Raw genomic sequence first — 57,671 nt, 5'->3', positions numbered from 1 at the left:
TTGCAGATGAAGTTGAAACTCCTGTGAAAAGCTATGATGTGACCTTAGCTGACGGATTTAGAGGAGCTCTGGAATCGAATGCTGAAGATATGCAAAGTCAGATTTATAGTGAAACGCGTCGTGCTCAGGACCATACATCAGAGTTTTTATCCGAGATGGCAAGAGCCAGAGAACGAATCCGTGAACATATAGAAAAATGTCAGAGAAGGATCGATTATCTTTGGGCTGAGATTGAGGCTGAATCGCGAAATAACGCTATGTAAAGGGAAAAAATTATATGTTATGGTATTACGAAGATGAAGGGATAATCGGAAGTGATTCCGATATAAAATATGACGCTGAAGTTATGGATAGTTTTACAGATGCTCTCTGTAGAGATATTGACAGCTACAGGGAACGTACAAGAGATCTTGAAAGAGGATATGTAAAATATCATAACAATGAGACTTTTGTTGGAGAGATGGCTGACAGGTCAAAGGAATTTACATATGATGTGCAGGGTGATATACATGAAAAGAACCTTGAGCTTAAAAAAGAGTTCCTGAATATGTGCCTTAGCATAGAAAACAAGTTTAAAGAAGAAGTTGATCCCTCCCCCAAAGCAAGGGTAAGCGTGGAAGGCCTGACAAAGATAAAGAAAGATTTTAATGTATACCTTAACGCTCTTGATGCTAAGGGGTATGAGCTTGAATGTCATGCAAAGGAAGCCGCCGATATATTGGGAAGATGGGGAGTATCTTCAGTGCCTACTTATCGTAGAGCAATGGAGGTGTGCGATGAATTTTGCGGACATGGGAAATCTTTGGATAAGGACATAAAAAAGCTCGAAAGTTTCGATCAGGGACAATGTAAAATAAAGTGTGTAAGTTAAGCAACCACTAACTTACGCACTTTATTTATGTTATAGGGTGCGGTACATTAGAAGAAAGGACTGAAAGGAATGAACACAGAAATCATGGCACCCAGAAAGAACAAGCGGAACGAGGTAGGCAGAGCTATTGCACAATCCATCATCGAACAGTATCAGCCTCAGAATGCACAGGACATGCAGAATGCTATAAAAGATATATTTGGTCCTATGTTTGAGGCAATGCTTCAAGGAGAGATGGATGACCATCTTGGTTATGAATCCAATGATCATGGCTATAAAGCTACTTCAAACAGACGCAACGGCTACACTAATAAAACACTCAAGACAACCATGGGAGACATTGATATACAGTCTCCAAGAGACAGAGATGGCTCCTTTGAGCCGCAGATAGTTCCTAAACGTTCAAGGGATGTCAGCGGTATTGAAGACAAGGTGCTTGCTATGTACGCTAAAGGCATGAGCCAGCGCGATATAGCTGACACTATAGAGCAGATATACGGCTTTGAGATATCTGCTGAAATGATATCAAATATCACTGATAAGGTAATTGATACAGCTCATGAGTGGCAAAACAGACCACTTAAAAAGTTCTATCCATTTCTTTTTGTTGACTGCTTATATGTAAATATACGCCGTGAAATGGAGACAAAAAGCTGTGCTGTGTATGTCATCCTTGGATATGATATAAATGGCATTAAAGATATCTTAGGCATTTGGATTGGTGAAGCTGAAGGCAAGCATTACTGGATGCAGATATTTGATGAAATCAAGTCAAGAGGTGTTGAAGATGTACTATTCATCAGCATGGATGGTGTATCAGGCCTTGAAGAAGGTGCAAGATCCATTTTCAAGGATGTAGTTGTTCAACGCTGCATTGTTCATCTCATCCGCAACTCTATCAAATATATTCCTTCAAAGGATTATAAGGCTTATACCTCACAGCTTAAGAAAGTTTATGGTGCAGTCAGCCTAAAAGCTGCGATGGCTGAGTTTGACCGCTTTAAACAGAACTGGAGCAAGTATCCAGGTGCTGTAGATGTATGGGTTAGAAACTGGAATCATGTAGAACAGCTCTTCAATTATGGCAGTGCTGTACGTAAGGTTATGTACACGACAAATGCTATTGAATCCGTTAATTCCAGCTTCAGAAAAGTCACAAAGAAAGGATCCTTCCCTAGCGAAGATTCTGTTTTAAAGGCTCTTTATCTTCGTATAACCGAACTTTACAAGAAATGGAATAACCGTCCGGTCTCCAACTGGGCTCTTGTAAGAAACCAGCTTGCAATGGACGAAAACATGCAAAAACGTATTATGCGGTATGAAAAATATTGATTAGAGAAGGAGCGCCACTGTATGCGATTTAACAGATATCTTCCAGAAGAAACCAGAACACTGCTTGAAGAACAGTATAAAGATTATATCAAAAACACCCCTATGACCAAGAAGGAGCAGCGTGCTGTCCGAGAATGGGTAAAAGATGGCCATAGTGTTTATGAGAACAGTTCCGGTGGATGGTATGACGGAGGTGTTCCTATCCCATTTCTTGAAGTTTACCGAGATGAAGAATACATCCGTATTCACACTAAGAACATGTCACCTGATGAAGCTCGTAAATTTGCCCTTAGTTATTATGGCTGGGATGACGATCCTGCTCAGGACTCAGAGCCTATTCCCAATGAATCGGGCTATATACTTGATAAACAGTTCATCAGTGAAATTGAAGCGGAACTACCTTTTAGATAAGATTACAGACACCATTACTACCGCAAAAATCGGTGGTCATTGCGACCACCGATTTTAATAAAAGTAAAAAACTTACACACTTAACTTGACACTCTCCGATCAGGAAGCTTGTGCTCTTATAGACAGCAAGGATCTTACAGGATATGCCAATGACCTTCAGAAAAAAATAAAATATACTGCCAGTGTTCTTGATGGCATGACTGTTTATCAGCCAAGTGTTGCTAAGAACTCTGTTGGGGTTGTAGCACTTAATGCAAAATCAGCCTTATCAATGTGGAGTAATCCATTTGCTTATCCCTTTTTTCCGATGATTTCTGATGATGAAATCATGAGACTAGCAAAGATGACAGGAGCAACGGTGGAAGAGATAAAGCAAATTGTTGTAGGGTATATTCCGCAAAACGTTTCAAATGAAACTGTTATATGTGTTATGAGTTATCTTGCAGAAAAAAATACAATTTCAAATAAAACAATAAAAAAACATTCAAAAGAGAATCTGAATCAGATTGCTAAAGTTTATAGTTGCGGGAATTACATTGAAAATCAGATGTTTTGGGAGGATGTTAAGTATGGCAATAAGGATATGGCATATTCTGGCTGTGAAATAATAGCTGTTGTTAATGCGCTCCATTCGATGGGAAAAGATTTAAATAATGAAGAGGTTGCAGCACTTATTTCAAAATTTGAAGCTGATGGAGCAATGTTAAATGGGACATGGGGAACTTGTCCGAATAAACTAGCAGATTATTTAGTAGAAGATGCTGGTTATAATGTGAAGTGTACATCATCTACTGATTATAATGAAATTGAAGAAGTAGGAAAAAATAGTGATACTATAATAGTTACTCTTTATAATGATGATAATGACATTTTGGCTCAGATACATACCATAAATATTGAAAAACAAACTGATGCAAATGGGAATGTGGTATACATTGGGCATAATACAGCATATTATGATGATATTAATGGCGATAATGATGGGGTGCCGGATAATAATGAGATGATTCCATCAAAAAAGTATTCTTCTCTTGAAGATGCTATAAAAGACGCAAGTCACGGCAATAATTCTGCCCCCATTATGGTAATGGGAATTAGTGCCCCTTGTCAGGGTGATTTTCCTGAAAGCGAGACTAAAGCATGTTAAGAAAAACAAAGTTTTTAATGCAATTAAAAAGAAGAACGATTAAATCAAGCTTGTATATTATTCTTATAGTAATTTTTTTGAGTGCTCTTTCAGGTTGTGGCTTTTTTTCTAAAGATGAAGACAAACGTTTTAAGGAAGAGTATTCGGCGGCTCAAGAAAAATATGCAAAATATCTTAATGAACCGGTAACTGGTCAAGATGTGCTTGATTTGATCAATGACTGGGATGAATCTGAATTTGATATGACCGTTGAAGATTCGGAAGGATGTAGGTTTAGTGTAAATGATGTAGATAAAGATGATACTATATTTAATTATTGTGATAAAGAATCAACATATTATATAAATCCGGATGCATTTTATAAAGCCTCCTTTATTCTTTATCAATCTCCAAAAAATGGGCATAGAAAAATTGTAGAATTGTATTTTGCCAGGGTTGAAAACCATTGAAAATGTATGTATCACAAAGGAGATGGCTAATTATTTCCGTATGATTTCTAAAGGTTTATGAGTATTTAGGTCAATATGAAGAAGAATGTAGTGTTGACGATAATGAGTATCATTCGCACAAAATACAGTAATTATTAAATGAGAATAAGAAAAAATAAATATCGGCACCAGAACGGCTTCGTGGAGAAATCAGCGAAGCCGTTTTTTCGCTTTTAACACGCAAAAATAAGCAAAATGCGTTTCTAATTGCTATAATATACTCATATGTAAATTTTTCGATTTGAGAGGGGTTGTAAAATGGCAGAAAGCAAAGACTTATTAGCCGTTCTTTGGAGCGGAGCAGATGTACTTAGAGGCAAAATGGATGCAAACGAGTACAAAACATACTTATTGGGACTTGTGTTCTTCAAGTACCTATCTGATTCCTATCTTGTAAAAGTCTATGACCTTTTAAACGATGAGCAGCCTAAGAGCCTTTTTGATGCGCAGGATGCGTATGAAGATGCGATGAACAGCTCAGATAAAGAAGATCTCTTAAGTGAGCTTAAAAACTCACTTCACTATACACTTGATCCTGATATGACATATATAAGTATCCTGAAGCAGGCTAAGGATAACAGATTTAATAGAGAAAAGCTTCAGGCGGCGTTTAATCGTATCCAGGAATCTGATGAACTGTTTAATAGCCTGTTCGCTGATGTTGACCTTTATTCAAACAGGCTTGGAGCAGGAGACCAGAAACAGAGTTCTACTATAGCAGACCTTATAAAAGTTCTTGAGGGCGCAGATCTTGTTAATACCAAGGGTGATGTTCTTGGAAATGCATACGAATACCTTATCGGTCAGTTTGCATCTGAAACAGGAAAAAAAGCTGGAGAGTTCTATACACCTCACGGACCTGCACAGATTCTTTGTAGGATTGCGATGACAGGGCAGGAAGATAAGAAGGGCTTACAGGTATACGATCCATGCATGGGTTCAGGTTCACTCATGCTTAGCTGCATGCACTACTCAAAAGAGCCTGACTATATAAAATATTATGGACAGGAGCTTATGCCCTCAACATATAACCTTGCAAGAATGAATATGTTCCTTCACGGTGTAATGCCGGAAAATCAGCATTTAAGAAATGCAGATACTCTTGATGCCGACTGGCCTACAGATGAAGAGACCGAATTTGACGTAGTTACAATGAATCCGCCTTACTCGGCAAAGTGGTCTGCGGCAGATGGCTTTAAGCAGGATGAGAGATTTATGGACTACGGCGGAGCTCTTGCACCTAAATCCAAGGCAGATTATGCCTTTCTTTTGCATGGCTTTTACCATTTAAAGCCTAACGGCACTATGGCTATCGTACTTCCTCACGGTGTCCTATTTAGGGGAGCATCGGAAGGAACTATAAGAAAGATACTTCTTGAGAACGGTTCTATCTATGCAGTTATAGGGCTTCCTTCAAACATGTTCTACAATACTTCAATTCCTACATGTATCATTGTCCTTAAAAAACACAGGGAAGGAAGAGATGTTCTCTTTATTGATGCTTCTAATCAGTTTGAGAAAGAAAAGAAGCAGAATGTGATGAATGAGGAGCACATAAATCATGTTCTTGAGCTTTACAAAAACAGGCAGAGTGTAGAAAAAGAAGCATATCTCGCATCTTATGATGATATAAAGAATAATGACTTCAATCTTAATATCCCAAGATATGTTGATACCAGCGAAGAGGAAGAAGTGATTGATATAAAGCAGCTTTCAAAAGAAATGAACGATACAAATGATGCTATAAAGAGTTCTACAGATGAGCTTTTAAAGATGTTTGAAGAGCTTACATTTAGCGATAACGAAACAAAAGAAGCTTTTGAAGGGCTTAAGAAAGCTCTTGAGGAATAAATATGGGATATAAGCCAAAAGTTCGATTTAATGGTTTTACCAATGATTGGGAACAAAGAAAATGCAAAGATATTTTTGATAAAGTCGGAAATCCAGTTGAAACAAAAGAAGATGAAACCTATCGTGAAATAGGTATTCGTTCTCATGGAAAAGGTATCTTTTATAAAGATGAAGTTACTAGCAAAGATCTTGGAAACAAAAGAGTTTTTTGGATTGAACCTGATTGCTTTATTTTAAATATCGTATTTGCATGGGAGCGAGCTGTAGCGAGAACAACTGAAAAAGAGCTCGGTATGATTGCTTCGCATCGTTTTCCCATGTATAAACCTAAAGCAGGTGTTGTAGACTTAGATTATATAACTAAATTTTTCACCACAGATAAAGGAAAAGATATATTAGAAATGGCATCTCCCGGAGGCGCTGGACGAAACAAAACGCTTGGACAAAAGGAGTTTGCCGATAGCAAGCTATGGCTTTCTTCGTATGATGAGCAAAAAAAAATCGGAAAGCTAATCGATGAACTTGATAAAGCGATTGATCTACAACAACGTAAATGTGATGAAACAAAAGAACTGAAAAAATATATGCTTCAAAAGTTGTTCCCGAAAAATGGAGCGAGGAAACCAGAAATAAGATTTAACGGATTCACTGACGATTGGGAACAGCGTAAGTTAGGAGATGTTGCCACCTTAACATCAAGTAAGAGAGTTCACGCAAGTGATTATGTTGATAATGGAATCCCTTTTTTTAGAGGCTCAGAGATTTCAAAATTAGGTGAAAACACGAAATTAGAAGATGTTTTATATATTTCTGAAGAACTATATGAGCAGTTAAAGAGAAACTATGGTGTTCCTCAAGAAAATGACATCTTGATAACAGCTGTGGGTACTCTTGGTAATACCTTTGTAATAAAGGAAAATACGCCGTTTTATTTCAAGGATGGTAACTTGATTTGGCTGAAAGAGATTCGGATAAACTCAGATTATTTGGGAGTATATATTGGTGATGGAGTTGGAAAACAAAGAGTGTTGAATAGTGCTGCGGGTTCAAACCAAAAAGCTTTGACGATGGTTAAGTTGAATGATGTAGTAATTGATTGCCCTTCAGAAGCAGAACAAAAGAAGATTGCAGTATTTTTTGTGAATCTTGACAACCTTATCACCCTTCATCAGCGTAAGTATGAGGAGCTTATTACTTTAAAACAATTCTTTCTACGGAATATGTTTTAATCTTTTTGGAGCATACAATATGAAAAACTATGACATGATTCATCTGATTCAAAAAGCAGGATTGGATAAAGATGCTGAGAGCGTAGTTGTACGGGCATTTAATAAAATGAATGACTGCCAAGATCATTGTGGTTGCCTTACAATAAGTGTATCTATCTGTCTTGCATTAGAACATTTGAAGTTTTCTCCAAAACTATGCATAGGTAAGTTTTGGGTAAATGGCCATGACTTTTATCATGCATGGGTTGAATTAGATAATAAAATAATAGATGTTGCAATATATGGAAATACTGCATTTTCACCTTTTTGGCAGGACGGTATTATAAAACCGCAAATAAATGTAAGCTATGATGATGCAGACGTAACATATGAACCGTTTACTTTTGATGATAATTTTAAAGATGCAGATATATCGAAAATGGTAGGAAAGTCATTTTTTTACTATTGCGATCATGCTCCAAATCATAATGCTATCTGGAATTTAATTCTATACTTTTTGGATACATCATCAACAACAACATTATCATCTATAAAGGAACTGTCACGTAATCATATTATTGGGGAAGGTGGTGATGATAATGTCTAATCCCAAAATAAGATTTTCTGCTTTTACTGATGATTGGGAACAGCGTAAGTTATCAGAAATTTCAGATGTAAGAGATGGAACACATGATTCCCCATCTTACCAGAGTGAAGGGCATCCATTTGTAACTTCTAAAAATGTCAAAGATGGATATATCAATTATGATGATATTCAGTATATATCTGATGAAGATTTTGAGGCTATTAATAAGCGTTCAAAAGTGGATGTGAATGACATTCTTATGGGAATGATTGGCACAATAGGAAATCTTGCATTAATCCGCACAGAACCTGACTTTGCAATAAAAAATGTAGCTCTTATAAAAGACACAAAGCAGGTTTCATATTTATATCTATACCATTATCTTCAGTCGCCAAGTGCAGAGAAGCAACTTCAAAATGGACTGGATGGTGGAACACAGAAATTTGTTTCGTTAAAGAATATTCGAGAATTGAATATTATGGTACCTTCTGAAGAAGAACAGGAAAAGATAGGTACGTTTGTTGAGTATCTTGATAACCTTATCACCCTTCATCAACGTAAGTGTGATGAAACAAAAGAACTTAAAAAATACATGCTTCAAAAAATGTTTCCGAAAAATGGTGAGAAAGTTCCGGAGATTAGATTTGCGGGATTTACTGACGATTGGGAACAGCATAAATTGGGAGAGCTCGCAAAAATCGGGGATATAGATCATAGGATGCCACTTACAGTAGATGATGGGGTTCCATATCTAATGACAGGGGATTTCTGCGGCATAAATGAACTGAACTTTGAGGGAGTTAAGCATGTATCACAAGAGGATTATGAACAGTTATCACGAAAGATAAAACCAGAAAAGGGGGATATTATATTCGCCCGATATGCTTCTGTTGGTGCAGTCAGATATGTTGATTTTACTAGAGATTTTTTGATTTCATACTCTTGTGCAATTATTAAGCAAAGTAAAAAAATAAACTCAAAATACTTATACCATTATCTTACAGGAGATACTGCGCAAAAACAGATTAAACTTGAGATAAACTCAAGCTCACAGGCCAATATTGGCATTGATTCTATGAAAACTTCTATCACAGTGTTATTACCATCAGCTGATGAGCAAACAAAAATATCAGAGTTTTTGAGCAGCCTCGACAACCTTATCACCCTTCATCAGCGGAAGGCTGACAATCTTAAAGAATTAAAAAGATATATGCTTCAAAATATGTTTCCTAAGAAAGGATAATTATGGCTGAATTAGAATCTGCATTAGAAAAAAGGCTTATAGAGCAGCTTTGCTGTGATGAGTCACAGTGGACATACAGACCTGACCTTAACACGGAAGAAAAGCTCTGGGCAAATTTTAAGAAGATCTTGGAGCAGAATAATAAGGCAAAACTAAACGACACTCCTTTATCGGAGTCTGAGTTTGCCAAAGTAAAGAACGACATTTCCCATGCTTCATTTTACGATGCAGGGAAATGGCTCGTTGGCGAAAACGGAAAAGTCTATGTCCATGTCCAGAGAGGAAATGAGACTCTTCATCTTGTTGTAATGAACAATGAACATATCGCCGGTGGATCCAGCGTATATGAAGTAATAAATCAGTACATTGCGTTTAAAGATGAATCAGAAGAAGGAGACAGAGATAGAAGATTTGATGTCTCTCTTCTCATAAATGGTATCCCACTTATCCATATAGAACTTAAGAATAAAGAGCATCCATATATGGATGGCTACAGACAGATAAAAAAATATATCCGGGAAGGAAAGTTCCATGGACTTTTTTCTAATGTCCAGATGTTTGTTGTAAGTAATGCCGTAGATACAAAGTATTTTGCGGCCGCAAGAGATTCCGAACTTAATTCAAAATTCTTATCGGGATGGCTTGATCACAGTAATCACCCTGTAAGTGACTATATCGAATTTACTAAGCAAGTCCTGCGTATTCCGCAGGCGCATGAGATGGTATCAAAGTATGTTGTCCTTGATAATGATAAGAAAAAACTCCTTATATTAAGGCCATATCAGATACATGCGATAGAATCCATGAGAGAAGCTTCTAAACACGGTGAATCAGGCTTTATCTGGCATACAACAGGCTCAGGTAAGACAATGACATCTTATAAGGCTACAAGGAATCTTCTTATGGATATCCCTTCCATAGAAAAAACGATATTCCTTATTGATAGAAAAGACCTTGACCTTCAGACAAAGCTTGCTTTCCAGTCCTATGCAGAAAATGACACGATAGACGTTGATGATACTGAAAACGTATCCATGCTCATAAAAAGACTTACAGACGGGCAGAGGCAGATGATAGTAACAACACGTCAGAAGCTTCAGATCGTGATAAATAAGCGCCTTGAAGAAGGAACGCCTAAGTATAACAAGATAAGAGCCCTTAAAGTGGCATTTGTAGTTGATGAGTGCCATAGAGCTGTTACTCCTTCTACAAAAAGAGAACTTGAGAAGTTCTTTAATAATTCTTTATGGTATGGATTTACCGGAACACCTATTTTTGAAGAGAATAAATACGAGCTAAAAGGCGATCTTCCGCAGACTACAGAGCAGCTCTATGGAAAGTGCCTTCACAGCTATACGATAAAAGAAGCCATACATGATGAAGCAGTACTTGGATTCATGACAGAGCATTTCGGAGCAAAGGGACTGTCTGAAGAAGACGCTGCAAAGTATTATTCATCTGAAAAGCATATGAGGAATGTCCTTGATATTATCATTAATCAGTCATATACAAAACTCGGAATGGAAAAAGGAAAAGGGCAGACTTATGAAGCCATGCTCACAGTTGATTCTATTGCTATGGCTCAGAAATATTATGACCTTCTTCGCAATGTAAAAGATGGAAAGGACGAGCTTACGATCAGTGAGGATGTAAGAAAAGCTCTTCCTGATTTCCCCAAATTTGCAATAACATATTCTGTCACTGAAAATGACGAAAGCTCTACCGTCAATCAGGACAAGATGAAAGCTTCTTTAAAAGATTATAATGAAATGTTTGGCACAAAATATGATATTGAGAACATCGGTGCCTATAACAGTAACTTAAATGACCGTCTTGCAAGGAAAGAAAAGAAATACCTTAACAGGGATCAGCAGCTTGACCTTATCATCGTTGTAGACAGGCTCCTTACAGGTTTTGATGCTCCCTGCCTTTCAACTTTGTTTATGGATCGCCCACCTATGAGCCCGCAGGGAATTATACAGGCTTTTTCAAGGACGAACAGAATATTTGATAAAAAGAAAAAGTTCGGTCAGATCGTTACCATGCAAAGACCTGAAGAATATAAGAAAGCCATAAACGATGCCCTTGTCCTTTACTCAAGAGGCGGAGAGGGAGTTCCGATATCTGAAGACTATGACACTGTTAGGGAATTATTTGTCTTATCAGTTAAGACTCTCCGTGTCCTGGCACCTTTGCCTGATGACGTTACAGGTCTTTCAAAGAAAGAGAAAAAACGCTTTATCTATGCATTTAGGGATGTAGACAGAAGTCTTTCTCATCTAAGAGCCTTTTCTACATATGATCCGGAGATTCTTTCCGTAGTTGGTTTTTCAGAATCAGACTATGAGGATTATTACGGACATTATAAGAATGTATTAGAAGAGCTTAAAAAAGATAAACCGGATGATGATACTGACAGTTCTTCTGTAAACGATGATTATGATTTCGTTGCATTTTCAAAGCTCCGTATCGACTTTGAGTATATCGTGGAGCTTTTGCAGGGATTTGTAGATTCACTTGATCAGTCGGAAAATGACTTTGACGAAGTTGATTTTGAAAGAAAACTTGCATTTATCAGGGAAATGGTAAAAGACTATGCGCAGACCAATCCAAGGCTGGGCAATATCATAGTACAGGTTCTTGATGAGATTGAAAATGAAAAGGACATATATGTCGGAAAAGATATCTCCGTGATAATAAATGAGATGCGCTATTCAGCTGTTGATAAGGAGATAAAGGAGTTCTCTGACAAATGGTTCATACCTTTTGAAGACGTGAAATATGAAGCATACAACTTTAAGAACGGTGAACTTACAAACGAAAACAATTTTAAAGAAAAAGCTGACTACGCAGCCTATAAAGAAGCAACTAAAGGAGCTTTGCCAAAGTTTAAGTTTAGAACGGCACTGATCGATGATTTTAAGAATAATCTGATGCCGGAGATAGGGCAGCTACTATAAACAAGGACATTTGCAAATTACAAATAATACGAGGAGTTGATACGTTTTACATGAAGCAACCTTAAATACAAAAGTTCTAGAATTATTATTGAAATGGTTATAGTGTTTACTAAAATTGGAAGGATAGGTGGCAATAAATGGTACAGATAAAAAAGATAAAAGTTGTAAATTTATTTGATTATTATTGTTATGAAATTAAAATGAATTCACATAGTAATATATCAATTATTCATGCTCCGAATGGATACGGAAAAACGACCGTATTTAATTTGGTGAAGCATTATCTTGATTTTGATGTATACAAAATACATTTGATTCCCTTTGAAAAATTTACTATTGAACTGACAAATAAAATGAGTTTAGTCGTAGAAAAAAATGATAATGGAGAAATGCACTTTGTAATTTCTGAAAGTGAAAAAAAAGTCGATTGCAATATTGATTATCGTTTTTTTTGTCAAGTGTATTCAAGGAGCAAAAATGTGAAAGAGTATACTCAAAGAATACATAATCTGCTTCGCCGTCCTCATCCTGAAATTGTGGATTTCGAAAAAATACATAATCAATGCCAAGAAAATCTTGCGGTAATTGATAAGCTAAAGGAGTTATACAAGAATTTAAGCTTAAACATAATAAATTCAAATAGACTCTTCATAAACGAACCCTCACACGATCCTTATGGTAATAAATATGTTAATAATAAAATGTATTTCTTACCTGACGAATATATAGAAGAGGACTTGTCTGGAAATAATAGGAAAGAAGTAATAATAAGCGATGCGGATAATATTTTAACAAAAATGCAGAATGCAAGGCAGAAATACAGCATAATTTCAGAGAGTATTGATAGAAATTTTCCTAATAGACTTGTTGAATGCGTAGAGGATAAGAATTATTTACCATATAATGATTCTGAAATAAAGGATAAATTGAAGTCACTTGAGGAGAAAAGATTAGAATTACAAAATGCAGGTCTTCTTCAACCCGGAAAGAATACATTGACGCCTGCAGGCGATATTGATGATACAATGCGAAAATTCTATACGTTGTATATAAATGATTCATTTAGAAAATTAAAACTATATGATGATATAAAATCAAAATTAGAGTTATTTATAGATATTATCAATACCAAAACTGCATTTAGTAATAAAAAAATGGTTATTGATACTCAAAAAGGTGTCTTTTTTGAACCCATACAATCAAAAACCGGTAAAAAACATGATATTCCGCTAGAGAAATTATCTTCTGGTGAAAAGCATGATTTTATCATGTTTTATGAGCTGATTTTTAACTCTAAAAAAAATAGTATTGTACTAATTGATGAACCAGAAATTTCATTGCATGTTGCTTGGCAGATGCAATTTATCAATATTCTCGAAAGAATATGCGTACTAAATAATATTCAAGTAATTGTAGCAACACATTCTCCAGATATTGCCACCGGACATGAAGATTTACTTATTAGTTTAGGTTTGGAGGAAGACTTAAATGACTAGTAATGAGTATATGCATCGAACTGGAAATAGAGCGAAAAGTGAAATGACTTTCCGAAATGCTTACACGAAAGAATATGGCATACAGCACTATCTACTTGTTGAAGGTGAAAGTGATGAAAAATTTTTTGAGAATATATTGGATTGTGAAAAATGCATAGTAAAAAATTTGAAAGGAAAAGAAAAAGTTATCGAATATATAAAAGAAAAGAATAAATATAATCAGAAAGGATATTTAGGTATAGTTGATGCAGATTTTGATCACATTACTGGTAAAATAAAGAGTATTGATAACCTTATTTTTACAGATTTTCATGATATCGAAATGTTGATTTTAAGTAGTAAGCCCAATATGAGGCGTATCTATTCTGAAATGACAAATAATATAAAAATAAAACATTTTGAAGATACTCATAAAATGCAGTTTATTCAAGCTATAATGGAAGCTGCATATAAAATAGGCATATTGAGATTGGTTTTATGTAATCCATACTATTCTGCTATCGATATGGATGATCTTCCGTATATAGATATAACTGATGATGACTTTAATGTAAATACTGATGAGTTGATAAAGAGGGTTATCAGAAAACAATATTCTTTCTATGATATACAACAAAAATATGATGATGAAAAAGAGAAAAAACACGATACTTATCAGTTATGTTGTGGGCATGATGTTACCAATATTTTGGCTTTATGCTTTATTGCAAAAAAGCGTGGTGGACTGGGATACGGCGAGCAAGATCATTTGAGCAAAAAGCTTATAGAAGAATTTTTAAGAGTCATATATAACTTGAAACATTTTAAATCGACAAAAATGTACAAAGCTATATTGGATTGGGAGGAAAAAAATAGTGTAGAAATATTGGATAAAAAAGTGTTTTCTTAAGCACACTATATTTAAGACGCTTTTTGAGCCATTTGATAATGATTCTGCAAAAAACTTAGATTCGGCAAAGCAAGTTGATTAATCAACTCATTCAAGACCTTAGAACAATATGCAACAACTAATAGCTGATCTGCATTATGGAGATAAATAGATGAATAAAATAGTTAACTTACAGGAGTTTAAGAGTTTTAAGAAGCGAAATATAAAAGAAGTGATGCATTCTAAGTTTCTTCCGTATGATTCCACAGATAGGCTTAGGAACAGATTTGAACTTTGTTCATACATAATTTCTGAGCTTCATATAATCATTGAAAACGCGATATCCAAGACCAAAATAAGTCCAAGCGAATTTCGCATGTCACAGAAAGCTGAAAACGAAATACTCTCTCTGAACATCTCCGAGTTGTTTGCGGGGGAAGAAACTTTGCAAATGACCTTTGAGGCTATGATAGATGGAATAAGGTACGCAGCTGTAGGGGATGCTAACATAATCGGCGAGAATGTTTCATTCGATTGCACTGTTGTTAAGTGGAATGGTGTTGAATGGCTCGCTTATGAAACAGGAGAGTGGATTCAAGGTCCAGGGAATGACTTTATTTAATTTCAGCCAGAGTGATGATTGCAGAGATAGATTCTTTTATGCGTGAAAATGAGGTAGAAGATGATTGGATAAGCTAATCCTTGCCAAGCTGCCATATATCATGGGCTTTTATCATATCCTGTGCTTCCTGTATAGAGCGCGGATGAACCCTTGGCTGGATATGGAAAGGATCCATATCATTGTGTTTGTGGCTTATCACAATACTCTTACCGTAAGGATTTTCCGTGGATGTGATATCCCAAGTATGCCCGGTATTTTTGCTTTTTAATGTAATGTGATAGCAGGTTTCATTAATAACCTGAAAATATTCCCGATCTATGCAATTGAGATCTTTTCTATCAAACATTTTTCTTCCTTACACTTGTTGATGGCGACTTTAGATTGCTATTCGCCACTTGCAGTTACGTGTTTCGAAATACAAGCGAACCCTCTTCTTAGAGTTCAAGACTACTACTATGCATTCAAATATATACGTACTGCTGGACACATAGAGATTGTCCGGAGTAGTATATGGCCCGGGATGTGAGAGATTCCGATAGCCTTTTATCGTATAATTTTCATATTCTCCATCTTCGTTCATAAGCCGGAACCGTATAGGAATGATTTCTCCATTATACTTGTGCTGGCAAATGACGTCTACAGCATCAATTACTTTACTCATATAGAACCTCACCAAAAGAACTAATGTTCGACAATTAGATAATACACCTTGAGAACAAATGTTTCAAATTAAAAAAATGTAAAGACAACACTGTTATTGCAACTCCCAAACATTTATGGTAGTGTATACGTAGTTAGTTCTTATTACATCTAATTATTTCAATAACAGAATTTCGACATAAAAAGTGCAGCCAATTCGGTCTGTGCTATTTTTATGTCTTCATATATATAAATCCATTAAAAAATGAAAAAGGAGGCTGTTAATGTATTCAATTATTACATTTCCAGTAGTGAAGATTGTAGAACACAAAAATACCTTCATGGAAGAAACAGAAGCGTGTTTAAAGTTTTACGGAAAGCTAGGTGGAGTAACACTTGCCTTTAATGTCTTTGGCAGTCTACGAGGACATATAAAGGAATACGGTATACGCCCCGGAAATTATCTATGTATTACAGCAGAAATAAGGTCATATATAAATAAAAATGGAGTGCAGGATGAAAGCTATAAAGTATTGTCAGCTGTTCCGGTTCTGGGAAGTGAAAAAGCTATCTACCCAACAGTATATTTTCCTGAGCTGAAAGTTACATCTCTTAAACAAGGAGACGCTACGACAGGAAAATATTACTTAATCAGCTCCGAAGAACCTATTACTATAGGTGGAATTCATCCCAAGCGAGAAATGCGAGCCTGGTCTGATGGCATGGCAGAAGTGATCGAGAAAATGAAAGTACATTCGGGATCACGGATAACAGCCGCCGCTCAAGTAAGATATTCGTTAGTCCCTGGCGGCGGTAAGAAGATGGATTATACACTTCTTTCATTTACCTATCTTCCAAAGACAAATAATAACATAAATGATAAAAGAAACACCGCTTCTACCAAAACAGAAGTAATCGAAACCATCAATGAACCGGCGTATAAAGAAAAAATCATAGATATGCCAGTAAAAAACAAAGCTGAAAGGAAACCTATAAAAATCGAATTTAGCATAGAAGACTTTGATCAGATGTTCTGCTAATACCAACTGAATAGTAATTAACCAATGCGGCGAAACAGAAAAAGTATCTCTCCGCATTTGGAGAGATACTAGGAGGAAAAAATGTCGAAAAACACAACAGAACTAAACCTGATACTTGATACAATCAACCACACAAAGCTAACAGCAAGCGAATGCTCTGATATATTTAATGCTTTGATATCTCAAAATGAAGTTATTTGTTGTAAATTCTGGACAACCAACGATATCAAACAAAGACTTTGTGAGAATTATAACGTAAAAGTATCAGATAACGACATAGAAGTAGTAGCAAAGGATATTAATTACTATACAAACCTTGACGAGCCTACTTTTTCTGAATTGCATGCTATAGATTCCGCAATCAGAGATGCAGCTATCAAGATTCATGTTACAGATATTATCTGGGATGTTGATAAGGCGGAATTCGATAATATTACTGAATATCAAACTGTTGTTGAGAATCTTCCAACCAGTATAGATATTCCTCTTTCTGCCTTAGATTATAATGTAGATATTATAGACTACCTGCATAATGAATATGGCTATTTCGTTGAAGCATACTGTACGGAAGAATATTCAAATTTTTAGAGAAATTTCATTCCTTACAACAGTGAAATTTCTCTAAATATCCTTGAACAGAAAATCCGGCAAGTGATATTATAATATTGAGGTAGTATCAAAATAGCTACAAAAATAAAGTAAATAGTCCCTGAAGGGCTGACTGATTACCGTTTGATCAGAAGATGCCCTAGGTGGGTTGTCTTCTGTTTTACATAATACAAAAACACATAATATTGAAGGGAGATAATCCAAATGGACAATAGTTTTACGCCATATGATGATGCTTTCCGAACAATGATAACAGATGCACCGATCACACTCATACCTTTGATAAATGAGATGTTTAAGGAAAGCGGTATTCATTTGTTGGGAAAAGAAAAGCTGAATTTATCAGCAAATGAGATTTTTCTAAATCAGCAGAACGGAGAACAAGCAAAACGGATAACAGATTCTTCATTTACAATAAGTGATGGAGAACATGTTCGGAGATTCCATATCGAATGCCAGAGCACTACTGATGGAACAATGGTTATCAGAATGTTTGAGTACGATGCGCAGATTGCACTTAATGATACACGAAACACATCTGATACAGAGCATTTAGTAGTAAATTTTCCGGAATCAGGGATTCTGTATCTTAGATCTAATGAAGATACACCTAAATATGTCACCACGACGATTAAGGTTCCGGGCGGACAACAGGTAACGTATAAGATTCCGACGCTTAGTATATCCAGTTATTCTGCTGAGGATATAATCGAGAAGAAATTATACTTTTTGATACCTTTTTATATCTTCAATTATGAGAAGACATTTGATGATATTATTAAAGGCAATGAAGCTATCTCTGCAAAGATGATCTCAGACTATAAACTTATAGCTGGTTCTTTGCAGAAAGCATTAAAAGATGAAGAACTTAAGGAACTCGATATAATAGCAATTTCGGGTATGTTTAAAAAGGTCATGGAGCACTTGACTGTGGGCTGTGAGACAGTAAGGAAGGAGGTCTTAGACAATATGGGTGGAACGGTATTAGATTATCCGGCTAAGACTGCATATAATGAAGGATTGACTGAAGGAACTAGAAATGGAAACGCGCAGCGACTTGTACGTGCAGTTCAAAAAAATATGGAAAAATATAATGTTTCTCTTGAAGAAGCATGTGATGCTTGTGATTCAACCGTGGAAGAATATTACGAAGCAGTTGAATTGTTGAAAAATGAAGATGAAGCTGAATTTATGTAAAACAGTTATGGATTTCTTCTTGTGATAAGAGGAAATCCATCTTCTTTAACGGAGCTTCAGGATACAGAACTTGGTAACTTTCTTAGGTTTGTCCATACTGGTGAGCCGACAGATAAATTTACAGATGCGTTGCTAAATGAAGTAAATGTAGTTAAAAGAAATGAGAAGTGGGAGGTAGAATATATGACACTTCTGATGAGAGATCGAGAAAACATAAAGTACGGAGATTCTCAGCGACTTGTACGTGCAGTTCAAAAAAATATGGAAAAATATAATGTTTCTCTTGAAGAAGCATGTGATGCTTGTGATTCAACCGTGGAAGAATATTACGAAGCGGTTGAATTATTAAAAAATGAAGATGAATTTATGTAGAACGTTAAGGCTTTCTTCTTGTAAAAGGAGAAAGCCTTTTTAGTCAGCTTAGATTTTATTAGTTGCAAATAAAAATACGCTTTTAGCAGAATATAAGTAACGTCAAACAAAATTATAGTTAAACCCATTAAGCCATTTACATTCATGTAAGCGGATTTTTTGACGTTTTCAGATAGATTTACCTAATTCCTCCATCCAATGGGCAATTAAATAACAATTAAAGAATTTTTCTGCTTGCTGCGGAGACTGAAGTAGAAGATTTATACAAGCTGGAAAAACAGAAGCGCCAAATGAAGTATAACTTACAACATTTGAGAATGAAAATGGAGAGCCAAATGCTTTTTATGCACTTAGTGAAGTGAATGGGATCCCGGAACAGTCCCTTGCAGAGATTGATCTTAAGAAGGAATCGCCACTTTGCAGACAGATGGCAAAAGGTCAGAAGAGATGATGAAAGTATTTGGTATACTTATTGAGGACGCTCCGAGAGCTGCCGAGATGCTTTATATGGCAACAATGGTCACTGCTCTTAAGGTAAACAAAGGAGATGCAGAAGAAATTGCTGATAAGCTTGGAATTGATGAAAAAGCCCTATTTATGGCTAATTATGAATATGAGTTAACGGTAAACGGTCATTTACTTTCAGAACCATAGATGATGCAAAGATTAAGACATATGAAGCTGAAAGGGACATTAAATTAAAAGAGTTGGAATATCAGGAGCAAAATCACAGCAAAAGGAACAGGACCTTATTGAACAAGGGATGATCAGTGCAGGATATTGCAAGGACTATATTGGAAAAAGCTATAAATATGCTGTTTCAATATTAGAGTCAAAAGGATTTACGAATATTGAAACCATATGCTTAGATGATTCATCTGAAGAAAAAAAAGCAGATACAGTTGATTCTGTTGCCATTGCAGGAAGAGTATTTTGATTCAAAGGATTACTTTACACCTGATATCAAAATAGTTATTTATTATCATTAGTAAAAAAGTCCTCCCCGTGAGGACTTTTAGAAACAATACAATAATTATTTTGAATAAATAGCGGATTCAACTGAACTTATTCGGCTTTCAATGTCTCGTAGCTCATATAGGATCTCAACCATTAATTCTTTTTCAGACATAGAGAGTAAACGTTGCTTCTCTAAAAGTACGCGTTGCTTTTCTGCTTCAATTTCTTTCTCTCTCTTTTCTTGAACTTCTCTTATTTTATTTTTCATTCCTTCAAACATATTTACAGCCCTCAATAAAAGTATTTACATGTGTCTCAAAAATGTAATCTAAAAACATTGTTGGCAGGAAGATAAAAACGGAAGCAAAAAAAATATGCCATTTTGTTTATGAATAACGTTTTATCGTGTATAATTATACTATTACAGAAAAACAATCTGCATTAGTTTCTTTAATGTGTACTAATTTAGCACCATCTTATTAAGGGCAAGGACTGGCTTTATAATAAACAATCTCTGTTACTAATAGTTGGATATCAAAGTAAATAGTTTTCGCTATTATTTTTTCAAAAATCGTACATCAAATGGTAATCAAATTTAAATATATTCCTCTTGAATATAATTCTGAAGCATATATGAATATTCCGATGAAAATATATGGGTAAAAGAACGTTGTTGTGAAACAAATAATAGTTTATGTGTGAAAGGAGGAAACACATGGCAGAAAAAAAATTGATGAAAGCTGAGGAAGTAGCGGAGATTCTACGTAATGACAGTAATGAAGCAGTAAAGATGAATGCACTACTTGGTGCTACATTAACTATTCTAAAAACGGAGCTTAAAGTTGAATTTGTGAAAAAGTCAGATGGTGGCTATACTGTATTGCTCATTCCTACTAAAGTGGGAGATGCTCCCCAAACGACAATACAAGAGCTTATAGATGATGTAAAAGGGTTATCGCAGAATGAAAACGTAGATGTTTCAGAATTAGAAGAAATATGCGGGGAGAAGAATAATGATGGGTTAGGTGATATAGGGATAAGCCTTTCTATGGCATTTTTATATGTAGATGCAAACATGGATGCTACTTCAAAACAGACCAAAGTAAGTAGTATGGAATATGCATTTCAAATCAAAGCCGATTTACATAATGTAATACCTAAAGAAATCAGCAAGTTTGTTTCAATAAAAAACGCAGAAGTAGCGGTTTGGAATACGGAGAGGCCTAAAATAATTGAAGCAATGCAACTTATTAAACCAGAAGATTATTTGAAGGAATTTGATTGATCTTAGGAGCACGCGGTATGTCTAATAAGAACAAGATGCAGGCAGGAGTTGGCTTAAAGGGAACTTTTCTTGGAATAGATACTGACTTTTATATGGATTCTAATAGAGATGCTGCGTGCTTGATAAAATTAAATAATGAAAGTTTGGAAAAATTTCTCAATTTATTTGATGAGAATACAAAGAATTTTCTTGAGCCGTATGTAGGCAAGCTAGGGGAATTTAATAGTTCTGTATTGGTATGGTATGAAGCGGCTGGCGGATTAGAGGTATTACTTAAAGACAATAATTTATTATTTTTATTATATATTGGCAAACAAGGCCGGCTTCTAATGTTTGACTATAGTATTAACCCTGTACAAGAGCTGAATGGTACAGATAATGATTTATTTAAGAGTGTTATGAAGTTCTTTAGGGTGGATAAGCTGTTTTTTTGTTACTTACAGGGATCACCCAAAAGTGAAAGACTGAAAAAATTCCTTGAAGCAAAAAGCTTGACTATACCAAATTATAGGTCATCAAATGCACATGATAAGTTTATATTATATGCATGTATTCCTATAGGCGATGGAATAGCTGAAGAAGAAAATGCGGTTAATAAAGCGTTAAAGGGTATATTCCATGTAAATAAATTGGATTTATTTGTTGAATTATCTCAAACAGGAGCTAGATTTTTCCTAATGCTTCCCGAGATAACGACAGGTTCATTTAGAAGTAAGAATTTGTCTATAGAGATCTCATTAGATAGATCAATTGGTCTGATGTTTACTATGTCTGGTGAGTTTTCGTTTCCAGATCTGAATAATGCAGGATTTATAATGAGTGCTTCATTTGGCGTGGCAAATATAAATTTTTCAGCGAGTTCGTTGCTTGGACAGGTATATCAGATTCCGGGAACACCTGTCATACTTAGCGATATGGCTATTTCGTTTGGCTTGTCAGGACCTGCTATAGCGGTTGGAATAGCAGCCGGAGTCACAATAAGACAGTTGACTTTGTTTGGGGCAGTGCATATGACAATAGTTACAGAAGCTCCAGTTGTTGATCTGTTAGCAGTTGCAATGACAGAATTATCACTTCCTAGTATATGTAAAAATATCCTAGGGATAGATAATGATGCAGTAAATATGTTAGATGACATTTCCATAATGCCATTTAAACTTAACTATGAAAAAAAACTAATCCCTAGTAAAGATACGACACCAGAGCAAGTCGCGGGTTTTATTAATGATGCTATTAGAGGAGTATTTCCTTTCGAAGTTGATGCGAATGGAATTGGTTTATATGGAGAACAGGACGATTGGAAATCTCTAAGAGTTTTGGATAAAAACAGAATGCTACACTATAGGATATCCGAAACAGGAGAACTGGCTTTTTTGCCCCAATTTTATTATTCGACTAGGAAAATAGAAATGGGCGCATATAAGTTCCCACAAGGAATATTCTTTTGTGGGGAAATTAATTTTTTGGAAGCATCCTTTAAGGTAATGTTCTGTGCATTGGATGGTGAGGGTATAATTGGCTTTGCACAGATTAAAGAGATAGATTGTGGCATTATAAAACTGACAGGTTCAGATCGAAGCACTAATTTTCAAAATCCAGTAACTACAGATACGGATACGATGTTATCTGCACTGGTGAACAATGATTCCAGTTTCCCAGATTCTTTCAAAAAAAAGGCAATAGCTTATCTTAGCATGTGCAAGGATAAATATAGTTTTTATTTAGACGGACATCTAGAATTGTTTGGTATATTCGGAGTAGATGCCCAGATTTTGTATATGGATAAGCAAATAGCTGTTCATACTAAGCTATTAATAGAGAAAGTATTTTCTACAACGTTAGATTTGGCGGTTGATTATTCTTCCTTTAAGAGTATGCGGTTTGGATTTAAGATTATTTTTGATGCGGAGCCGTTATATGAACAGCTTAAAGATGTACAAGACTGTGTAAAAGCTCTTGTTAAGGAACTTAAACAAAGTTTTTCTCGTTTTGATGAGCAGCTTAAAATGGCAGAAGCAAATGTCAGGTCTTTGCAGAATAAAATAAATGATCTGAAGCGCTCAATACAAGAGAGTAAAGATAGAATTCATAGGGCTAAATGGTATCAATTTTGGATATGCGTCGAAGAAGGTGCAAAGATTATTGTGTATGAGGGTGAAATAGTGGCTTTGAATGTAAGCATGAATATTGCCCTCGGAGCATTAGAGTTGGTAAGAGTAGCAGCGAAGGGAGTTGAATGGATGGGGGAAGAAGTCCTTAATGCTGTTAATGCTGTTATAACCGGGGTAATGCAAGCATTTTTTGTTAGGTATTTGGAATTTGGTATTGAGGTTAAACCAGGTCAAGCTGAACAAAAATACGAGTTAGAAATAAAAGGAGAAGCAAAGCTTACAGTTATAGGAAAAGATATATCAGGTAGCTTTAAGGTTGAGGTGAAAGATATTACAAGTTCTGTAAAAGAATTGCTGCAAAAAGCATTAGTAGCGCTGATAAAGAGTGCTTTCCCCAAAATGGATACTTTAACAGATATAGTAAATGAGTCATCATTAATAGAAGACCGTAAGAATTCTTACGAAGAAGACATAGAAGATGCCCCATATAAAAACCTGATACTGCAATATGATGGACCTGAGAGCCTGCCTGAAATGGCAGAACTTGCGCAGGAGGGAACAGGGCGGCTTGAAGATGGTATGAACATGACAAATGAACTTATAAAAAAATATATAAGGGAAATGAAAGAAGATCGACCGGAGTTTGAAAATCTTCTTGTATCATATAAAGACACTGTTGCTTTTGGAGCATCACTTTTAGGGAAGACAATAGATAATATATATGAACCAGTGCAGAATCTTGCGTCATGTTTGACAGATTTAGTCACAGATTTAAAGAGTGATAGGCCAAAAAAGAGAATAGCAGCAAATGCATTGGAACTTGATGATATTGTAGCTGCACTCGAAAATTATCGGAAATATACAGAACCTGCAATGGCAGAGACAATGCAGGTTAGGAATAGAATAGAGACTTTGGCAGAAGCTATCGAGCCTGATATAAGAAAAAATATGCAACATGATCTAAATGTGGAGAATAATGCAACGAATGTTAAAACAGATGGTATTAGTACTTTGAATAATAGAAACTATGATCGGCTTTATAACAATATGGAAGAGACTGTACAAAGATACTTTCCACCCAAAAAACATTGTAAATTTTTCCAATTTGGAAATGAGCTTGGATTTTATAAGGCGTTGAATGAATCAAGAAAAGAAAGTGGATGTGCTTATATGGATAGTGAAATATTAAAGGAAAAGATGATGAAAATGAAAAATGAAAATGGTTTTGCAGAAGGATATATACAACGATTATACACGGATTGACGAATGAATGTAGAGTGTAAGAAAAATAAGCTTAAAGCAGATGTTTTTTAGGATATATATATTAAAAACGAAAAACAAAGCTTGAAAAGCTCGGACTATTATAGTAAAGTATACTCATACAGTTGTGAATCCACATAATTATTTTAATAACAGTTTTTAACAAAGCTTGTTTAGTTTGAGCCTTCTCACAGGAAAAGGCTCTTTTTTATTTGATATTTACAAAAACGTTTTTAAAGTATACTATACAATTATTGGAGGTGCGCAATGAAATTTTCACACGTTATAGGTATATTCCTTTCTTTATTTTTACTCCTTACGCTTCCTGTGTTCTTTTTTACAGATATGAATGCTAAAGCACAAACAACTACTACAGAATATTCCCAATATCTACAATCTGCAGCAAATGCTGCTGTATCTGCTGCGACAGAACATATGAATAATGGCAACCTTTTTAATACAGAAGATGCAAGGAAAGCGGCCGTTGATGCATATTACAATATCTTAATCAAATGTTTTAACTATGATTACTCAACCAACATGGATCTCGTAAAATATTATACCCCTTGTATATTTCTTATTGATAACGACGGATATTACATAGAATATACAGAAACTTATTCATCCGGAGGATATGATACCTATACGGATGTAATTACTCCAATAAACAAATGGAGCGCTGTATATGGTGACTATTACGTAGAATTCCACTTAGATAATTCAGTAAAAATCATATACAATGGCGAAAGCTATGAAGGATTCTATAAAGATGTTTACAACAAACTCAAAAAACCATCTGCACTTTTATCTGGTACCGCTCCTGAATTGCCCAGTTTTTCTGCACCTGAAAAAGAGTTCGCACAAACTAAATATGAATACATATTAAATATCATCCAAGATCGGTTGGAATACTACGTCAATACTCATCAAGAATTCTTTAATCAGAAAGGTAATGTGCAATACGCATTTACACTTCCTAGAATAACCGGAGATGATTGGGGAAGATTACTTGATTCCCCTACAGCAATGGGACTATTGCAAGGTATTCAAGTACCTTATAGTGATGAATTTATAAATATATATGCGTTCTCGGGAAACGAACTAACTGAAACACAAAAATACTATATTCTATATGACGAAACATATGGTCAATATTATTACCACACAGGAAAGCATCTACATGACATGGGTATAAATACAGATCACTTAACCGGATATTCGATGGAAGGTGCAGCAAAGCAAGGAGCACACCCTTGTCCTGAATGCATATTGAAAAGATATTAGAATTGATAACAACAGCCCAATTTGGACTATATTCCATCCTGCATATGTCCTAAAAAACTCAGCAGAAAGACCAGAGAAAAAGCTCTGGTCTTTTTTTACAAAAAATAAATGAAAACCTACAAGAATTCCACACTTATTCATAAATTAATAAATGTAATTGAGTGCAAGCGATTGAGTGTGTTACAATGATTTCCGTTGAATTTATCTTACATAGGCTGTACAGAACTCTATATAACCTTTTGAAGCATAGAATTATATATAAATGCTGGCTAAATATTGCAAGATATCTCGCAACCAACAAGACGATAATTGCAAACACAGGTAATAATAGCGAATTTCTCTAACGTCTTTATGAAAGTCAAAAGATAATTCTTCTTTTTAATTAAAAATAACACATATTTTTTGATAAATGGTAGGCATAAATAATGATAACAAAAGAACATGCACAGATGATAGTACAAGAAAAAATGTCAGATAACCTTGTGATAGTTGATAGTTTCGAAAATTCCACCGAATGGTGCTTTGGATTAGCGCTGATAACTGATTATGGCGAGATAATCCCCCTTGTCGGGAATAGTACCATAAGAATAGACAAAAAAACAGGAGAAATAGTAAAAAACAGCTATGCTCAATAATATTGAAGTTTTCACACAAAGCAGTATAAGGATAACGAACAGCTCATCAACAATATACTTAGATCCATTTCGTATAAAGAATAATCCGCATGATGCTGATTATGTACTTATAACTCACGCCCATTATGACCATTTTTCTATTGAAGATATACGTAAAGTAATAAAAGAATCCTCTATTTTAGTGGTCCCTACAAAACTGGAAGACGATGCTAGGGAACTAGAGCGAGAAGTTGCCGGAATAATTACTGTTAATCCAGGCATATATAAAGAAATAAACGGACTTGAGCTCGAAACTATTCCTGCATATAACACGATAAAGCCTTTTCATCCCAAACGTGCTGAATGGGTCGGTTATATACTACGCATAGATGGAAAAAGAATATATATTTCAGGTGATACCGGCGCTACAAAAGAAGCAAAACAGGTAAAATGTGATATTGCTCTTATTCCTATTGGCGGAACATATACAATGGATTCAAAAAAGGCCGCAGACCTTATCAATGTGATAAGACCAGAATACGCTATTCCTACACATTATGGTTGCGGTGTTGGCAAAAAGAGTGATGGACTTACATTTTCGTCTCTTGTAAAGCCTCCAATAAAAGTTGTCGAGAAAATCCAATACTTTGATGCCTAACATATAGTAAACATATGTTCGTAGTCTTTTTCGAAAAACAGAAATTTTGCGAAAAACACGAATATATGTTCGCACCAACCTCCCGCCACGTAAAGGTCTTATTTATAAGCTTCAGCTTCTTTTTCTGATATCGATCGTGGCTCATTATTTCTGATACAGCCGGTGAAACACCATGTCCTTCAAAGCAAAAATGCACATGATACCTTTCACGATCATGACTATGGTAAAGGACAAGCCCCGGATAACCCTCTTTATCAAATTTCTTTATTATCCAATAATGGCCTGTCTCTTTGCTCATAACCTCTACGCTATCATCTTCCCAATTTAAAACATCAAAATAACCGCAAGTAACTAAAAATACATCAAACTCATCAAAAATCTTTCTTCTCCATGCATATAACAACCATAAAAGTGGAATTTTATTATTGCGAACGCAATAATTGCAATAATTGCAGCTTTGAATTGCTGAGATGGATAATATACCAAAAACATTTTTATTTGTAAATAGGATAAGTATAAAACAAAATTTCACCAATTAAACAATCTTCCCTAAACCATGTTTCAAGCATATAAAGGGGATTGCTCAGGATTCTATACAAGTCCCTATATATATTTAAACTTCATAACATATATCAATATCAATATTGACATTTCAAATTAGCATAGTATACTTTACTTAGAATTCTACAAAAAGTATAGTTGATCGACATCAAACAGGAGGTAAAAAACCATATGAAGGTAAATGCTAATCAGGCTTTTATTATTGCAAGAGCCTTATATAAAGGAATTAACACAGGAGAAAATGATGTACAGTTTTCAGTATGGGGCGACGGCGCTGCAACTGTCGGACTAAAAAGAAAAAGAGGAAAATTCCTACTGTATATCGCATTAAACGATAAACACGAAAAAGGAATACGCTTTCCTTTATTCGATAAAAATACCGATATACAAGACCTTGCAGACAACATACAGCTAGCAATCGAAGAAAGCGTTTTCTTAGAAGATAAAGATCTTGATACTTCAAGAAAGATCTTTCAGGATGCTGAACATAATTATTCTGAAGAATATGAAGATCAGTACGAAAATGGCTCTCCTGAATCCAATGTAAATATATCAGAAATGCATGCTAGAAGCTTGCAGCATGCACCCGGAAACCTTGAATTATCAAAGGCCGATCCCTCAAGATATCACCTTACCAACGATGCCCCCGCCTTTGACGATGTAGACATAGATTTTGATAAAGAAACTGATTTTGAAGCCGTCAACACCAGCTCCTCTGAAGAGCCCTTTACTTATGCTACTCATGTAGCTGATGCAGCCGGACTCGCTTCATCAACTCCTTCTGATAACATTAACTCTCAGCATATTGCATCGTTTCAGGAAGCAGCTTCCAGTAATGAAACTGATCCCGGCTTTGACATAGCTGAATACGTAACCGATTCAACTTTAGAGGGAAACGTACTTCAAAAAAGCCATAAAGTCGCTGAACTTATAAGTTCTTGGGAACCTGATTCAAAATACTCTTTGCAGGGAATGGAAAAGGAGTTACTTGTTAACTTCCTTGATGCTTTGATCCAGTCACTACTCTTCTCAGAGATGACGTATGAAGAAGCCATCATTCAACGCGATTATTTATTTATAAAGGATTTATATGACTTCGTAACACAAAATGATCTGGCCGCAATAGAAAATCACTTTAGCGCATTGCCTACATCACACCTTGCACTTGCTCCTTACAGATTATTTGCATACGCAAGTATAGAGTCTAAATCGGCTATAATGCAGAATGTTATCCTTAGATTATCAAATTATGCCGATAGCGGCTTTGATATAATCTTTGATGAAATCTACGAAGAAATGGACGAAGCAAACGGACCAGAAGAAGAAGCCATGAAAGATAATGAAGAAATTAATGAAGAAATGAAAGATAATGAAGAAATTAATGAAGAAATGAAGGATAACGAAGAAATGAAGGATAACGAAGAAATGGAGGATAACGAAGAAATGCTCAATGTAAAAGATGATATTTTTGACCATAATCTTGAAACTAACGGGGAAGCAAATGCTTATTACGCACTCGAAAAAGATTCCTCTAAGACATCCATTGATGAAAATGAGACTATTTCGCAGCTTCAGAAGCAGATCACTGCAAGAGCTTCCGACTTTGCCAAGGTAATGAATGACGCTTTTATTACTATTGTAGATAGCGAACCGGAACAAGCTGAAAAGTTGTATCTTGTAGCAATCGCTATTGCTCTAAAGACAATGAATGGTGATGCTGTAGCACTTGCAGAAAAGATGAACTCAGATGTAAGAGATGTCATCATGGCTGACTATGAATATCAGCTCAGAAAGAAAAAGCTTCAAGCCGCACTTTGATACAAAACTCCTCCCTACAAAAAAGAAGCAACCGTAAGCATTGATTTAGTACTAGGCTTGGCAGTTGCTTCTTTTATTATAAATTTTTGAGTACCTGTTCTCGTATTTCCGACGGACAGATTATTATATCCGTATAACAATCATCAATATCAATACATTTTTCATCTATGACTATATCAACCATATAATTACAGCACAAAAAATTATCATCCGGCAAAAGAAACGTTGTAATAATATCAGTCATGACCTTAGTATCATAATTATCTGTATCTGCCACTCCTCTCTTTTTGGATGGCGATATATGCATGATATAGCAAATAGAAACTTTTTCTGAGAAGATCCTATATTTCCCGTTTTCAAATTCTTTTAAAAACTGATTGTAATATGTAGCTTTCCACGAATCTATATCATAGTAATACCTTATCTTATTTGAGCTTGAATCAAACTGCTGCTTATGTGGAAGAATCTCTGGAAGGGTTATTTTCAAATATCCTTCCTCTCTAGAAAAAATAAGCTTCTTTCGTTCATCCGTAAGTTTATCCAATCTAATCTGCTTATTACTACGCTTCTCTCCTATTTCAAAAGGAAACGTTTTTATTCTGGTTGATAATCTATCAATCGAAGCTGCCAGATCATAACACTTATCATAAACATCATCTAATGCTTTTTTCTTTAATAGAGCCTCTATTTTCGAAAACATGCTCCTCTGCTTTTGATACATAGACTCTATATATTCAAACTTTTCTATCGCATCATTGAGAGCATAACCTTCTTCCGCTTCCTGCGACTGAGAAGAGGCATATTCTCTTAATTGCTGTTCATCTAATTCGTATATATCAACCATGATTACAACCTTTCTTTGTATACTATACCATCGTTGCTAAAATTTGTCTTGCATATTACATTCTTTAGTAGTAAAGTATAGCTAGATAGTTATCAATTCATAATTATTTTAATAACAGAAAAAACAAGAACAGGCATACCGCATTTGCGGAATGGCTGTATTTTTTTGTTATTATAGATAAATTGCAGACAAGCAAGAAAGGAGACTGATGATTACAAGCGCTTATCATTATAAGCAAAAAACGTTATATAACCGCAGGAAACAGCGACAAGATAACGAACAGATGAACAGATACAACAAGTTTTTCGTTGTAAATCTTGGGACAGGAAGGCAAACAACTGCTATAACTTTATCAAGAGGGCGAATCGCGATTGGAGACGACGTTTGGAGAATGTCAAACAAGTTTGATACATGCGAGTATCCTTATAAGATAGTTAACCGTTCTGAGCTCGACATGTTTTATAAAAAAATATCTCCCGCAAATTATCCGCTTCCTTATTATGAAGAAGTAATCTAAATATAAGCGCAAAAAACAATAATACTCCTCTGCTCTCCTAGGGCTGAGGAGTTTTTTATAAACTTAATTTCAAATCTAGGAGGGTATTAAATGGAAAAGAATGAGAAACACATTTCTTTATCGAAAAATGAGCTTATCCTCATTATGGCAAATGGGGATTCAAGCGACAAATCAACTCAAGCAGCAAGAAGGATATGTATTCAGAAAGGTCTAGACTGGACTGAATATTTAAATCCAAACGTTGCTTGATATTGCAATGGATCCGCATCAAAAAGCTGATTGCTCTTTCGGCAACACAAAAAAATGAATAACAACTTCTCCCCCGCTGCACTGGGAATAAACATCTGAAACTCCCGTGCAGGGGAGTTTCTATTCACGAAAGGGAAATTATATGAGTATTACATACGAAATCGGGATTATGGCAAACAAAAACGTAGCAGATGCACTTGATGAATTCTTTGAAAACGCAGATGCAAAAAGAAACTGGAGCAAATATGAAAAGAAGCAACTTGCTGATGGAAGCACTATGTTTAGAACGTGGACCAATAACCACCCTTCATGGTATGAGATTGGCAAAAAGTTTCTCGCTACTATGCATGAATTTAGCAGTTCAAAAATCGACGACGATGCCTATAGATGCATCATGATCTCAGATGAAGGTTCTTCAAATGAATACAGTAACGATATCGGTCGGATGATCTTTGAAGATTTTAATTCTTCTAAGATCATCAACTACCCGGAATCATTTGAAGCCGCGGACGATATATCAGAAATTGAAACGGCTTTAAAAGCAAGTACTTATGATAAATCATCCGAAGTTATGGCAGTGCTCCTTACGGATTCCAATGTTTCTACCTATAAGACTTTCGAAAATCTTGCAGGAAGATATATATGTGGTAATTCAGACTTTAGGAAGGGAATCGATGTGGCGCTTACTATCCTTTTAGACTATAACCTGAAAGAAGTTGCCAATAAGATCACAACCTAACTGAAAGTCCTATAAAACAGAATTGTTGGATTTCTAAAGCCTACCGCGTAACTGGGAGGCTTAAGATAACGGACGCATCATGTTGTTTTTTGAATGTAAAATAATGTAATAAAAAACTAAAATTATGTTGGAGTCTGTATCTATCGATCATGATACAGGCTCCTTTTTGCGTGCAAGTTCGTAAAAACATTGCTTTTTTCCCTTGCTATCTCACTATCTGTTCGGTAAATAATAACTTGCAATCACTATACTTGTGTAGTATTGTATACTCGTAAAGTCATTAATTATTCTAATTCATTCAATAACAGATAATTCTCATAATATATCACAGACCAACTTGGGCTGTGCTTTTTTATGTTCATTTTTATAAATCCCAAACAAAAAAATATTTTACTTACCGCAAATATGCGGAGAAAGAGGTGTATCTATGTTTTCACTGCTTAATTTTGACAACGTGGAGTTTGCTGGAAAGCTCTCTGCAATGCAAACCATCTTTAATTCTTCTACTCTTTCAGGAAACTATAAGCCCTCAAAGTATGCAGAAAAACGTTTTTTAAGAAATGTCCCGATGAGAACCATGGATGTAATCTATGAAGTTTTAAAAACTTACAAGGGCACTTCTACCTTAGATCGTTATGTCGCTACAACATCACAGAGTGCAATCTCTGAGATGCCACTTGAGGATAAGACACTTATCACTATCCTGAACAAAAAGAAAGATGGCAGTTACTATATAAAACTTGCCACCATAGATGAAAACGACATCCTTATGAAAGCCGACCTCAACGCTAAGACTAAGCAAGGTGTAATGCTTGCACTTATGCCTATTATTCTTTCTGACGAAGAGGCAAAAGACATCTATGACAAAATGTCTACATTTCTTGAATGGGATGTTGACGCTGACGATTGGCTCTTTAACGACCACATTACAGATTTTGGAATTCTCCTTAACCAATTTTCAACGAACATTGAGTCAAGGATTACTTACGGATATGAATGTGGTAATAACGCTATCTCTGTTGATACCACAAAGGTATCAATGGTAAAGCAAGCTGATCTTAAAGTACAAATCTCGCAAGAATATGCCGGAACTGCTAAAAAGTTTTCAAAGAAAGAATCAAAAAGAAAGGCAAAGCAGACTGAAGAAGAGGTCATCGCCAATCTCGAAGGGAAATATACATACAATCCTAACCGCGTTTATACAGACGAAGAAAAGAATCTTATCGCAAAGATCCCCGCTAGCTATGTAATGCCAAAATTTGTGACAGAAATTGCTGAACTATTCAAGGAATCCTCTGCATTTCCTTCTCCTATGCGAGTTGCCTATCTTCTAGGCGCTGCCGGAACAGGAAAAACAGAAGGTGCTAATGCAATCTTTGCATTACTTGGACTCCCCGGAGGTCATTACACCTGCAACCCTAACACAGAGATATTTGACTTTATAGGTCAGGTATTTCCCAATACTGATTCAGATGTAGTCTCATTCTCAGAGATCAGGGAACAGCTCAAGCTTCCAAATACAGATGATATCGTATATGATCCGGAAGGCGCATACGAAACCCTCTATGGAAAGCGGCCAGAGACAATTCCTGAACCTGGAGATCTCATCCTTGAAATGGTTGACAGAGTCATGAAACATATGGCTTCACAAGGCGCAGTGAAAAACTTCACCTACGTAGAAAGCGGTCTTATCAGAGCAGCACGACTTGGTTACGGTTTTGAAATCCAAGAAATCGGTACTGTTTTAAGGCCGGGTGTTGCAGTAGGATTAAATGCTCTTCTTGAGACAGGAGGAAATGCATATATTACTCTTCCAACCGGAGAAGTAATAAAAAAGCATCCAGAAGCAACCTTCATCTTCACATCAAATGATGAATACGAAGGTACATGCAACCTTAACCAATCGGTCCTTGATCGAATGGCAATGGTTTATAGGATTGATAACCCGCCCAAAAAGGCAATGAAAGAAAGAATCATGGCAAGATTATCTTTCCCGGACGAAGCTATCCTCGACAGAATGATAGATGTTATCTACGCAGTGTCAGAAGCTGCAAAGGAAAGAGGTATAAATGACGGTGTGTGCGGATATCGTTCACTTGAAAATTGGTGCATGGCTACCATGATCAAATCGAAACCACTAGGCTATATTTCAGAAAAGCTTGTATATCAAACAGCTATCCAATGCGTTATGAACAAAGCCTCGCAAAAACAAGAGTATGTTGATGAGCTGATGAGTTCTCTCACCGTTCAATTCTCTGCTCCCAATAATATCTAAGCTCTTTAGGAGGGGCTTTAAATGGTAAATCATCTAAATGTATCAATCGGGAATTTTAGAAAAAAGGTTCTTGATAAGAAAAACACTATAGCTGACAAGGTTTTCCTTATCAGCGAAGCTGCAAGGCATTATATAGAAAACATGGTCGAAGCAGTAACAAAAAGATATAACTCTTCTATCCATGTCAAATTAAATTGGGGCTCTCAAGACGATGTTATAGCATATGCAACTGATAGAGATGTTCTATATATGAACGTAAATAATACGTTTGTAACAAGTAGAAACGACAGGGCAATGAAGCTTGTCATAATGAAAGCAATTGCTCTTCACGAATGTGGACATCTTCTATTTACAGACTTTCACATCCTGATCAGCTCAAAAAAAGTCTTTATTGACCAGCGAAAGTTGTTTCCTGCTCCCAAATGCCCAGAGTATAACGAGTGGCAAACAGACGCAGTTCTTATGAATGATATGCAGATTCAGAAATGGTTTAAGATCTGGCATACAGTTCAAAACTCTGTAGAAGACGGATTTATCGAATGGATGATACTTAATATCATCCCCGGAGACGGCAAATGTCTCTTATCTCTTCGTGAGATGCAAAAAGAGAAAGATACTTCCGTTAAACAACAGAGACTGAACGGTCTGAAAACTCCACAAATACTCTTTAACCTCATTCTTATGCTTTCTAAGTACGGAACGGTTAAGATGGATGTTGATGATAAGCAGGATCCTGCCATCGAAGAACTCCTTAAAGATTACGACCTTATTGCTAAGGCAACAAAGGAACAGCGCTCTTATGAGCGGACAAAGCTCATAAACGAACTATTCTGTAAGCTTTATAAGTTCTTTAAAGAAGAAAAGCAGAAAGAAAAACAGTCATATCAAGAAGGATCCGATGAACAAAATGATGATTCGGAAAACAATTCTGACCATGACACACAAAAGAATAACAAATCCAATCGTGATGATAGCGAAACTGGTCCTGATGAACAGGACTCGATTCCTGATCCGTCAAATATCGATATCCCTGATGATTATATCAAAGATAACATCAATACCGGTAAAGGAAGTGTTCTTAACGACAACAATATCGATAAGAGCCTTGAGAGTACTTCAGATGGAGCCAAAAATAATCAGCAAAGGCTTGCTGACATGATGAAGGACGACGCTCCACAAGACGCAAAGATTCCTACACCTGAAGATAAGCGTATGGCTGATTCAATCGCTGAGCATATCGCTCAAGATGAAGTAAAAAAGGAAGCTGAAAAAGCTCTTGCCAAGAACCTCCAAGATGAGGCAAAAAAGATTGATTATTCGAAGTACAATCAAAACGTAGCAACTACTATTGTAAGGAAAGAGCCTTCAGAGGCAGCTTACAAACAGTATGCTATGGATGAAAACGCTATCAAATATGAAGTGAAAAAACTTGTACACGAAATCAAAAATAAAATCAAAGACAGGCAAAATGGCGGAAAGATAAATGGTCTATATCAAGGCAGATATCTTGATAGTCATTCACTTTATCGTTTCGACCAACGCGTTCTTTGTAAAAACGACCTACCTGAAGACATCCCAAACATGGCATTTTCTTTGATGCTAGATGCTTCGGGATCCATGTTAGGTCACAAGGAAACATACGCAAGAAGAACTGCTCTATTACTCTATGAATTCGGCCTTGAACTGAATGTACCTGTAATGGTATATTCACATAATTGCTCAAGCCCTTCAGGGGTAACGATGCAGGCTCTTGCAGACTATGGCTCGGTAGATGGAAAAGACAAATACCGTATCTGTGACTATTCACCCAATGGATGTAACAGAGACGGAGTCGCTCTCCGCTTCTGCTCTAAGAAGCTTTCAGAACGACAAGAAGAAACAAAGATATGCTTTATCATATCTGATGGCCTACCATCTGCTTACAATTCAATGACTGAAGCTTATGCAGATATAAAAGACTGTCTTATTGAGTATTCAAAAAAAGGAGTTAAATATATAACGTGTGGGCTTGGAGGAGATGCTGCAAGGATAAAGGAAATATATCAGCAGAATTTATCTCCCAAGGTGAAGGCTGAATTCCTGGATTGCAGTGATTCTTCAAAACTTCCTATTGAAGTTGTAAGAGCAATAAAGGAGCTAATTAAGTAAAATTATGAGAGAGGTTCGCGCCTCTCTCTTTTTTTGTGCTCACTCCCCTATTTATCATATACAGTGCCACGAGTTCAATATTCTTACTTGCGCTTGGAAAAACAGCATGCTATACTAATCCTGTAGAGTTTTTAATTTATCTATTTATTTTAATAACAGAAATCACATTGAAAGCAGGCATCTTTTATGATGGTTGCTATTTTTGTGCATTAATTTAACGGGCAGCGCCCAGAAAGGAAAAAAATGAATAAAGTTTCATTACTTGGAAGGCTTACAAAGGATCCGGAAATACGTTATAAGCAAGGTGAAAATCAAAAGCATGTTGCACGATTTACACTTGCTGTAGACAGGGGACTTGGCAAAAATGCTAAGGAAGGACAACAAACAACAGATTTCATCCCATGTGAAGCGTGGGCAAATCATTGTATTTTTGCTGAAAAATATCTAAAAAAAGGCTCTCTTATCATCGTCCATGGTCGCATCCAAACCGGAAGTTATACCAATAAAGACGGTAATAAAGTTTTCACAACATCTGTAAATGTGTTGGGATATGATTTTGTCCCAGGTCAAAAAAAAGAGCCGGGAAATACAAACGATATTCCCTCTCCTGCTGGCCTTACATGCGAACCAGACTTTATGTCCGTGCCGGATGATGAAGAGCTGCCCTTCAACTAAATAGTTACCTATAACAAAATTTATCAAGACTATCTTTTATGAAGATAGTCTTTTTTGAACCCTTTTTGGGTACGGCAGAAATGAAAGGCTGCCTTTTCCCCGAAAGGGGAATAAATAGGTGAAAAACATGGATTTTTATCAGAAATTTTTATTAAAGACATTAGGCAATAAGATCAATAAAAAGCTTCAGCCTAATGAGCAAATTGATATAACCAGTGAAGATGAAGTTATGGCAAATATCAATGTTCTTTTAGAAAAGGTAGATAAGATTGAGTTTGGTTCTCCTACTGGAGAATCTTTTTCTTACCTTCCAAAAGAAGATAAGATTGCTATCATGCGGCTCATCTCCGCTACCGCAGCTCTAACATCTAATGTCGAGTGGCTTTTTGCAACAAAGGATGGCTATGTCCCGCGTTCGGACGATCCTTCGGCACGTAGAGTGCTCAGAGCTACTGCTACTCTCTACTATGACAGAAACGACACAAGACCAATCGCAACATATCAGAAGATATATGAATTTGATCGTCTACTCGATGAAGAAGTTGATTACAATGCTGCAACCATTGAACAGCGCTCAAATGCAGAAGGTCTTGTAAGAGGTATCGTTGAAACAAGATGCCTTTCAAAGTTCGGAATCGGAGAATGGTATGACAATTTAGATGATCCTGAAAAGGTGCTTTCCGATATAGATCAGGGAAACGAGCCTATTGCTCAAATTGCTCTGCCCGAGAACATTGTAAACACTGTAACTGAATCACCTCAAGAAGAAATTCCATTTGAGAATGTGCTGACGGATCCTTTATCAATTAGTTTTTCTGTTCCGGCTGATAGCATTACTCCTACTACGTTGAAAAATAATGAAGATGCCTCTAAAAAAACCAACAAAAAAGCAAAAGAAGAAACAAATGTATCTTCCGATAAAGAAGCCTCAGGCTCATCAGAGCCTACATCAACGATGACTTTTTCACTCTCCTTGGAGGAAGCAAAACAGGTAAAGGCAACCATCGGTCTTGCTAAGACCATGGGCCATACACTGGGCAAAATCGCTGCCGATGAGAAAATGAAAGTCACAACTCTTAGATATATTTATGCACATTCACATAATGCAAAGGAAAAAGAAGCAATCAAATTGCTTGCATATTCTGATGCGGAAATAATGAAGTCATTTGAAGGAGCTGGAATTTCTCTTTCATAAATGACAATCTCCTGCCCTTTTGGGCGGGAGAACATTTTTAGAAGGAGAAAAAACCATATGACTAACTGGATTTATTCAATGAAAGATGTCCTTTCCTTACTACAACACGACGGATATATAAGAGAAAATATACCAAACAGCGGAGAATTTCGCTGTTCCTGCCCGTCATGTGGAGGAGGCAAAAAAATAGATAGAAGCTTTTGTGTAGATCTTGATACTGAAACATATCATTGTTTCAAATGCGAATTAAAAGGCAGATTCTCACAAAATCTCTATGCTGAACTTCATAACATGGACAAAATAAGTGCCAAAAAAGAGATCATGTCAAGACTTGGTATTGATACACTGACATCTTTTCCAAAAAACAAGAGATATATCTCTGAACCCGCTACATCTATAATAGATGCCAATGCTGATATCGCTTCCGTTGAAACAAGGGATAAAGTATATAAGACAGTTCTAACACAGCTTTCTCTTTCTGACGAACATAAAAAAGACCTTTTAAAAAGAGGTCTTACAGAAAAAGAAATCTCTGAGCTTGGATATAAGACCTTTCCAGGCAATGATATTTCATCTGCCAGCAATATTATCAATGCTCTATCCACGCAAAAGCTCAGTCCTGAAGGCTGTGCCGGCTTTTATAAAGTCAATGACCTTTGGGCTTGCAAAATTCCAAAAAGAGATATGATAATGGTCAAGTATATGTCTTTTGACAATAAACTGACAGGCTTTCAGATGCGCTGTAACGACGATGACTTAAAAAGATATGACAAAGAGAATCACGTCTTTAAAGGTTTTTATGATGATAAATATCTGTGGTGGTCAACAAAGAAAAAAAAATATGGTTCTAAATCCGCAGGAATGATTCATTATGCATGTGACTTCGAAATAAATACTAACGGAGCGTGGCAGCCAAAAGTATTTGAAGGTAAGTCAGGCGAAAAATATATGTGCATAACAGAGGGCGCAATGAAAGGTGACATAGCACATATAATTTCAGGTAAACCCTTTATATGCATTCCAGGGGTTTCTATCCATAAAGACCTTGAAAAAGACTTACCCAAACTAAAAAAGATCGATGTAACAACATTTATTATATGTTTTGACGCAGATCAGCTCATGAACATCAATGTCTTAAAACAGAATAAAAAACTTTCAGAAATGCTCATGGCTCACGGCTTTAAAGTGAAAAATGGAACTTTATGGAATCTGACATACAAAACTATATTAAATAACTATAAGAAATTCGACCTTTTTTACGACTTTATTTTTACAAGCAAAACGTTAAAGAAGGCAATCGAAGAAAAAAAGCTTAATGATATCTTAGACGAACTTATTTCACTTGGTAGATTAAACATATTTTTCGTCCATTCTGACCGTTTTACAAAAGAAGACAAAGAAAGATACTCTGAGCTCCTAAAACTCGCTAAATCGAAGAATATGAAGTCATGCAAATATGTTCAATATTCAATAAAGTATAAAGGAGTTGACGACTTCTTCGCTGGAACACAAAGAAACGTAAAATATGTCTAAAATGTATAGGGCTTTCTCATCAACTTGAGAAAGTCCTTTTTATTTGCTAACTAAAGGCCTTTATGCTATACTACACATAAATAGTTCTTAATAAATTCTATTTTTTCAATAACTGAAATCTCTGGCATAAAAAGTACAGCCCAAATTGGTCTGTGCTATTTTTATGCTTTCATTTATAAATTTCCCCATTTTATGTGCACGTACAAGGCATCTACCATGGCTTGTTATTTTTAATGCGCATAAAACAAAAAAACAAGTCACTTCAAAAAAGAAAGGAGGCTTATATGCCCTATATTTTCACAATCGGTAAATTACAACCACTTAAAGAAAGATACTCTCCTATCGCAATTGGAGATATCTCGAAGGTATCAAAAAAAGAATGGGAAGAACATTGGCGCCAACACGGCAGTGGATGGAGAAATCCAAGCAAAGATAACATCCAATACCTTGAAAGAGCTTATGGCGGAAGCGATATGTCTATCATAGCTGACATAAGTAACTTCACTCCCAAAATCGAGCTCTGGGCTGCAAAAACCGGCGTTAAAATGGCAATCCAAAAAAAAGAAAAATCAGCCGCATGTAGACGAGGCGATCTATATGAAACTCCAACAGCAAAGAAATACATGCAGATAAGGGGTATGGAAGGCAACAAAGACATAAAGGCTTTCGTCGAGGGTAAAATAATTGACACCGATGGAAACTTTATCAAAGATAAAAACTTCAAAGAAGTCATAAATCCATACTCAATGTATATGTTCCGCGATGGCAGAAGAAACCCTGATGGTTCACTCAAATATCCCTGGGCTCTTGCAAACTGTGATGGTTTTGTTTTCGATCATGGGATAAGCGGCGGTCTTGAGATAAAAACCACTACATTTCTTAATCGAGATGTAATAGAAAATGAGTGGAAACAGGGAATTATCCCTAAATATTATCTCTATCAGATCGTCTACTACATGGGAATACTCAATCTGCAGTTCTGGGATATCATATGCTCTTGGGGACAGGACTATAACGAATGTTCCATAATCAGATTTTACAGAGATTACGAGCTTGAAGATAAGATTTTTAGTATGGTTGAAGAATTTGATGAATACGTTGAACAGGGGATTCAGCCTGATACATCTACATCAAAAGGAGATCAGCTTCTTAAATACTATCTAAAGCTCTTTGGGCCAATACCTGAAGGCTCAAATCCTGTAGAACTCCCCGAAAAGATGCGCGGAACTGTTAATAAGTGCATGGATATCGACGATGAAATATCAAATCTGGAAAAGAAATTAAAAGAAAAGAAACAGGAAAAAGCAAAACTCTGCTCAGAAATATATCCTGTTCTCAAAAACGCTAAGTATGGTCAGTTTAAGCTTGATGACTGCACTACTGTTAATATCAAGATAAAAGTGCCTATGCACCGTCCTGTTCTTGATCTCGAGAGGTTAAAGGCAGAACATCCGGATATTATCATCAAATACCAGACATTTGATTCTACAGCATTTAGAAAGGCAGAAAGCATACTCAATAAAGAATATACTCTACCTGCTGAGGTCAACACTGATAAGCTTCCTGAGTTTACACTTAGCAAATCAATCAAAACAGCGTAAAGGAGGATCCATGGAACAAGAAAGAGTCCATCCTCTTGTTCGCTTCATTGGGGCTGTCCTTCAAAAAGAAGGCAGCCTTTGGCTTGAAGAGGATAATTTAAATAGATGGGCTGAGAAATCAAAAGCAGACATTTCTATGCTGGAAAAACTCTGTAGCATTGGAAAGATAAAAAAGCTCGGGTTTGATGGGCATTTCTATTACACACTCCCAGCAATCCATATTCTTGAAACAGAAGCAGCATATAACGCAATAAGAATTCTTTATTCTGATAGGTTAGGTGAGATTCCTGCTGCAACAATCGATAAAAGGATTGATCGCATAGAAAAAGAAATAGGAATAACTCTCCACCCTGAGCAACGTAAAGCGGTTCATACTATGGTCAATAACGGCTTCTGCGTTATTACTGGTGGCCCCGGCACAGGAAAAACCTGTACTTTAAATGTTGCAATACAAGTTATAGAAGATTTATATCCCGGAATCTGCATCAGATTTACAGCACCCACCGGAAAAGCCGCTGGGCGAATTACTGAAGCTACAAAAAGATATGCAAAAACCATCCAAAGAGAGCTTAAAATCACGTATACAAAGAAAACACCTGACATATTTGAAGGTGATGTTCTTATCATTGATGAAGTCTCAATGCTCGATATGGAAACTGCCGACAATGTTTTTAAAGCTATTCGTGATGGACAGCGTGTAATCCTAATAGGAGATACCGACCAGCTCCCCTCTGTTGGTGCTGGCGCTGTACTAAGGGATCTGCTAGATTCAAATGTTATTCCAAACACAAGGCTAACAAAAACTTTTAGACAAGCTGAAGACTCTGCTCTTTTCGCCAATATCCTGCGCACAAAGAGTGGCAAATATCCTCTTGTTTATGATGAATCAGAATTTGTCATAGAACAAGCTCAAAAAGGTACAAAAGCATTAGAACAGATTGCCGATACCTTTTTCAAAGAAGTTCAAAAAGTCGGCTTAGATAACTGTGTTTGCTTAATTCCATTTCGTAGAAAAGGCATTGTCTGTAGCAATAATCTCAACAATATTCTTCAAAAAAAGATCAATCCATTATCTATTGGAAAAAAATATCTGGTGTCGCAGTTAGACGACAAATCCCGTGTAATGTATATAATTGGTGATCCGGTTATGCAGTTAGTAAACAGAACAGAATGTGCTAACGGAGACGTAGGTAAGATTATCGATATTGAAGGCGATAGGCTGTTTGTCAAATTTAAGGATCCTTCAGGAAAAGATGTGATAATCAAATACTGGAAGTCAGAATTACCTTCACAGCTATCCCTTGCTTACGCAATGAGCATAAACAAATCTCAAGGATCAGAATACAAGACCGTTGTTATGTGCATGACTCTTGAACATAGCATTATGCTTTCAAGAAACATGCTGTACACAGGGATTACCAGAGCAAAAGAAAAAGTTGTATATATACACGAGCCTGAAGCCACAAAAATCGCCATGAAAAACATTGCAATGTACGTTAATGAAAAGACCAACGGGCGTACTACCCTATTTGGCGAAAAGCTTCGCTTCTACTACAAACAATTTGAAAAAGCTCTTATGAGCGCTTAAAAGGAGAAATAATATATGTCACAAAACTCAAGAGAACTATCACTCATTGAAGAACATATGTCGCAAAATGTTATCTTTGAAACTTGGACACAAACATGGGGATTAAGAGTTTATCCCGCTTATGGAATAGACAAGATTAAGTTTGGCTTCATAAAAAAGAATACCAAAGGCAAAGGCTTTGATATATTTATGGATTGTCTTCGAGATGATACTCAGTGCTTTGATAACTGGGCGTACGACATTCTTCATGGACGATTTGAAAGAAATCTTGCAAATGAAAAGCAAGCAGGAGAACAATATCCTAAAACTTACAAATATATCACTGGCAAAAATGGTCAAAAAACTTTAGGTATAATGAACTCAAAAAACGGAGGATATTGCATAAACGTCCCCTTATTAGGAAAAGATGGTAACCCAGTTAAAGAAATTAAAGACAATAAAGAAAAAATAATATATATCAACATTCCCGTTTCATTCCATGGTCTTAGACACCTAGCTGAAAGATATCTTTTAAGCTATAGGGACAGAAAAAATGAATTAGAACAGCTCAGAAAAGAAGCCTCAAAAGCTCGGCATAACTCTGAAGGAACAGATTCTTCTGATTCAGCTCAAGAACCTTCTGCATCAGGCACTACTTCCGTTAATTCATCTGAAAAAGATACTAAAAATAAGAAAGTAAAAAAGCTGCCTACACCGGACACAACTCCAAAACATGTATTAACAAGAAGTATCCTCTCAAAAGACAGCAAAGGCAATTATTCGCTTAAAGCCATCGACAAAGCGAATAACATCCTTGAATTTGTATTCCCTAGAGAGTATTGGGAAAGCAACAAATACGGCAACACAGGTGAAATATTTAAAGAAAAGGCCTCTATTGAGGAAAACATATGGCTCACACTTCACTTTTATGTTTTCAACCAAAAGAAGTATGTAGCTGAAATTGAATTATGTAGTTAAAATTTGTAATTAAAAATTTTAGGCTCCCTCACAGGAAACTGTGTAGGGAGCCTTCGTTATGCTCTTCTAACTTTATTTATCTTTTGTCTTTGTCAAAATGAAGAAGTGTCGTCATCCATTTTCCTTTAATAGCGCTTTTCTTAACGTATGGATCATCCCAGAATCTTGAGTCATATGAGTTTTCTCTATTATCTCCCAAAACAAAATAGCATCCTTTGGGAACAACAAAATCACTTATAGCCGAGTTAGTTTCTACATCCTCTCCAATATATTCTTCATATACAAGTCCGTCATTGATATAAACATACCCATCATAGAATGATACCGTGTCACCGGGAAGCCCTATAACTCTCTTGCAAAGTAATTTATCAAGCTCTTTTGAATAAAAAGAGATTATGTCTCCCCTTTTAGGCGATTTAAAAGCATACGCGATTCCATTAAAGAATCCCCAACTACCAGCTTCAATAGTCGGTTGCATTGATTCAGACGGGCATGTAAAAGGAATAAGAACAAATTTAAAAATCGATACCGCGGCAACAACCACAATGATTAATTCAATACCAAACCTCTGAATATCATTTAACTTCTTGTCAGTTCCATTTTTTTTATTCTTAGCTGGAACAACGGTATTTTTTTCTGTAGGCTTTTCCCTAATACTATCAATCATATTATTGTATGGTCTGTTGCCTGGATTCTTTCTCTTCCAAATAATAAAAACAACACCAACAATAAGTATTACTCCAATAATAATTGGTATAAAAGGAACATCTTTCTTTACTTTGATTAGTCTGATTACCGTCGCAGGATAGACCGTCTCATTACCAGCAAGATCAGTTGCTTTAAATACTACTGAATTATCGCCATCATGAAGCTCATATTCATATTTCCAAACTCCATCACCTGAGACCTTTACTTCCGAATCGTTAATAGTAAATAAATCCTGTCCGGTTACCGTACCTTCAAAAGTAACCTTCTCATTATATGTCTTAGCCCCATCATACTCTCTTTCAAGCTTAAGAACAGGACTCTCACTATCTTTTACTACCTGATATGCTGTCGATCGCATATTTCCTTTTTCATCAATTATATATGTCCGTATCCTGTTCTCGCCCTCATTTACTGGAATCTCATACTCATAAGTTCCAGCATCTTTCATCGGGACATCTTCCACTACCTTGTCATTTACTACAAATTCCAACGCATATTTATCTCTAAGCTCTACTGAGACAGGAATCGTAGTTGTATTAACAAACTCTTTATTCTCATATACTACGCTAGCATTGGGCACACCCATTACATCCAATGTGAACTGAGAAGCTGCATTTTCTATATTTGAACTTGTTGCTGGAACTACTGCTATGGTAATCTGCTTTGTCTGCTTAGGAATCTCACATTCAAAACTATTACCCTTTACGGACTCTTTACTGATTTCAACATTAGTCTGTGTATCTGTAACAGTAACTACAACATTTCCAACGCTCTGATCAGACCACTCGATCTCAATATTGTCATCCTTGAAATACATTTTTAGTCCATTTATATCTTTTGCGACCTTGATATCTTTATCAATAGTATAGCTTGATACATCAATTCCTCTTACTGATACCTTCACTTTTCCAATATCTGTATCATTCTGAGATTCAATATCTTTTGAACTGCCTTCACTTGCCATAGAAGATTCATTATGACTCTCTTCTACCCTGACCTTCCAACTTCCTGCGGTCACATCCTTTACCAACACTTCGGTTGAATCACTACCATCTATGGTCCCTTTATATTCATCCTTTTTCGGAGAAATAACAGTAACATCATAATAGCCATATTTTTCTGTTGTTACCGTAAAAGCACAAGCATCATACGCTTTATCAAGTTCTAATGGTATTTCCTTTGCAAAAACCGTCAGGTATGATGGCATCATAAAAAAAAGAATTAGAATAAATGCACAAGTATTTATTATCTTCTTTATCATATCGATATCCTCTCTTATACAGGTCAGACTATTCCCTTGAAGTTCTTAAAGCTAACTATCTTCCAGCCTCTCTTTTCACACTCCGAAGCATTATCCTTAGACGGACATATAATTGCCTGACCCGTTGCTCCAATGAAAGTAATAAGGCTCTGTACCGGATATACAAATCTATCTTCCCCATATTTTACGATTCGCATATCTTTTTCCTTGCATATTTTTTTTAACTCGGTCCATTGATTTTTATTATCAATTTGAATTGATATTCTCGCACTAAGATATTCTTCTAACATTTTCATCCTCCAACAAAAGTATTTCCATTACTCCCGTATAGTATACTGCGAATTTTATTTTCGTCAATATGATGAATGTAATATTTACACAATTCCGAAAAAAACACGAAAAATACACACTATTTGCATGTTTTATGTTTCATCTGTAACCTTTCTATGAAATTTTATTTCACCTCCACAATTTGTAAAGAGTATATTTGTATGGTATATTGTTTTTGTAATACTACATAATTACAGTTAATTTTTTTATTACCTTGGGAGATTTTATAAGGAAAGGAGAAAGTATTATTCATAAATAATACGTATCATTATATGAAAGATGAAAATATGATTTGTGCACAACACATTGCATATTTACGTAACAAGATAAATTTAAAGCAAGATGAACTTGCTGCTGTAGTTTCTGAAATGACACAAAGAGAAAAGCCTTACACAACCACTATTGTTTCTGCATGGGAAACCGGAAGAAGGACTCCTTCCAGAGAAGCAGCTTCAGCTATGGCTGATCTATTCAATACTTCCGTAGAATACATATTAGGAAAAACAAACGCTATAGACAAAGAAAGCGAAAAAGAAGAAGTTTCCATCTTAGCAAGCAGCAAATTGTCTTTTGATGAGCTTGGCAACTATCATAAGCTGCCTGTTTATGTCGTATTTCCTAAGATGGAATATCCGGATTGCTGGGCTATCGCTGATTGCACAGACAAAAAGGAAGTCTATTTATTAACAACTTACGGCAAAATCTCAGTCACAAGAAACAATATGCCTTATGACATCTATCCAAAGGAGACCGATTTCATCAATGCCAATAGCAAAGAAAAGAGAAATCGCCTTGGAATGATACAGGTAATCGACTCAAAGAAGCCTGTATACATTGAAATGACATCTAATAATGCAGAGATAAGAGCCGCTTATAATGGCTGGTACAGAATCACTCAGGATAAAGCGTTCTTACAAGGAGATACTGGTAAAATACTTCCAATATCAGGATTTGGAAGCGCATATAATTGTTACCATAACAATTAAACTCAATACTAAAAACGATCAAAGAGCAGGAAACTGCTCTTTTTTCTTTTGGTTTGACATATTTGTTCGTTAGAGTATACTATACTTATTATATGAAAGGAGTTATGTTCCATTTTGATGGAAACAATATACTATGTCAGGAAAAAAAATAAGTTGTCCAAAATGCCGCCGATCTTATGATAACAAGATAGAATATTGCCCGTTTTGCGGTTCACAAAACCCACTATTCGAAGCTCACGATGACGAAAAGTCAAACGCTTCTCTTAGTAGAAACTATTCAGATAATACATCATCTACCTACGAGATGTACGATGACCAGGAATACTATGATGAGGCTACAGATAACAGGGAACAGTATGAGGAAGACCGATACGAAGAATATAACGAATCCCCAGAAGATACAGCATTCTCAAGTAGTAGCGAACCTGAAACAAACACCTCAGAATTATCAACATCTGCAAGCAGAGACAAAATACATTGGACCGATGAAGTACATGAAGACACATCTAACCATGAGCCCATGTATGATTCGAACGGTGAATATAATCCAAACTATGACCATTACTACGACGATAAAGAAGCAAAGATTGACAGCGCTCTTGAAAGCTTATCAAACGGCAAAGAAAAAGCCATATTAAAAATCTTGTTCGGTATCGCTGCAATTATCGGCGTCATCGTTTATTTGATTCTTACACTATATTGAGGTAAAAGATGAAACACGAAGAAAAAAAATTATCTTTATCTGACCATCCGAGCTTTGTTCAGATTGGATTCTACAAATATGTATTAGGTTGCATTTTGATACTTCTGTCCACATTTGCAGCATGTATCAGCATGAAAAACATAATGATTCTCTTATTAGGTGGAATAAGCAGTACTGCTGTAACTGGCATCACATTACATCTTTATTACATACTTACGAGGGATAAAGCTTTAATTCTTGATGCAGTCTGCATAGACATAAAGAATTTCAACCTACCTCTATCAAAGCGTGTCAACGCCGGAAAACTATTATTAAAAGCCACCGATACAAATAATGACAGGACATACTCTCTTATCAATAAAAACTCATACAACTGTAATATAGGCGATAATATTACGATCTACACCACAAAAAATGCACTTTTTGTTGATGGCAACGAGTATGTAGTAATAAATACTCCGCTGTTTGTAAAAGTTTCTAAATCAAGATTATAAAAAAATCATCTTGCATAAGCGGAACCCGTGTGGTATTGTATACACATCAAGTAATAATTCATATAATTCTTTAAATAACAGTCAAACAGATATATTTAACACAGCCCAAATTGGACTGTGTTTTTTGTATATGTCTAATTATTCCCCCATATGAAACTTAATTTAATACATTCACCGCATGTGAAGAAAGGAGCTTTTATGAGCACTGAATCACGTCAGAAAACGAATGCCCCTAATTCCATTTACTCAAAAGAACTTGAGAAAAAATTCGAGCTTTTAAATGATTTTGAAATCAAAAAAGAAAATATTCCAAATGGTTATTTTGCTAATCTCAGGTCTCAAAGAGACCTTGATCTTCGTGCAAAAGAACTTATCTGGAAAAAAATAAGAATGATCTAAAAAAGGAGAAAAATTATGAGATTAAAAGATTTTGGCGAATTAAAATTCAAAGAAGAAAATGAAATGCTAGACTTTTTTAAACGCCAGGAACAGACTGATGACTGGAGAGAAGTAATAACCAATGAAATCACTGCTCTCCCATCTGAAAATGTCGATCCAAGTTTTATAAGACTTGGAGTAGTCCCAGTAAAATACAAAGGTACAGATTTTACTGGTCATATCGCAGATAATGTCACCGACGACGACATCAGAGAGTCATCAGAAAATCCCAAGCTGATGGTAGCCTTCCCCGATGATTCAGAAATGGTTGTGTTTCCTATGCGTTACACAGCATTTTCTGGTATTCAGGCAAGAGCAGGTATTAGCGGAAGAGCAATCTCACGGCTTGATGGTTGCGGTCAGCAAAACGAAATGTCTGCTGAAAACCGTGCCCTGTGTATAAACATGGGACTGGAGCTTAACAAAAATAAAACAAAGATATTGGTAAGACAAAACAATCCTTATAACGCCTTGGATGGTGTAAAGGTAACTGCCCTTATGAGTGGCGACGATAATGATTACTCCATTCTTGAGCAGTACCGCCTAATCAAAGCACTAAAAAAAGAACTTGCAAGCACCTACAGCAGCTCTGAATATTCATCAGCTTCCACCTCGTATGAGATATCAGCTATTTCATATGACCTAAATGATGATTCTCTAAAGGCAAGAATTTCAAATACACTAAGAGGATTTGGACAAGACATTGCACCGCAAGACGTGAAAGTCACAATAAGACTTACAACCTCCGATGTTGGATTATGTCAGGCTCGGCTTACGCCGATTGTTCTTATAAAAGGCGTGCCGGTTCCAATAGGTTCGATCCGTGAAGTAAAGCATCAGAACAAAGCTACAATAGCCAAGTTCTGTGATGAAGCTCACATGTTGCTAAAAAACTTCCAAGATAACTTATCTTCGTTTGAGGCTCTTGGAAAAATCAAGATAACTAACCCTTCAGAATGCTTTAAGCGAGTATATGAAAAGCTAAAGCTTTCTGGATATAAAGATCAGCTTGAAAGCATGTTAGAACGAATTGAATCCGAACATGCGCTTAGCTGTACTGGTTATGACATTTACTGGTACTTTTGTGAAATGTTATATCTTAAAGAAGCCGGAAATGTAAGTGACGATAACAGGTCAGATATCTACAAGAACATTAAGAATCAAGAAGTTATTACTGGCATATTTAGAATGAATCTTTCTGATTATGATTATTAAAAAAAAGACCCTAACCACACAAACTTGTGATTAGGGCCTTTTGCTATTCAACAATTTATTTCAGCTTTTTAAGTATATCAGTCAACTGCTCTCTTGCCTGCTTCTTTACATCTTTACTCAAGATAAATTCACCCGAAAGAAGATTATTGATGTTTCTGATCATCACAGTAAGCTGCATATCAATAACTTTTGCTTTTGCAAGCTCTTCATCATACATACTTCCTGCACTATTTATAACCATATCCTCGTAAGATTGAATCTCTGGCTTCTCCGAAGCATCTGGCACCTCAGGAGCAACAGGCGCCTCTTCTGTTTCATTCTCCTCTTCTATCATCTCACTAAAACGCTTCTTAACCTGTTCTGAAGTAGGCTTCTCTGGTTTTGAAGGCATCTGAGTTCCCATTACCTTTGCGACATTCTGTTCAACTACGATATTTGAAGCAGAGAGAAATACATTATCATCATTGTTATATATCTCTTTCAATGCATCATAAACTTTCATCTGATCTTCAGAATCGAGCTTTGTAAGCGACATCAAATTCGTATATGGGACATTCTCATCATCCGCATACTTCTGAAGTTCAGGTGCAAGATTTAAAAGCTGAAGATATCTCTTTACACCTGTATGTGAAATATTAAATACTCTTGCAAGTTCTTTTGTTTTCTCACCCTTAAAATCATAGAGAACTTTTTCCCTGTAATATGCCAAAGCCTTAGCAAGCTTAAGCGCTGTCATTTTTCTGTTTAAGATATTACTCTTAATAAGCTTTTTGGACTTAGTCTTGTCATCAACATTCTCAGAAACAATAGCCGGGATAGTCTTATGTCCAAGCTTCTTTGAAGCAAGAAATCTTCTGTGGCCTGAGCTAATCTCATATCTTCCATTATCAAGCGCATATACTTCTATAGCACCTGAGAATCCGTCCTCTCCTATCGTCTCAGCCATATAATCAATATCATCGTGACCAAAAATTGATTCATTATCAGGATTAAGGTCGATAAGGTTAACATCTATATCTCTCTTCTTATTATTCATATCTTCAGAAGAATTCTTCATTACCTTAGTGACCATTTTTGAGTTCTTTTTAAAATCTAATCCCATTATTATTCTCCTTCTATTTCAACCTCATCGCCAATTCTATCAAGAATCTCTGCGACAAGTTTATTGTATTCTCTTGCGCATCTCTGTCTTGGCTTGTAGTAATGTATAGGTAATCCCATTTCATACGCATTAGGGATATCAGAAATATCAGAAATATACTGCTGGAACACCATGTCTTTATCGATTTCGCCATCTTCAAGCCAAATCTCTTTATACTGCTTCTCAAGCACTCTAACTTTTCTGAGCTTATTTACAAATATACCAAGAAGTTTAATGTTTACATTGAATCCATTCTCTTTCATCCTGTCAATAGCCTTATATACCATGTTATATCCATTAACAGAATCACGTCCTGAGTTTACAGGAACAAGAACATAATTAGATGCGCACAAAGCAAGCGTTGTCATATCGTTAAGCGCAGGCGGGCAATCTATGATTACATAATCATATTCATCTTCAAATTCCTTCAGGTACGATTTAAGAACAAAGACATCTTCAATCTCTATAAACTCTGTTTCTTCAGACCCAGCAATTAAAGATATTTTCGTGTCGATTAATTTACTTTCTGGCTCTCCGGTCACTTTATTTTTAAAATCTTTATCAACCCTGACTTTATGTATTACAGACCTATCATGTTTAGTAACTACATCAATAATATCGCCCTCAAGCGATGAATCTTCGTAGTTAGACTCACAAAAAGTCATTGCGGTTGTAAGATTGACCTGATCATCGCAGTCAATTAGAAGGACTCTCTTTTTGTACTTCTTCGCCAAGCAACCAGCGAGATTTACACAAGTAGTCGTCTTTCCAACGCCGCCTTTTCTGTTATAAACAGTGATTGTTACCATCGCGACCTCCCAACAAAATTTATAATATAATTATATTGTAGACAAGGGTTCTGTCAATACAGCCCAAATTGGACTGTCTCATAATAAGCATTAAAACTTTAACTTTATAAGGTGGAAAATTTAATTTCTATTGACTTTCACTTGAACAGTATACTATACTCTGAGTAGATTGTAAAAAACAAGGAGGGAAAAATAGAAATGTTTATTCTTGGAATCGATGTCGGAAATTACGATACTAAGTCACAGCACACAACATTGCCCAGCGGCTTTGAAGGCCCGACTCCGGAAAAACCTCTTTTTGCAAAAGAATATCTTGAATTAAACGGTAAGTACTACATCCCTACTGTAGAAAGATTTGCTTATGAAAAAGATAAAACCCGCTCAGAGAGATGTCTAATTCTTACTCTATTTTCAATTGCTAAAGAGATCCACCGCGCAGTAACTAAAGCAAAAAATGATCTATCACATGAAGATGTCCAGAGGTTGATCAACAACGTAAAAGAAATTGCTCTTGGAGTTGGATTACCACCTACACATTACACAAGAGCTCGAATTGATGAGATGACCACTTACTACAAAAAGCATCTGGGAAACGGAATCCAGTTTGTATGGAATGATTATGACTTCAACATATATATGAAGACTTGCAGGGTTTACCCCCAGGGAGGATCAGCTGCATCAGAACCTGAAAATACTTTCAGGACTAAATATTCAACGTATTATGTAGTCGATATTGGTGGTTACACTGTTGATATTATTAAATTTAAAGACGGACAGGTCGATGGAAAATGGGATTCAAAAGAAGAAGGTGTCCTTATAATGTTCGATGACATCATAAACAAAGTACAGATGAATTATGACACCACATTGGACAACACACTTATCGAAGACATCCTAAACGGAAAAGAAACAATCCTAGCTGATGATGTTCTTACATTCATTAAAGAGAATGTTCAAAAACATTCCGATACGATAATTGATATCGCAAGACAGGTTGGCGTGGAATTTAAAGCCTATCCTGTTCTATTTGGCGGTGGCGGTTCTTTACTATTGAAAGATTTTATTTTCAAAAATAACCTCATAAACCAAAAGGCAACAATTGTTCTGCCAGACGCCTGTGCAAACGCAAAGGGATATGCAAGGTTATTGAAACAAGAGTTACATGCTTGTTAAAGGCAATCTGTTATGAAGAAATCTTTAAAGACACTATCGTTTGACCGCCAAATAAAAGAACAAAACTTAGCCTTTATTTTTTTAGAAAAGATCAGATATAAGCAGACTCGTTTTATAACTAAGCTCGTCATGGACTTTATTGAAAGTACTGGTATCGACATAAACAACTACGATGAAGTGATCAGGAAATGCCAATCATATATAGAAGGAAATGAGGCTATATCATTAAGTTCCATAGATAATCACAATGATATAAAAACCATCCTTTCCATTGTTGAAGAAATAAACAAAAAGATATCATCTGAGAATATTTCAAATAATTCGACAGTCCAAATTGGACTGTCAAAAAATTTTCAAAATCCACCTGATCCTCACCAAAATTTTATTTCCAATCTTAATACTGAAACAATTGAAGAACCCGATGACAATTTGGGAGATATGTTATCAAGTTTTAGAACGATGGCAAACAGCTAAATATACTTGATTTATACTTTTAAGCATACTATACTATAGCAGTATAGAAGGAGGAAAACACATGTCAAAATTAAAATCATTTCAGTTAAGGGCATCAAGATTTCTTTATGAGCACAGAGGAATCTTTGTGATGCTATTTATCTTGTTCCTTTGTTTTGACGGAACAGTCTCTCTACATGCCACAACAGACGTTGGTCAGGCAATTGATAATGGTGCCACAAACCTACTTCAGGAAGTAGAACAGGTTTATTGCGGTTCCTTAGCTTTTCTAATTTTTGGAATATCATTAGCAGTATTTTTTATCTCAAAAAATGATAAAGCTAAACATGCCGCCTTAATGGCAGCCATTGGTGCAGTAATCACCTACATTGTTCTAAAAGTTCTAGCATCTGGCGAAGGCGGTGCCATTGGAAAGACAATGGACGAAATGACTGAGTGGGTACAATAACTACACAAATAACCATAAATTAAGCTCGTCTTTAAAAAGGCGAGCTTTTTTCAAAAAAGGAATGACTATGAATATAACATCTTTAAAAAATCACAGATCACAATATATAAGATTTTTATTAATACCACTACTTATAATTATGATCGCATTTGGCAGTAGCACATTTATTTATTCTGCCGCTATCAATAATCCGATAAGCAATAACAGCGAGCTTGTCACTCCCGCCATTGATGGTGTTACCGATCTTCTCATTACATACCTTAGTAAAGGGTTATCTTTTATAATCGATGAATCTACTGATCAGTTCAGCCCCGTCCCTAAAACAGACTTATTTTTTGAACAAACTTCAACAGGTTCTGCGGATAACAATTTTTTTGATTTTTTCTATTATCTTGGGTATTTCTTGACATTTACTGTTTTTGCAATATCAATGTTTACAGTTGCATTATCAGGTTTTTTCGATAACAAAAACAGAGTGGTAGAACTACTTGTAAGATTGCCTGTAGCGTGTGTTCTGATTGTGCTTTCAAGAGATATTTTATCTGTTATAGATTCTGCTTTCCAAACAGTATGGGATCAGATAAAAGCTGTTAAAGACTATCAGCCTGGTGGAAACGACCTAGATCTTTTAACCAACACATTTATTGGAACTGTAACAAAAGACTTTATTCCTGGAGTACGCCTTATTATACTGGTTCTAATGATTGCTTTTATTATTGAGTTCATTAAATTTTTGCTTGAGATAATGGAACGCTTCATTGTTGTAAAAATTTTATTTTTAACAGCTCCTACTGCAAATGGTCTAGTAGTTAGTAGAACAACCTCTAGTATAATGCTTAATTTCTACAGAATGTATTTTTCCCAGCTCCTACTTTTACTATTTAATAGATTTTTCTCATTCCTACTCTGCGCTATGATTGCAACAACACTAGTCGTAGATACATTTAATATTATTTCTTGGCTATTTTTAATTGCAACATGCAAAGCAGCTCAAAGAATCGATTCCTACATGAAAGCTATGGGTCTGACTGTTGCGCAGACAGGAAGTGCACTTTTAGATTCAATAATGGGAGCTGTTAACACAATTGGAAAAGGCTATAGCTTTGCCAAAGAAAGGGCAGGATTTGTTGGCGCTAAACAGATGGCTGAAGGTGTTGCAACTGGAAATTACGGATTATACAAAGCAGGAGCATCAAAGAAAGACTTTTCTAAGGACGGATTTGCTGCGAATGTTGCTCCAAAGTCAGAAGCTGCAACTCTTAAATCATTTGCAGATGCAGGTGGAGGTATAAACACAAAAACAGTTGGAACTGGCAAAGATAAAGAAGCTTTGAAAAAAGCAATGATTGATTCTTATAACAGGGGTAATTATGCTACGCTTACATCATTTGACACTTCCGCGCAAACAGAGGCTGCAAGAAAAATCCTAGCTGGCCCTGGAGAAGAAGATGCATTTAGAAAAGCCACTGGATTTAATTCGGAAGATATTGATTCAGCACACTTTGATTCCAATGGAAATATAGAAGGAACAATAAAAACAGGCAAAGGAAAGGGTCAAATTTCAACATTTAAAGTATCTTCAAATGAGCTAAAAGGTAGGGCTGGCACGATCACTACTTCTGACGATCAGGTTAGAAACATACAGACAAGCGGTGATATTTCAAGAATGCCCGCATGTGGCTCATATGAACACTCAGAAGGTGGAAAATCTAATCTTTCAACAATGTCAGGTCTTGACCTTGATGACGAAAGACTATCAGAGCTTGGCGCTTCCACTTACATGATAGACAGAGACGATAATACGCTCTATGTAGGTGATAAAGAAGGAAATGTAGTCTATGCAAGAGGTTTGGAAACAGGAAACGAGATGTTCTCTGGCTTTGAAAAGCCATATACTGACAAAGATGGGAACACTATTACTACAACCCCCGATATCAGTGAAAATGACTTTAGCTTTAATCAAAAATTCGAAGAGTATGCTCCTAACGGCGTAAACAGAATACTGCCTCGTGAAGATAGAAATACTGTACAGGTATACACCAACCCAAAAACACCGGGAGGTTCAGGCGATTCAATATGGATTAGTGGCACCAGAGGAAAAATAGAAACAATATCCAATGATTCTGATAATCCGCTGTATAAATACTCTACAAAGAGCAAGCTTAACTTAAACGACAAAAACATGAAGTTAATCGACAACCGCGAAAAAGGTACATATGCGATATATGGAAGAGACGAACATCGTAGAAAGATAAAGGTTTAATATGACAAGAGAATACGAATCTGATGCAGATAGAACTGATCAAGATATATCTGAAGCGGGTCAAAACTTAAAAAGAGTAAAAGATAACGCCGATTCTCTCATGGATTTTGCAGATAAACATAAGAAAGACTTATCACCTACTACCAATACCACTCCAACCCACACCTCTACAGAAAATAACGGCTCAAAACCTAATATCAATGATAAAAAAAATAGCACAGCTGCAGGAAATATCGGTTCAAAAAATGCTACGGAAATAGGAAAAGATTCTGCTAAATCCGCAGGCAAAGAAGTCGGTAAAGAAGCTGCAAAAGAAGGTGTTAAGCAAGGTTCAAAAGCCGTGGCAGAAGCAGCCCTTGCATCTACTGGTGCAGGAGCTGCCGTTGCAGCCGGACTAGAAGCAACTGATAAACTAGCCAGTGTAGTAAAAGATATCGGCAATAATACAGCAAAAGGAATATCACAAGCTGGGGAGGATGCAAATAGCGCTAGTGGTAAGATCAAGGCATATAAAAGAAAAGCTCAAAACATGGCTGAAGATGACTCAATAGTCAAAGTATTTGTAGCCACATTTGGAGTGATCATAGGACTAGTTATCTTTATTATCGTAATAATAATAAGCATCATATTTACAATATTAGCGCCTGTAATGAATCTGTTTACTGCAATTCATAATGGTTTTTCTACCGCTGGAAGCGCTTTAGAACATCTAAGCTCTGATGCAACATTTGAAGATGTTGCATATTACTATAAAGATAATATCAAAGATGCTTTAAATAAAGCCTTCGATGAGACATGTTACAATGAAGTATTACAGATAGTAGAAGAGCAGGACTATGATCTAGATGCTACAATGGAAACATACAAAGAAAATACTTTCCCATATGTCCTCGATGGTGAAAACTGTAATGTAAATTACTTGGAAATACTTACAGTTATGTCTATGGCTGAAAAAAACAACATTTTAAATTTTGACCATGACAGCTTTATGAAACTATTTGAAGATCCCGAGTTTCTAAGATGCTTATACGATTTATCTGTTGAAAAAGTCGAGGTCTTTGATGAAGATGAATATGATTCAGATGGTACTTTAATCCATAAAGGTACAGGAGAACTATTATACACCTATGGAAATGTCAAAATACAGCGCTATCCACTAAAAAAAATCTTTGATTATTTTGGTGTTGATCCTTACGGACCAAATTTCAACTACCCAACACTAACCAATTACCAAGCTTTATCAATAATAGAAACATATACCAAACAAGAAGCTATGGATATAGAATGGGGCTCTTCAGTTACAAGTAAATTGCTTGATTACACAAATTACACTGGTGAAATTACAACATCCGGTGAAAATATATACGCCAACGAAATGTATAAGGATGAAGTAGTTGGTAATTATAACATCGTCAATGG

General features: G+C 35.9%; 54 protein-coding genes (2 of these 54 cut by a window edge). 47 read left to right on the top strand and 7 right to left on the bottom strand.

Translation table 11 applies throughout. From position 1 onward, the window contains the following. From DL92_RS0110585 to DL92_RS0110520, 14 genes are all read left to right on the top strand, one after another. On the top strand, nucleotides 1-263 hold the 3' portion of the coding sequence (locus tag DL92_RS0110585; RefSeq protein WP_026667682.1) for a hypothetical protein. Its footprint begins 112 nt before the window's first position; 263 of the gene's 375 nt are visible here — the last part of the coding sequence; its start codon lies off the left edge, out of view; it ends in the stop codon at nucleotides 261-263. 14 nt (nucleotides 264-277) lie between these two features. Beyond that, on the top strand, nucleotides 278-871 hold the full coding sequence (locus DL92_RS0110580) for a hypothetical protein (protein WP_026667681.1): 594 nt from the start codon (nucleotides 278-280) through the stop codon (nucleotides 869-871). A gap of 81 nt (nucleotides 872-952) precedes the next feature. Further along, the gene (locus DL92_RS0110575) at nucleotides 953-2,203 is read left to right on the top strand and encodes an IS256 family transposase (RefSeq protein ID WP_081816886.1); all 1,251 of its coding nucleotides are present in this window, start codon (nucleotides 953-955) and stop codon (nucleotides 2,201-2,203) included. A 21-nt stretch (nucleotides 2,204-2,224) separates the two neighbouring features. Beyond that, a complete protein-coding gene (locus DL92_RS0110570) occupies nucleotides 2,225-2,614 on the top strand; it encodes a hypothetical protein (protein WP_026667679.1) in 390 nt (129 codons plus the stop codon). Between the two features lie 85 nt (nucleotides 2,615-2,699). Continuing rightward, nucleotides 2,700-3,761, top strand: a complete 1,062-nt coding sequence (locus tag DL92_RS0110565) for a hypothetical protein (protein ID WP_026667678.1) — start codon at nucleotides 2,700-2,702, stop codon at nucleotides 3,759-3,761. Further along, nucleotides 3,755-4,210: a hypothetical protein gene (locus DL92_RS0110560; protein WP_026667677.1), complete on the top strand. Its 456-nt coding sequence runs from the start codon at nucleotides 3,755-3,757 to the stop codon at nucleotides 4,208-4,210. The genes DL92_RS0110565 and DL92_RS0110560 overlap by 7 nt, the downstream gene beginning before the upstream one ends. A 297-nt stretch (nucleotides 4,211-4,507) precedes the next feature. Then, a complete protein-coding gene (locus tag DL92_RS0110555) occupies nucleotides 4,508-6,100 on the top strand; it encodes a type I restriction-modification system subunit M (protein WP_026667676.1) in 1,593 nt (530 codons plus the stop codon). Between the two features lie 2 nt (nucleotides 6,101-6,102). After that, on the top strand, nucleotides 6,103-7,329 hold the full coding sequence (locus DL92_RS0110550) for a restriction endonuclease subunit S (RefSeq protein ID WP_026667675.1): 1,227 nt from the start codon (nucleotides 6,103-6,105) through the stop codon (nucleotides 7,327-7,329). Nucleotides 7,330-7,348: 19 nt separating this feature from the next. Further along, nucleotides 7,349-7,915, top strand: a complete 567-nt coding sequence (locus tag DL92_RS0110545) for a lasso peptide biosynthesis protein (protein ID WP_026667674.1) — start codon at nucleotides 7,349-7,351, stop codon at nucleotides 7,913-7,915. After that, on the top strand, nucleotides 7,908-9,137 hold the full coding sequence (locus DL92_RS0110540) for a restriction endonuclease subunit S (protein ID WP_026667673.1): 1,230 nt from the start codon (nucleotides 7,908-7,910) through the stop codon (nucleotides 9,135-9,137). Before DL92_RS0110545 ends, DL92_RS0110540 begins: the two co-directional genes overlap by 8 nt. A 2-nt stretch (nucleotides 9,138-9,139) precedes the next feature. Continuing rightward, the gene (locus DL92_RS0110535) at nucleotides 9,140-12,097 is read left to right on the top strand and encodes a type I restriction endonuclease subunit R, EcoR124 family (RefSeq protein ID WP_026667672.1); all 2,958 of its coding nucleotides are present in this window, start codon (nucleotides 9,140-9,142) and stop codon (nucleotides 12,095-12,097) included. 137 nt (nucleotides 12,098-12,234) lie between these two features. After that, nucleotides 12,235-13,593 (top strand): AAA family ATPase, encoded by a 1,359-nt coding sequence (locus tag DL92_RS0110530; protein WP_026667671.1) that lies wholly within the window; start codon nucleotides 12,235-12,237, stop codon nucleotides 13,591-13,593. Further along, the gene (locus DL92_RS0110525; protein WP_026667670.1) at nucleotides 13,586-14,482 is read left to right on the top strand and encodes a DUF4435 domain-containing protein; all 897 of its coding nucleotides are present in this window, start codon (nucleotides 13,586-13,588) and stop codon (nucleotides 14,480-14,482) included. Before DL92_RS0110530 ends, DL92_RS0110525 begins: the two co-directional genes overlap by 8 nt. Before the next feature lie 151 nt (nucleotides 14,483-14,633). Then, complete coding sequence (locus DL92_RS0110520; protein ID WP_026667669.1) at nucleotides 14,634-15,083, top strand: hypothetical protein; 450 nt, start codon at nucleotides 14,634-14,636, stop codon at nucleotides 15,081-15,083. 73 nt (nucleotides 15,084-15,156) lie between these two features. Here DL92_RS0110520 and DL92_RS0110515 read toward each other — a convergent pair whose 3' ends face one another. Next, nucleotides 15,157-15,429: a hypothetical protein gene (locus DL92_RS0110515; RefSeq protein WP_026667668.1), complete on the bottom strand. Its 273-nt coding sequence runs from the start codon at nucleotides 15,427-15,429 to the stop codon at nucleotides 15,157-15,159. Nucleotides 15,430-16,006: 577 nt separating this feature from the next. Here DL92_RS0110515 and DL92_RS0110510 point away from each other — a divergent pair. The 6 genes from DL92_RS0110510 to DL92_RS21070 all read left to right on the top strand — a co-directional run bounded on the left by DL92_RS0110510 (nucleotide 16,007) and on the right by DL92_RS21070 (nucleotide 19,877). Continuing rightward, complete coding sequence (locus DL92_RS0110510; protein WP_026667667.1) at nucleotides 16,007-16,762, top strand: hypothetical protein; 756 nt, start codon at nucleotides 16,007-16,009, stop codon at nucleotides 16,760-16,762. 81 nt (nucleotides 16,763-16,843) lie between these two features. Beyond that, nucleotides 16,844-17,350, top strand: coding sequence for a hypothetical protein (locus DL92_RS0110505; RefSeq protein WP_026667666.1), 507 nt, complete (start codon nucleotides 16,844-16,846; stop codon nucleotides 17,348-17,350). A gap of 225 nt (nucleotides 17,351-17,575) precedes the next feature. Next, entirely contained in the window at nucleotides 17,576-18,568 is a 993-nt protein-coding gene (locus DL92_RS18985) for a hypothetical protein (protein ID WP_051625301.1), read from the top strand. A 21-nt stretch (nucleotides 18,569-18,589) separates the two neighbouring features. After that, on the top strand, nucleotides 18,590-18,940 hold the full coding sequence (locus DL92_RS0110495) for a hypothetical protein (RefSeq protein ID WP_026667665.1): 351 nt from the start codon (nucleotides 18,590-18,592) through the stop codon (nucleotides 18,938-18,940). Nucleotides 18,941-19,357: 417 nt separating this feature from the next. Then, nucleotides 19,358-19,594 carry a hypothetical protein gene (locus DL92_RS0110490; protein ID WP_026667664.1) on the top strand — a complete coding sequence of 79 codons (237 nt, stop codon included), beginning with the start codon at nucleotides 19,358-19,360 and terminating at the stop codon, nucleotides 19,592-19,594. A gap of 109 nt (nucleotides 19,595-19,703) precedes the next feature. Then, entirely contained in the window at nucleotides 19,704-19,877 is a 174-nt protein-coding gene (locus DL92_RS21070; RefSeq protein ID WP_155841119.1) for a hypothetical protein, read from the top strand. Nucleotides 19,878-19,973: 96 nt separating this feature from the next. Here DL92_RS21070 and DL92_RS18980 read toward each other — a convergent pair whose 3' ends face one another. Next, the gene (locus tag DL92_RS18980; RefSeq protein ID WP_034468929.1) at nucleotides 19,974-20,177 is read right to left on the bottom strand and encodes a hypothetical protein; all 204 of its coding nucleotides are present in this window, start codon (nucleotides 20,175-20,177) and stop codon (nucleotides 19,974-19,976) included. Between the two features lie 435 nt (nucleotides 20,178-20,612). On the opposite strand from DL92_RS18980, the gene DL92_RS0110475 reads away from it, so the two are divergent. The 6 genes from DL92_RS0110475 to DL92_RS0110445 all read left to right on the top strand — a co-directional run bounded on the left by DL92_RS0110475 (nucleotide 20,613) and on the right by DL92_RS0110445 (nucleotide 29,488). After that, nucleotides 20,613-21,182: a hypothetical protein gene (locus tag DL92_RS0110475; RefSeq protein ID WP_026667663.1), complete on the top strand. Its 570-nt coding sequence runs from the start codon at nucleotides 20,613-20,615 to the stop codon at nucleotides 21,180-21,182. A gap of 17 nt (nucleotides 21,183-21,199) precedes the next feature. Then, nucleotides 21,200-24,556, top strand: a complete 3,357-nt coding sequence (locus tag DL92_RS0110470; RefSeq protein ID WP_026667662.1) for a hypothetical protein — start codon at nucleotides 21,200-21,202, stop codon at nucleotides 24,554-24,556. A 264-nt stretch (nucleotides 24,557-24,820) separates the two neighbouring features. Next, on the top strand, nucleotides 24,821-25,837 hold the full coding sequence (locus tag DL92_RS0110465; protein ID WP_026667661.1) for a hypothetical protein: 1,017 nt from the start codon (nucleotides 24,821-24,823) through the stop codon (nucleotides 25,835-25,837). Between the two features lie 425 nt (nucleotides 25,838-26,262). Further along, nucleotides 26,263-26,472 carry a hypothetical protein gene (locus DL92_RS0110460; RefSeq protein ID WP_026667660.1) on the top strand — a complete coding sequence of 70 codons (210 nt, stop codon included), beginning with the start codon at nucleotides 26,263-26,265 and terminating at the stop codon, nucleotides 26,470-26,472. After that, nucleotides 26,462-27,109 (top strand): MBL fold metallo-hydrolase, encoded by a 648-nt coding sequence (locus DL92_RS0110455; protein WP_026667659.1) that lies wholly within the window; start codon nucleotides 26,462-26,464, stop codon nucleotides 27,107-27,109. Before DL92_RS0110460 ends, DL92_RS0110455 begins: the two co-directional genes overlap by 11 nt. A 732-nt stretch (nucleotides 27,110-27,841) precedes the next feature. Then, a complete protein-coding gene (locus tag DL92_RS0110445) occupies nucleotides 27,842-29,488 on the top strand; it encodes a hypothetical protein (RefSeq protein WP_026667657.1) in 1,647 nt (548 codons plus the stop codon). A 76-nt stretch (nucleotides 29,489-29,564) separates the two neighbouring features. On the opposite strand, the gene DL92_RS0110440 is transcribed toward DL92_RS0110445, so the two are convergent. Further along, nucleotides 29,565-30,332 carry a hypothetical protein gene (locus DL92_RS0110440; RefSeq protein ID WP_026667656.1) on the bottom strand — a complete coding sequence of 256 codons (768 nt, stop codon included), beginning with the start codon at nucleotides 30,330-30,332 and terminating at the stop codon, nucleotides 29,565-29,567. A gap of 283 nt (nucleotides 30,333-30,615) precedes the next feature. On the opposite strand from DL92_RS0110440, the gene DL92_RS0110435 reads away from it, so the two are divergent. From DL92_RS0110435 to DL92_RS0110385, 11 genes are all read left to right on the top strand, one after another. Next, nucleotides 30,616-30,849, top strand: coding sequence for a hypothetical protein (locus DL92_RS0110435; protein ID WP_155841117.1), 234 nt, complete (start codon nucleotides 30,616-30,618; stop codon nucleotides 30,847-30,849). 90 nt (nucleotides 30,850-30,939) lie between these two features. Further along, nucleotides 30,940-31,098, top strand: coding sequence for a hypothetical protein (locus tag DL92_RS21065; protein WP_155841115.1), 159 nt, complete (start codon nucleotides 30,940-30,942; stop codon nucleotides 31,096-31,098). 142 nt (nucleotides 31,099-31,240) lie between these two features. Then, nucleotides 31,241-31,837 (top strand): hypothetical protein, encoded by a 597-nt coding sequence (locus tag DL92_RS0110425; protein WP_026667654.1) that lies wholly within the window; start codon nucleotides 31,241-31,243, stop codon nucleotides 31,835-31,837. A gap of 427 nt (nucleotides 31,838-32,264) precedes the next feature. Further along, nucleotides 32,265-34,112, top strand: coding sequence for a MoxR family ATPase (locus DL92_RS0110420; RefSeq protein ID WP_026667653.1), 1,848 nt, complete (start codon nucleotides 32,265-32,267; stop codon nucleotides 34,110-34,112). A gap of 21 nt (nucleotides 34,113-34,133) precedes the next feature. Further along, the gene (locus DL92_RS0110415) at nucleotides 34,134-36,260 is read left to right on the top strand and encodes a hypothetical protein (RefSeq protein WP_026667652.1); all 2,127 of its coding nucleotides are present in this window, start codon (nucleotides 34,134-34,136) and stop codon (nucleotides 36,258-36,260) included. A 243-nt stretch (nucleotides 36,261-36,503) separates the two neighbouring features. Continuing rightward, nucleotides 36,504-36,935, top strand: a complete 432-nt coding sequence (locus tag DL92_RS0110410; RefSeq protein WP_026667651.1) for a single-stranded DNA-binding protein — start codon at nucleotides 36,504-36,506, stop codon at nucleotides 36,933-36,935. A gap of 118 nt (nucleotides 36,936-37,053) precedes the next feature. Further along, the gene (locus tag DL92_RS0110405) at nucleotides 37,054-38,130 is read left to right on the top strand and encodes a hypothetical protein (protein WP_026667650.1); all 1,077 of its coding nucleotides are present in this window, start codon (nucleotides 37,054-37,056) and stop codon (nucleotides 38,128-38,130) included. 57 nt (nucleotides 38,131-38,187) lie between these two features. Next, nucleotides 38,188-39,663 carry a toprim domain-containing protein gene (locus tag DL92_RS0110400; RefSeq protein WP_026667649.1) on the top strand — a complete coding sequence of 492 codons (1,476 nt, stop codon included), beginning with the start codon at nucleotides 38,188-38,190 and terminating at the stop codon, nucleotides 39,661-39,663. A gap of 284 nt (nucleotides 39,664-39,947) precedes the next feature. Continuing rightward, nucleotides 39,948-41,264 carry a YqaJ viral recombinase family protein gene (locus DL92_RS0110395; protein ID WP_026667648.1) on the top strand — a complete coding sequence of 439 codons (1,317 nt, stop codon included), beginning with the start codon at nucleotides 39,948-39,950 and terminating at the stop codon, nucleotides 41,262-41,264. A gap of 10 nt (nucleotides 41,265-41,274) precedes the next feature. After that, complete coding sequence (locus DL92_RS0110390; RefSeq protein ID WP_026667647.1) at nucleotides 41,275-42,852, top strand: ATP-dependent DNA helicase; 1,578 nt, start codon at nucleotides 41,275-41,277, stop codon at nucleotides 42,850-42,852. A 15-nt stretch (nucleotides 42,853-42,867) separates the two neighbouring features. Then, a complete protein-coding gene (locus DL92_RS0110385) occupies nucleotides 42,868-43,809 on the top strand; it encodes a hypothetical protein (protein WP_026667646.1) in 942 nt (313 codons plus the stop codon). A gap of 76 nt (nucleotides 43,810-43,885) precedes the next feature. Here DL92_RS0110385 and lepB read toward each other — a convergent pair whose 3' ends face one another. Then, nucleotides 43,886-45,778, bottom strand: coding sequence for a signal peptidase I (lepB, locus tag DL92_RS20730; RefSeq protein WP_081816881.1), 1,893 nt, complete (start codon nucleotides 45,776-45,778; stop codon nucleotides 43,886-43,888). Nucleotides 45,779-45,801: 23 nt separating this feature from the next. After that, the gene (locus DL92_RS0110375; RefSeq protein WP_026667645.1) at nucleotides 45,802-46,068 is read right to left on the bottom strand and encodes a hypothetical protein; all 267 of its coding nucleotides are present in this window, start codon (nucleotides 46,066-46,068) and stop codon (nucleotides 45,802-45,804) included. 327 nt (nucleotides 46,069-46,395) lie between these two features. Here DL92_RS0110375 and DL92_RS18970 point away from each other — a divergent pair, with 327 nt between their 5' ends. The 5 genes from DL92_RS18970 (at nucleotide 46,396) to DL92_RS0110350 (ending at nucleotide 49,944) form a co-directional block, all read left to right on the top strand. After that, a complete protein-coding gene (locus tag DL92_RS18970) occupies nucleotides 46,396-47,094 on the top strand; it encodes a helix-turn-helix transcriptional regulator (RefSeq protein WP_197027254.1) in 699 nt (232 codons plus the stop codon). Nucleotides 47,095-47,227: 133 nt separating this feature from the next. Next, nucleotides 47,228-47,797 (top strand): zinc ribbon domain-containing protein, encoded by a 570-nt coding sequence (locus DL92_RS0110365; RefSeq protein WP_026667644.1) that lies wholly within the window; start codon nucleotides 47,228-47,230, stop codon nucleotides 47,795-47,797. Nucleotides 47,798-47,805: 8 nt separating this feature from the next. Further along, the gene (locus DL92_RS0110360) at nucleotides 47,806-48,291 is read left to right on the top strand and encodes a hypothetical protein (RefSeq protein ID WP_026667643.1); all 486 of its coding nucleotides are present in this window, start codon (nucleotides 47,806-47,808) and stop codon (nucleotides 48,289-48,291) included. 198 nt (nucleotides 48,292-48,489) lie between these two features. Continuing rightward, nucleotides 48,490-48,690, top strand: a complete 201-nt coding sequence (locus tag DL92_RS0110355; RefSeq protein ID WP_026667642.1) for a hypothetical protein — start codon at nucleotides 48,490-48,492, stop codon at nucleotides 48,688-48,690. Nucleotides 48,691-48,705: 15 nt separating this feature from the next. Continuing rightward, on the top strand, nucleotides 48,706-49,944 hold the full coding sequence (locus tag DL92_RS0110350) for a hypothetical protein (protein ID WP_026667641.1): 1,239 nt from the start codon (nucleotides 48,706-48,708) through the stop codon (nucleotides 49,942-49,944). 55 nt (nucleotides 49,945-49,999) lie between these two features. Here the strand turns inward: DL92_RS0110350 and DL92_RS0110345 are convergent, their stop codons facing one another. Next, complete coding sequence (locus DL92_RS0110345) at nucleotides 50,000-51,046, bottom strand: ParB/RepB/Spo0J family partition protein (protein ID WP_026667640.1); 1,047 nt, start codon at nucleotides 51,044-51,046, stop codon at nucleotides 50,000-50,002. A gap of 2 nt (nucleotides 51,047-51,048) precedes the next feature. Then, nucleotides 51,049-51,894: a ParA family protein gene (locus DL92_RS0110340; protein WP_026667639.1), complete on the bottom strand. Its 846-nt coding sequence runs from the start codon at nucleotides 51,892-51,894 to the stop codon at nucleotides 51,049-51,051. Nucleotides 51,895-52,092: 198 nt separating this feature from the next. On the opposite strand from DL92_RS0110340, the gene DL92_RS0110335 reads away from it, so the two are divergent. The 5 genes from DL92_RS0110335 to DL92_RS0110315 form a co-directional block, all read left to right on the top strand. Further along, nucleotides 52,093-53,067: a ParM/StbA family protein gene (locus DL92_RS0110335; RefSeq protein WP_026667638.1), complete on the top strand. Its 975-nt coding sequence runs from the start codon at nucleotides 52,093-52,095 to the stop codon at nucleotides 53,065-53,067. A gap of 12 nt (nucleotides 53,068-53,079) precedes the next feature. Next, nucleotides 53,080-53,541: a hypothetical protein gene (locus tag DL92_RS0110330; RefSeq protein ID WP_026667637.1), complete on the top strand. Its 462-nt coding sequence runs from the start codon at nucleotides 53,080-53,082 to the stop codon at nucleotides 53,539-53,541. Between the two features lie 61 nt (nucleotides 53,542-53,602). Further along, nucleotides 53,603-53,989 (top strand): hypothetical protein, encoded by a 387-nt coding sequence (locus tag DL92_RS0110325; protein ID WP_026667636.1) that lies wholly within the window; start codon nucleotides 53,603-53,605, stop codon nucleotides 53,987-53,989. Nucleotides 53,990-54,056: 67 nt separating this feature from the next. Continuing rightward, the gene (locus DL92_RS0110320) at nucleotides 54,057-56,252 is read left to right on the top strand and encodes a hypothetical protein (protein WP_155841113.1); all 2,196 of its coding nucleotides are present in this window, start codon (nucleotides 54,057-54,059) and stop codon (nucleotides 56,250-56,252) included. Nucleotide 56,253: 1 nt separating this feature from the next. Next, nucleotides 56,254-57,671, top strand: partial view of a C39 family peptidase gene (locus tag DL92_RS0110315; RefSeq protein WP_026667634.1) — the 5' portion only. Its footprint extends 496 nt past the window's final position; only the first 1,418 of its 1,914 coding nucleotides appear in the window; the start codon lies at nucleotides 56,254-56,256; its stop codon lies beyond the right edge, outside the window.

This window comes from Butyrivibrio sp. AE2005 (assembly GCF_000686965.1).
Lineage (GTDB): Bacteria > Bacillota > Clostridia > Lachnospirales > Lachnospiraceae > Butyrivibrio > Butyrivibrio hungatei_A.
This window is presented reverse-complemented; position numbering and strand designations above follow the sequence as displayed.

Bases quoted from the DNA above. Each gene is read 5' to 3' on its own strand.
- DL92_RS0110580 (WP_026667681.1), top strand. From the start codon at position 278: ATGTTATGGTATTACGAAGATGAAGGGATAATCGGAAGTGATTCCGAT.
- DL92_RS0110570 (WP_026667679.1), top strand. From the start codon at position 2,225: ATGCGATTTAACAGATATCTTCCAGAAGAAACCAGAACACTGCTTGAA.
- DL92_RS0110560 (WP_026667677.1), top strand. From the start codon at position 3,755: ATGTTAAGAAAAACAAAGTTTTTAATGCAATTAAAAAGAAGAACGATT.
- DL92_RS0110555 (WP_026667676.1), top strand. From the start codon at position 4,508: ATGGCAGAAAGCAAAGACTTATTAGCCGTTCTTTGGAGCGGAGCAGAT.
- DL92_RS0110550 (WP_026667675.1), top strand. From the start codon at position 6,103: ATGGGATATAAGCCAAAAGTTCGATTTAATGGTTTTACCAATGATTGG.
- DL92_RS0110545 (WP_026667674.1), top strand. From the start codon at position 7,349: ATGAAAAACTATGACATGATTCATCTGATTCAAAAAGCAGGATTGGAT.
- DL92_RS0110540 (WP_026667673.1), top strand. From the start codon at position 7,908: ATGTCTAATCCCAAAATAAGATTTTCTGCTTTTACTGATGATTGGGAA.
- DL92_RS0110535 (WP_026667672.1), top strand. From the start codon at position 9,140: ATGGCTGAATTAGAATCTGCATTAGAAAAAAGGCTTATAGAGCAGCTT.
- DL92_RS0110530 (WP_026667671.1), top strand. From the start codon at position 12,235: ATGGTACAGATAAAAAAGATAAAAGTTGTAAATTTATTTGATTATTAT.
- DL92_RS0110525 (WP_026667670.1), top strand. From the start codon at position 13,586: ATGACTAGTAATGAGTATATGCATCGAACTGGAAATAGAGCGAAAAGT.
- DL92_RS0110520 (WP_026667669.1), top strand. From the start codon at position 14,634: ATGAATAAAATAGTTAACTTACAGGAGTTTAAGAGTTTTAAGAAGCGA.
- DL92_RS0110515 (WP_026667668.1), bottom strand. From the start codon at position 15,429: ATGTTTGATAGAAAAGATCTCAATTGCATAGATCGGGAATATTTTCAG.
- DL92_RS0110510 (WP_026667667.1), top strand. From the start codon at position 16,007: ATGTATTCAATTATTACATTTCCAGTAGTGAAGATTGTAGAACACAAA.
- DL92_RS0110505 (WP_026667666.1), top strand. From the start codon at position 16,844: ATGTCGAAAAACACAACAGAACTAAACCTGATACTTGATACAATCAAC.
- DL92_RS18985 (WP_051625301.1), top strand. From the start codon at position 17,576: ATGGACAATAGTTTTACGCCATATGATGATGCTTTCCGAACAATGATA.
- DL92_RS21070 (WP_155841119.1), top strand. From the start codon at position 19,704: ATGATCAGTGCAGGATATTGCAAGGACTATATTGGAAAAAGCTATAAA.
- DL92_RS18980 (WP_034468929.1), bottom strand. From the start codon at position 20,177: ATGTTTGAAGGAATGAAAAATAAAATAAGAGAAGTTCAAGAAAAGAGA.
- DL92_RS0110475 (WP_026667663.1), top strand. From the start codon at position 20,613: ATGGCAGAAAAAAAATTGATGAAAGCTGAGGAAGTAGCGGAGATTCTA.
- DL92_RS0110470 (WP_026667662.1), top strand. From the start codon at position 21,200: ATGTCTAATAAGAACAAGATGCAGGCAGGAGTTGGCTTAAAGGGAACT.
- DL92_RS0110465 (WP_026667661.1), top strand. From the start codon at position 24,821: ATGAAATTTTCACACGTTATAGGTATATTCCTTTCTTTATTTTTACTC.
- DL92_RS0110460 (WP_026667660.1), top strand. From the start codon at position 26,263: ATGATAACAAAAGAACATGCACAGATGATAGTACAAGAAAAAATGTCA.
- DL92_RS0110455 (WP_026667659.1), top strand. From the start codon at position 26,462: ATGCTCAATAATATTGAAGTTTTCACACAAAGCAGTATAAGGATAACG.
- DL92_RS0110445 (WP_026667657.1), top strand. From the start codon at position 27,842: ATGAAGGTAAATGCTAATCAGGCTTTTATTATTGCAAGAGCCTTATAT.
- DL92_RS0110440 (WP_026667656.1), bottom strand. From the start codon at position 30,332: ATGGTTGATATATACGAATTAGATGAACAGCAATTAAGAGAATATGCC.
- DL92_RS0110435 (WP_155841117.1), top strand. From the start codon at position 30,616: ATGAACAGATACAACAAGTTTTTCGTTGTAAATCTTGGGACAGGAAGG.
- DL92_RS21065 (WP_155841115.1), top strand. From the start codon at position 30,940: ATGGAAAAGAATGAGAAACACATTTCTTTATCGAAAAATGAGCTTATC.
- DL92_RS0110425 (WP_026667654.1), top strand. From the start codon at position 31,241: ATGAGTATTACATACGAAATCGGGATTATGGCAAACAAAAACGTAGCA.
- DL92_RS0110420 (WP_026667653.1), top strand. From the start codon at position 32,265: ATGTTTTCACTGCTTAATTTTGACAACGTGGAGTTTGCTGGAAAGCTC.
- DL92_RS0110415 (WP_026667652.1), top strand. From the start codon at position 34,134: ATGGTAAATCATCTAAATGTATCAATCGGGAATTTTAGAAAAAAGGTT.
- DL92_RS0110410 (WP_026667651.1), top strand. From the start codon at position 36,504: ATGAATAAAGTTTCATTACTTGGAAGGCTTACAAAGGATCCGGAAATA.
- DL92_RS0110400 (WP_026667649.1), top strand. From the start codon at position 38,188: ATGACTAACTGGATTTATTCAATGAAAGATGTCCTTTCCTTACTACAA.
- DL92_RS0110395 (WP_026667648.1), top strand. From the start codon at position 39,948: ATGCCCTATATTTTCACAATCGGTAAATTACAACCACTTAAAGAAAGA.
- DL92_RS0110390 (WP_026667647.1), top strand. From the start codon at position 41,275: ATGGAACAAGAAAGAGTCCATCCTCTTGTTCGCTTCATTGGGGCTGTC.
- DL92_RS0110385 (WP_026667646.1), top strand. From the start codon at position 42,868: ATGTCACAAAACTCAAGAGAACTATCACTCATTGAAGAACATATGTCG.
- lepB (WP_081816881.1), bottom strand. From the start codon at position 45,778: ATGATAAAGAAGATAATAAATACTTGTGCATTTATTCTAATTCTTTTT.
- DL92_RS0110375 (WP_026667645.1), bottom strand. From the start codon at position 46,068: ATGTTAGAAGAATATCTTAGTGCGAGAATATCAATTCAAATTGATAAT.
- DL92_RS18970 (WP_197027254.1), top strand. From the start codon at position 46,396: ATGATTTGTGCACAACACATTGCATATTTACGTAACAAGATAAATTTA.
- DL92_RS0110365 (WP_026667644.1), top strand. From the start codon at position 47,228: ATGTCAGGAAAAAAAATAAGTTGTCCAAAATGCCGCCGATCTTATGAT.
- DL92_RS0110360 (WP_026667643.1), top strand. From the start codon at position 47,806: ATGAAACACGAAGAAAAAAAATTATCTTTATCTGACCATCCGAGCTTT.
- DL92_RS0110355 (WP_026667642.1), top strand. From the start codon at position 48,490: ATGAGCACTGAATCACGTCAGAAAACGAATGCCCCTAATTCCATTTAC.
- DL92_RS0110350 (WP_026667641.1), top strand. From the start codon at position 48,706: ATGAGATTAAAAGATTTTGGCGAATTAAAATTCAAAGAAGAAAATGAA.
- DL92_RS0110345 (WP_026667640.1), bottom strand. From the start codon at position 51,046: ATGGGATTAGATTTTAAAAAGAACTCAAAAATGGTCACTAAGGTAATG.
- DL92_RS0110340 (WP_026667639.1), bottom strand. From the start codon at position 51,894: ATGGTAACAATCACTGTTTATAACAGAAAAGGCGGCGTTGGAAAGACG.
- DL92_RS0110335 (WP_026667638.1), top strand. From the start codon at position 52,093: ATGTTTATTCTTGGAATCGATGTCGGAAATTACGATACTAAGTCACAG.
- DL92_RS0110330 (WP_026667637.1), top strand. From the start codon at position 53,080: ATGAAGAAATCTTTAAAGACACTATCGTTTGACCGCCAAATAAAAGAA.
- DL92_RS0110325 (WP_026667636.1), top strand. From the start codon at position 53,603: ATGTCAAAATTAAAATCATTTCAGTTAAGGGCATCAAGATTTCTTTAT.
- DL92_RS0110320 (WP_155841113.1), top strand. From the start codon at position 54,057: ATGAATATAACATCTTTAAAAAATCACAGATCACAATATATAAGATTT.